The organism is Planktotalea sp. (genome assembly GCF_018607995.1).
Lineage (GTDB): Bacteria > Pseudomonadota > Alphaproteobacteria > Rhodobacterales > Rhodobacteraceae > Planktotalea.
The window spans coordinates 1-49,313 of record NZ_JABBAL010000033.1 but is presented as its reverse complement, the minus strand read 5'-3'; the positions used below and the strand labels follow the sequence as shown (position 1 = coordinate 49,313).

Genomic DNA, 49,313 nt, shown 5'->3' with positions numbered 1-49,313 from the left:
AGAGCTGGTACATCGACGCACGATTATCAAAACCAATCGCCGGCAAGGCGTTATTCGCAGCGAATGCCCAAGCCAGCAGAAAGGGAATATTGCGCTGCTTTAGAAGCTCGTAGATTTTTTCTTCGCGCCAATACCCGATCAGAAGGATGCCATCCGCACCACGACTAATGAGGGCGCGGACCTGCTCAGCTTCAATCTCAGGATCATAGGAGCTGCTAGAAATAAGCAAGGTGTACCCAAGACTGTGTAACCGTTCTTGAAAGGCTTGAATGCCTTTCGCAAAAATTGCGTTCTCCATAGTCGGGATTATTGCGCCAATCGTCATCGTCCGCTTGGCAACCATAAACCGCGCTCCGAAGTTGGGTGTATAACCCAAATCCGAAACCGCTGCCTTTACCCGCTGGAGCGTATCTTTAGAAACCAGTGCGGGCGTGTTCAGTGACCTTGAGACCGTGGCGGGTGACACGCCAGCGGTTCTTGCAACATCGTCCAATGTGGGAACTATTTGGTGAGACGTCATCAAAAGCGGCTTTCTATTGGTTCGGTAGATATCATAGATTGAAACCTCAGCAAAAACAGTCAAATTCTAAGCTCGAGACATTTTTAATGAAAGCGCTTGCATCGACTCACTGAAAGCGCTTTCATGCCGGTTCAATCAGCACTCGTGAGGATCGCCATGTTTCTGTACGCATCACTGCTCGTTTTTCTTGTCTACTTTTCGAATGTAGCTGCGGGCGCGTTTTGGGATCAGGTCTACTTTGGTGATGTGGGAGAAATGCTGGTCCTGCTCGCGGCTTCGGTTTTATTCGTCGTCGCAATTTTACAAAAAGAAGCTGCTCGAAAGAACCAAAACGACAGCTGAACATTCTACTGGGAGAGACAATAATGAACGACGATACCAAAATGGTTAAATCTGCCGAGCGCAGAAATTTTCTGAAACTGTCCGCAGCGGGCGGCTTTACAGCGGCTTTGGTTGCTGGTGCAGCTGGCACGCTTTGGTCCACAGAGGCAGCCGCGCAAACCGCGAATGAAGAGCGTGATCGCGAAAAAGCAGCAGAGCACACGATGACAATCGCAACTGCGTACGTCCTTGGTGCATCGCGCAGCTATCCGATAATGCAGCTCGATCTGAAAGAGAACATTCAGAACGCAACAAACGGCAAAGTCTACGTCAAGCTCGCACCCGGCGGCCAGCTTGGTGCAGGTGGCGCACTTGTTCAGGCGGTCCAGGGTGGCACGATCCAAGCCGCGCAGCACTCCCTGTCCAATTTCGCACCTTTTGCGTCCACAGTTGATCTGATCAACATGCCATACCTGTGTGGTTCCAACCAACGTTTCACAAACTTGGTGAACTCTGATTTCTGGAAAGGCAATGTCGAGCCAAAAGTAGAAGAGAACGGCTTTAAAGCATTATTCTACGTCAATATCGACCCACGCGTTGTTGCAGTTCGTAAAGGCGGTGCAGGCGCAGTTCTGTCCCCATCCGATCTCGACGGGGTTAAGTTCCGCGTACCGGGTTCCAAGATGCTTCAGCAGTATTACCGTATGGTTGGCGCAAACCCGACGCCAGTGGCTTGGGGTGAAACACCTTCCGCGATCAAGCAGGGTGTGGCAGACGCGCTCGACCCATCTGTCGGCGCACTTTATGTATTTGGTTTCAAGGATATCCTGTCCCACGTGACCTTCACGCAAGCAGTGCCAGATTCACAGGTTTACTCATGTAACCTTGAGTGGTTCAACTCCATGCCTGCCGACATTCAGGAAGGCATCATGTGGGGCTCAGAGATGACGGCGCACCAAAACCTCTCCAAGGTGCCATCCGCACGTGCATACGCGATGGCAGAGCTGGCGAAGTCCGGCGTTGAATTCCACAGCCTCAGCGATGATCAGCTGAATGAGTGGAAAGCAGCGGGTGGCTATCAGTTGGCAGAGTGGGACAGCTTCAAGAAAGACCTTGCAGGTTCCATGGACAACTTTGCGAAGATGGAAGAGGCGGCTGGCACGCAAGGCAAATACTACGTCCACGACGCCTAAGTGTTTGGTGGGCGCGTGCCCCTACATGCGCTTGCCTTTTAATCCTAGCGGGCCTTGAGCGACTTAAGACAGCAAAAGGCCCGCATCTTTTAGGCGGACTCCCAGATGAATTTCCTAAGAAACGTTGATCAAAACGCTGAGCGCTGGTTGCTGCTCGTGTTTTACGTGATGCTCGTGATTACCATGGCCATCGAAGTTCTAAGGCGCGAGATTTTCGCATATTCCTCAATTTGGGGCGAAGAAATCGTGCGCTTTTCATTTATTTACCTTGCTTGGGTTGGTGCTGCCGCCGCTGTCAAAGAGCGCGCGCACATCCGCATCGATGTGGTTATGCACTACCTTTCACCCCCCCTGAAAGCGCTGCTTTATATCTTTGGCGATCTGGTGATGTTCGTCGTCGCCATCATTGCGCTTTATTGGTCATGGGAGACGCTGCACGTCTCTTACAAATTCGGCTCAGTCACTGACGGTCTGCGCGTCTCCAAGGTCTGGTTCCTCTTCTCGGTCCCGCTTGGCTTTGGCCTTATGATCTGGCGGCTGCTTCAGTCTTTCGCCCGCGACTTCAAATCCCTTCGCGACGGCACCCCCGTCTACGAAGGCGACACACTATTCGAATAAAGGGCGCGCACGATGCTTTGGAATACAATGAGCCAAACGGTCGAACTTGGCTGGGATTTCTATATCCCAGTGATGATGTTCGTCGCCTTAATCGCCGTCGCCGTTCCTGTCTGGGCCGCGATCGGCAGCTCTGCGATCTTGATGCTGGTAATGTCGGGTGATCTGCCACTGAGCCTTGTTGGGGAGCGGTTGTTCACTGGCATTGATGCTTTCGCTTTGACCGCCGTTCCGTTGTTTATTCTCACGGGTGACGTGTTGGTGCGCACGGGTCTCAGCCGTAAATTCCTTGACGTAGCCGAAGCATTAACCTGCTTTACCAAAGGTGGGTTCGGCTCTGCGACCGTCCTTGTCTGTGGCATGTTCGCCGCTATTTCCGGCTCCGACGCGGCAGGTGCGGCGGCGGTTGGGCGTATGACGATCGCACGTTTGGTTGAAAGCGGATACCCCCGTCCTTACGCCTGTGCGCTAGTCGCCGCGGGTGCCTGTACAGGCATTCTGATTCCGCCTTCTATCGCCTACATCATCATCGGCCTTGTGCTAGGTATATCGGCGTCCACGCTTTTCTTGGCAGCCCTCATTCCCGGTCTTGCGATCCTCCTTGCGATTTTGATCACCAACCTCATAATGAACCGTATTCACGACTACGAGGGCGGCGGAATGATGTCGTTTAGCGAATGGATGGTCGGTGTTGGCAAAGCGTTAAAATCCGGTTGGTACGCGTTCATCGTGCCGGGCATCATCTTTTACGGCATCTTCTCCGGTCGCTTGACCCCAACCGAAGCAGGCGCAACAGCAGTCGTCGTCACAATCCTCATGGGTTTCATCCTGCGCACGCTAAGCTTCGCGGACTTTCCTGCGATGCTGGTGAGTTCCGCCAAAGTAAACGGCGTGATCCTCCCGATCATAGCCTTCTCTGTCCCTCTTGCCGAAGCCCTGGCGATCATGGGTGTCCCTCAGGGGTTTGTGACCTCGATTACAGGCCTCACAAACGAGCCGTGGATCCTGATCCTGTTAATGATCGGCATCTTAATTGCCGCAGGCTGCGTCATGGAGACAACACCTAACATCGTAATCCTTGCACCGATCCTCAAGCCATTAGCGGACAACATCGGCATGAATGAAATCCAGTTCTGCATCATGATGATCACGGCGTTGGGTGTTGGATTTATTACCCCGCCATTAGGACTTAACTTGTTCGTTGTCGCAGGCATTACCGGAGAGTCGATCCTCAAAATTGCGGTTCGTGCTGTTCCGTTCGTTTTGTGCATGTTTATTGTGGTCCTCTTCATTGCCTACGTGCCTGCAATTTCCACAACGCTTTTGCCTGACATCTATAAATAAACTCTAACCCACCTGTCGCCCCACGAAATTAAAAGACGGATCAATCAAGATGATCAAATGAAAACCAAGCAACACTCGCTCACTTTACTTATCTGCATTGACTGATCATAGCGGCAGACTGGCATATGTCATTGGTGCCGAAACATGGACGGGACAAAGACCGACCCAATCGCTGTTAACGTCTGGTGCAAAAGTTGTGACTGTAACGCGTATGGAGAAAGACGAAGATGAGTTGGCAAAACTCCATCTAGGTAACCTTGAGGTTTTCAGGGTATTGAACGTCATTGAGAAATGACCCGGTATTGTTCCCTAGATTTGACCCGCTCTTAGTTGCGTATCGGTAGCTATGCTTTGGTCAATGTGGTTGCCTCCTTTGTGGTTTTTGCTGAGGCCTCTGAGCTGGCCTTGAGTAGGTAGCTGTCGTTGCTGGTTTCAAGGATGTGGCAGCTATGTGTGTGACGGTCGAGTAATGCAGTTGTCATCATTGCGTCCATTGCCTGACGACACATGCTCGCATGTGTGAGAGGGTCCGAAGACCTGCGCCCACACTCACTGAAGCTGTGGTCGGTCGTGATCACCGCCCGCCAGTGCATTGCCAAGCAATGTCCCAAGAAGATCATGATCTCCGCCTTCTTTGCGCAACATGTGATCCTATAGTCGACGGAAGGGGTCAGGCATCTCTGTAAACGGCGTACCATTGCGCAGGGCCCCCGGTTTGCGTTGGATGGCCGCCATATAATGGCGCCAATCATAGATAGCTTTGCGAGGCTTGCGGAGGGACCGATCGATGATCCGTTCATGTTCGCAGACAGTTTGACCTTCAGCGACAATGACCAACCGCTCTTGGTAAACACGAAGACTGATAGGGCGGTTCGCAAAACTGGCAGGCACGCTGTACCGGTTGCGTTCGAAGGTGATCAAGCAACCTCTACAGTCGAGAAAATTTCAAATCCAAAAGGGCAGTTTTAGAAGTCGCCCTTGAGATCGCTCGCGCGGCGCGGTGAACCGCGCGTTCAAGGTGCTGTTTTCAAAGTGCGATAAAAATCTTCAAAGATTGCGTCGCGGGCCACATCATACGCCTCCAACATCGCATGGCGCGAAGCATCTTTTTGCCAATACAGCGCCTCGTCCAAATGTGGCGAAGTCGTTAGGTGAGTCGGCACATAAGAAGCGTCCAGCATCCATGCGACGTTGATGATATCCCAGATCACCCAAGTCTTTGTGTCCGGCTGAGAAATCGCGTATTTCTTATGCAGCGGATTGTTTGTGTAGAGGTGCCAGAGGTAGTCACCAATCGCCCCACGCCCCTTCACGAACTGCTCCATTTCGGGCAGCGAAATCGTCAGCTGCGCGCCCACGTGATACCCTGGCAAATAGACATGCGGCACGCCACATTCATAGATCAAACGTGACGACAGCCGATCCTGTACAAGGTTCAGCGAAGGTTCATTACAAAACGGCGAGTAGCTCGGGAAACCAGAGGTCCAGACCACCACCATATTATCGATAATGTCCGGAGCCATCAGCAAGGCGGAGCCAATATTCGGCAGCGCGCCCATGGCCAGTACGTAGACGGGGCCATCTTCACGGTTGCGGCATTGATTAATGATGAATTGCGCGGCCTCGGATTCTACCGGCTTGTCATAGCTCGGCAAATGCGCGGGCGAGCCGCGAAATACCTTGCCCACGTGGGGAACATCACAGGCATCAAATACCCGCAGGATTTCCTCGTACGAGCGTTCCTCACCCACATCAGGCGTCACAAACTCGATGTCATCCGCCGTGCGTCCATCTGCCATCAACCGCTTGGCCCAACCCGCAAAGGGGCCGACAAACTTGCTGTCATGATCACTGCCCCCACCCTTTTGCAGTGCCGCTACCGCGTCATAAAGCCCATCGCGGTGATGCAAGAAGGAAAACGGCGCGGCAGTCACACCCTCCAGCTTCATCCGGTCTTGCGAGAGCAAGGCCCAAGCAACCGCATATTGATCATCAATCTCGTTGGCCGTGTCGGTGTCGATGATAACACGTGGCATTGGACCGGGCCGCCCTAATCGCCGAGCCATCAGTTCCGGATCCAATGGGGTGAACCGTGCTACGGCTTCTTTCAACGTGGTCATGTCAACACCTCTTTAATTACCAAAGCCTTTACCAAAGGCCTCTTCTTTGATGAACCGTTCCGTGATCAGTAGCAGGATGATACCTGGCACTGTCACCACCAGCGTGATCCCCGCAGCTGATGCATCGAGAGTTCCACCCGAGATTTTCGAGAACAGCAGCGTCGGCAAGGTCACGATTTTTCCCTGTCCCATAAAAAAGGTCAGCAAGAAAATGTTGGTCGAGACCAGAAACGTAAACAGCGCCCCCGCCACCACGCCGGGCAACAACATGGGCAGCGTGACCAAGCGCAATATCTGCCACCGGCTTGCGCCAAGGATCATGGCTTGCTCTTCAAAATCGCGGCCCAAGCCCTGATAGACCGCTGTAAGCATGCGGATCATGTACGGGATGGTAGGGATCAAATGCACAATAATGATGCCCGTATAACTGCCCGCGAGCCCAATATGGATAAATATCATCAACAGCGCGATGCCGATGGCGGCCTCAGGCACGATCAGCGGCATGGAGAGGAAAAACTCAAACGCCGGTTTGCCCTTAAATCTTTCGCGCGCCAGCACGCGCGCTGCAGGCAAGCAAATGATCAGGCAGATCACCGTGACGACACAGCCGATGTAGATCGTATTCAGTGTCGCCTCCCACACTTGGCTATAGGGCGAGATCACATAGTCCCAGGCCAGCGGCAGGATAGATTTTTCTCGCTGCTCAAGCCACCATGTACCAGGCAGCAGGTCTGGCCATGCCCAGCGAAAGGCGAAACTTTGGATAATTAGAGGAATGAACGGGCCTAGGATGAAGCCTGCGACTAACAGCAGATATAGCTTTTGATACGGGCCCAGACGTTCATTCAGAGCTACGGAGGAGGTTTTACGCGCCATCAGTTCCGCCCAATCCGTCGCTCGTAGCGGCGATAGAACGCGAGGTAGCTATAGAGGATCACGCCTGCCACCAAGGCGATAGACACAACCGTTGCCATGCCCTGCAATTGTAATGTGTAGTCGGCGTCGTTGAAATAGCGCCATGCCACCACTGGCAGCGTATCAGGAAAGCCGCCGCCCAGAATAAACGGTGCCTCGAATGCGCCAATGTTAAAGGCAAAGATGATCAGCGTGGAAGAAATGATCCCCGGTAAAATTTGCGGCAACGTCACTTGAAAGAAAATCTGCCGCTTGTTAGCCCCAAGGATCGCCGCGGCCTCTTCGGTTTCGCGGCCCACCCCGAGCAGAACGGCATAGATCGTCAGCGCTACAAACGGCGTCTGCTTCCAGACATAGACCGCGATAATGCCCCAACCCATATGGGTTTTCAGGATCTGCGGGAATTGGCTGGGATCATCGATAAACCCCGTAAAGGCCATGAGCCGGGATAACATGCCTCCATTGCCAAGCATGATCACCGCAAGAGCGATGCCGACAGTATAAGGGATCATTAGCGGCAGCTTGTAGAGGTATTTATAGAGAGTCTTTGACGGAAAGGTCCGCACCAGCGCCAGCGCCAGCAAGATACCAAAGACCAGTGATAGCAATGTCGCCACAATCGCATAATAGAGCGTCAGTCCGAGCGATTTCCAAAAAAACACATCCCCCCAAAGGGCCGCAAAATAAGAGAAGTCGGGAAAAGTGTTCACTCCGAACCAAGGCGCAAAGCCCAAGCTCTGAGCTACGCCCAGTACCAACGCGCCACCAAAGAGTACAACCAAGACCGTCATCACAGGCATGAGCTGGATCCACATCCAGATACGTTCGCGCCGATGACGGGCAAGTTCTTTGGTTTCGGGCACGTCTTATCCTTTTTGAAATGAGGCCCCGACACTTCGCCGGAGCCTCGTTGCGTTTTACTTCAGGTTGGCAACCGCATTTGCCACGATCGCTTCGATGCTCTCAGAGCTATCGCGCTCAATGTATTCAAGCCAAGTCGCCTCGATCACATCCACCAGCGTCGCGTTTGTATCTGGCGCTGTGTTTGCATCCAGATCCGCCTGCGTCACGCCCACGAGACCAGGGGAGGCCGCATCGAGCTTTGCGGAATCCTCAGCGCTCAACCGCCATGGATCGATGCCAGGAGGCATACCAGCTATCTCTAGCTTGGTGGCTTGGCTGTCTACGGACGCCATGTAGTTCGCCATGACCATCGCCGCGGCTGGATTTGGCGCATTGCCCGGGATCACAAGATAATTCTTGTTTTTGATCATGTTGCCTTCAGGAAAGACGAACTGCTCAGCACCCTCAGGATAGGTGCCATCGCGCAGACCGGTCGCGACGCCGTATAGCCCAAATTGGCAAGAAAAGTCGATCTCGCCGTTCAAAAACAACCCATCCAACGCTTTTGGGTCTTCAGGATAGCGCGCCGTGCCCCCTGCGCCCAGTAGGTGTGGCTCGAGCGCTTTAAGGTATTCAAAGCCCGGCGTGATTAGCCGCGCCAGTTCTGCAGCGCCCATCTCACCAATTGAGGCTTGGAACGGCACCGCTCCATTGCCATCAGGGTTATGAGCATACATTGCTGCTTGCACAAAAGTGTTGCCGATGAAATGCGGCGGCTTTACGTAGGTAAATTTGCCCGGATTGGCTTCCAGATAGCTCATCATCCCGTCAAATGTGCTCGGAGCATCCCCAGACACACGGGCTGTATTCACTGCGCAGACGTACTGCTGGCCGGACCAAGGCATCTCTGACGCGTTGGTCTCTACGCCAAAGTCACGCAAATTGAGCAAGGCGCGCGGGTCCTCCGGGTTCCATTCGATGTTAACAGAATTTGGTAGTTTGTCCGCAAAGGCTCCCAGCAGGGCATCCTGCCGCTTGAGCGTTGCGAAGTTTTCGCCGTTGACCCAGATTGCATCAACACTGCCCTCGCCGAGACCTTTTCCAGCGCCTTTTTCAGCCAGCACTAGATCAACTGCATCTTTGGTGCCGGTGATCCGCACAGGGTTCAGTTTAACCCCTTCAGCGGCCAAGGCTGGCACTGCAACGCTGTCCATCCAAATGTTGATCTTGTCGCTACCGCCCCAATAATAAAGGTTGATCTCACCTTCTTCTTTGGCGCGTGTTTGAACGTCCTCCCAACTGACGTCTCCTGCAACAAATCCATCACGGAATGCGGTCGCGTCTTGCGCAAGCGCAGTCCCTGCCATCAGGCTGCCGATCACCGACAGGCTTAGTAGTGTCTTTCTCATCGTATCTTCCTCCTCTGATTTGGTCGTTCTTGATTACGGGTTGTCTTGAATAATCCAGATGCGTTCAGGCGGGATGGTCAGCCAAACGGGCTGGTCAATTTCCACCATGCGGCGCGACTGTTCGATGACTTGAATCGTTTCTCCACCGCACTCGACTGAATAGGTGATGTTCGCGCCAAAGAATTCACGGGCGGTGATTTTGCCTTGAAGAATATTCGGCTCATCCGTGATCTCATCCAAGTGTAGATCAATCGCCTCGCCTCGCAACATTAGCTGGGCTTGGCCATCAGGCACAGTATCTTGCAGCGTTAACGCACCAAAGACCGCGGTCGCCGTCTTGCCAGAAATCGAGGCCTCAAAGACGTTTGTGGCCCCCATGAAATCGGCAATTTCGATGCTATTGGGACGTTTATACAAGGCATCCGGCGCGTCATATTGCGCGAGGTTACCATCAAAAATTACGGCCACCCGATCCGCCAGCTCCATTGCTTCAATCTGGTCGTGTGTCACAAATATTGTTGTAATCCCTAGGCGTTGCTGCAACTCGCGAATAAATCGCCGCATCTCTCCACGCAGCTTGGTATCGAGGTTCGCCAACGGTTCGTCCATCATAAGAACCGACGGGTTTGTGATCAGCGTGCGCGCGATCGCCACCCGCTGCATTTGACCGCCCGAAAGCTGCGCAGGAAAGCGATGACGAAAGTCCTGCAACTGCACCACGTCAAGGATCTCTGTCAGACGTTTATCAATGTCCGCCTTGTCTATACCGCGCACTTTTAATCCGAACATGACGTTCTTCTCAACAGTCATATGCGGAAATAACGCGTAGCGTTGAAACACCATACCTACATTGCGCTTTTGGACGGCGACTTCGGAAACATCCTCGCCATCAAAGCAAATTTGGCCGGCAGAAGGCACTTCCAGCCCTGCAATCATCCGCAAGGTCGTCGTTTTGCCGCAGCCCGAGGGGCCCAACAGCGCAACCAACTCACCCGATTTGATATCCAGATCGATATTCGAAATGGCCGTGAAATTGCCAAAGTCCTTTCGAACACCTTTGAGCTGCACAGCGGTCATCGGGCAGCTCCCGTGGGCAAGCCATTATGGGCAGGGATCACGACCATTGCCTCCATCCCGCACCATTGGGCGAATTCTTCAAAGACAGCACGGTGTTGGCCCGGCACCAAGATGAAATGATGTTCCAAGCCGTGCTCCATCACTGACGTCACCACATCTCGCGCTGAACACGCCCCGTCCGCACTAGAAAACCCACCGATCCATCCCCGGCAACCCGTGAAGCCTATCGCAGGTCCCTCAGCCACGTACCCTTCAACCGCAAAACGAGCGGTTCCATGGCGCGAAACCCGGATGACCGTGCAATCGCCGTGGGCAAATTCATAATCCGCAATTGCGCCATAGATCGAGCCAGCGTCAGTTCCGCGACCAATCATTGGATGATTGATCCAAGCGACGTCGTCCTTTGCCATGTAAAGCGGTCCGCCGCCGCCATGCCACATCAAGATCTGGTCGCGCTCAAAATCAGGCGAAGTCATGTCCAAGAGACACCCCACCTTGCCCGTTAACGATTTCGCTACCAATTGCGTAACTGCTCCAAGAATGTCCCCCTCAGAGGCAACAGGCAGCCCATCATTTTCTTCCAGCCAGCTGAAAGCGGCGCCGGGATGCATCCCAGGGTTTTCTTGCAGCGCAGGCCAATCCGACACCGCGAGCGCATCATACCCACCATCTGCCGCAATCGCGCGCATCGCGAGAGACGCGCGCGCGCTCAGTGCCATTTGTTTATCTGATACGCCGCGCACCTCTGCAGCCTTGGCCATCGCCGCCAGTTCGGTTGCCACATCAGCCTCCGACTGCGCCGCCATGAGGTCCGTCATATGATGCATGTCGATATGATCGCACCAAACGCCCAACTGTCGCATCAGCGTATCGGTGGATACCTCCATGTTGTAAAAGGTCATCGCCAAGCCACCGATGACACCAATCTTGGCCCCGTCCAGCGCCTTTTTGGCCGACAGTGCACGGATGGTCTGACCCATCCTTTGTGTCAGGTCCGCGTCGCCCGGTGCACCCAAATACCACTGAAGCGGATCGGCTGACAGATCACGCACGCCCCGCGCAATGGACATTGTCATGTTAAGCGAGACAAAATTGTTAAGCTGAATATCATCAACGAGCGTTGGTTCTGGCGTGGCCCAGACCCCCATCGGTAAGTACGTGCGCGCCACCTCGCGCGCCACATCCCCCATCGAAAACCCACCATGCAGCAACATTAGAAAATCAGCGCCTTGCGCCTGAACTTCGTGCACGGCCTCACGTACGTCTGCGGCGTTCATCGGGATAGCCTCCGCCACCACAACGCGCGCACCGTGCGCCTCTGCCAGCTCTTTCAGCCAACTCTCGCAAGCTTCAAACACACCGTGCTTTTGAGGGAAATAGCTTGGAAGCGAGGCTTTGATCAGGCCAATAGTCAGCGGCATATGTGGTTCCTGTTTCATATTATGCGATCTGCCGTGGGGCTGGCCCGGCTAGGTCAAAGCTGATTGGGCCTTCGCGAAAAACCTGATCAAAAAAGACCGCATTGCCATCGCTGTCAAAGGCTGTGCAGGCCTGAGACAGAATAGGAGCGTTTTCAAGCACATCCAACACGCCCGAGACACGCGCAGTCGCAAGCAAGCTATCAAGCGTTTCGCACGCAGTGGTCCATTCCAGGCTAAAGTCCTGCCGAAGAATGCGTAGGATGGACTGGTTTTGTCCCGTCTCAGGGAAATGATGCGCACCGATCTGTGGCACAAGGCGCAGCGGGATCCATGTCTGGGTCAGCATTCGAGGCTCGCCATCTACAGTGCGCAGGCGTTCCACCATCGCAAGCGGGTCGCCGAAGAGAGCTGCGATCTCTGCAGGAATGTCCATGGCAGGCGTTTCAACCCGTAGCAATTTCGCCCCCGGCACACGGCCCTCAATCAAGACCTTATCGGTAAAGCTAACCAGACAGGTCGATGCGGGTGGCGACAGGGTTGCAACACTATATCCGCTGCCTTGGCGCGACGTTAGAAAACCCGCACGAACCAGCATTTCCAGTGCTTTGCGCACTGTTACGCGGCTGACATCAAAGGCCTGAGACAGATCGCCCTCAGTAGGCAAGCGCATTCCAATCGCATATTGACCACTATGCAAACGCTGCAATATCTTGTCATGCACCACCTGATATTTGGGCGCCATGCTCATGATATGGCATCTTTCAATTGCGCCAAACGGTCCCGACCGGTTGCCTTCATCCAACGCTCCATGGCCACTGGGCCTTCGGCACAGAAGATTCCAATGGCGTCACTCCAGATCGCGCGACCGCACATGAACCCTTTGGCACTCACTCCTGCATCACGCGACATTTTCAACGCGTCGCGGAACTGCTCGAACGTTACACCGGCGCTGAGATACAATAGCGGGATATCTCCGGCCGCTTCAGCGGCATTTGCAAATGCGGTCTTTGCCTGTTCTTGGGACATCGTGGTGCCGATATGTGCAAGGCTGACCGGGATTTCGACTTTTAGAAAATCGATATTGAATATGGGATCGGCAAAACGCGCAGTAGCTGCGCGCACCAATTCGGGCTTGGCCAAGGCATACTCTGCCGACGTGCCATCAAGAAGCGCACGGTCATAGACAATTGGCTCAAAAAGAAACGTCACCCCATGCGCGCGGCACTCCGCGCCCACCTGCGCTACTAAATCCGCCTTGCGTCGGTTCAACTCAGTCGGATCATTAGGACCGTAATAAAGAAAGAATTTCGAGATCGGCACACCTAGGTCAGAATAGTCTGCGACCTTCAGGTTTTCGGGTAGTTTGGTGATCCGGTCTTCATCCGCGATGTGATAAACATCCGCTTCATACGCCAGCATTTTGGTGCAGCTTGCAGCGTATGACGGCAACAGCTCGCGCCCCAATGCCGCGTCCACCAGCACTGTAGAGGCGTATGGGCTAAGCGTTTCCACCACGATGCGTTTGAAGGTGAAAAGATCATCGCCTTGCGCCTGTGCGCCGCGCCCATCCCGCAATACCGCTTCAAGCCCGCTGCCTTGATCAACCGCAACCCCGAATACTGGACCTTCTGAAAAAATCATGAACCCTCCAATTGTATTGCCGGAAAGTACGGCGTGTCCGACGGTGCGCACCAAAGGGACAACAGGTCCGGCGTTGGTTCAAGAAATGAGATCGAAAAACCACCCATTTCTTGCGTTGTCACGTAGCTGCCAATCATCGGCGCTATTGCTGTGACGCCTTGTGCCGCCAATGCCTTGCGCGTTTCCTCCCAGATCGTGAGCAACTCCATCAAAGTAGTGCCACCCATGCCGTTGATAATAACGCAGGCCCGTGACCCTGTCGCCATGGGGCGATCTGCCAAGAGTTTTTCAACCATCTGCGCCACGAGAGCATGCACCGGCCCCACTTTAGCACGGCCCACACCCGGTTCACCGTGCACGCCCATGCCGAGGAAAATCTCATCCTCCGGCAAGCTGAACATTTTCTGTCCCGTTAACGGTGACACCGGCGGTGTCACAGCAGCGGCCAGCGTGACCAAACGCTCGCGCACAGTCTCTCCGAGAGTTACGAGATCTTCCAATGAGCGACCTTCTTCTGCTCCAGCTCCGAGAATTTTGTACAGAAACATAGTCCCTGGCGCGCCGCGCCGGTCTTGTTTGCGCTCGGGCGGGGCGGCTGAGATGTCATCATACATCGGCAAGGGTACAGTTTTCAGCCCAAGATCAGCGGCCATCATCGCAGCCGCCCGCCCGTTGATCATGTCACCAGAGTGCTGGGATATCAGAAGGATCGATCCTGCCTTGCCGGTCATTTCGCTAAGCCCATCGAGGATCAGATCAGCCGACGGGGCCGCGAAAACATCGCCCACAATGTTAGCGTCCAACAGCCCCTGCCCCACAAACCCCATTGCAATCGGTTCGTGACCAGAACCATTCCCGATTAGAAGCGTGACTTTTTCGTCCGCATCTTTGACATGGGTGGCACGTTTGATCACGCGGGGATCACTGCTGCCACGTTGCACTTGCCCGAACGCACTGACAAAACCATCAAGCATGTCTTCGACCATCGTTTCAGCACTATTAAAGAGCTTTTTCACGGGGTCACCTCGCGCAACACTTCAAGAAAATGCACCACAGACACGGCACCAGGATCAAGATGATCCCGCCCACCATTTTCGACATATTGCGCACGGCCTCGACGCGCAGAGAGATCTTTCGTGGCGTCGCGCCCCGTTTTCGCAGCATGGATCGCAGCATCCAGATCGCCCGAACCCAGCACTGCAGTCGCAGGACTTAGGGCATCCACCATGCTTTTGTCACCCAGCGCGACTTCGCCCAAATCACAAATCCGCTCGCACGCGCGCGTGAGCCCTTTATTCAGCGAAGCACCCGTTTCAAGATGCGCCTCAATCTCCAGTAATATTAGACCAAACAAAGTGCCCGATGCGCCGCCCGAGGCCCGCATAAACGCTTTTGCTTGCTGGCCACTTGCCGCAGCCTCCGCCTTGCTCAACCCGCGCAACATTGTCGCCCCGTGATCGCCGTCGCCAATGGCTGCATCCAATGCGTTTAACTGCACGGCTTCACCCGCGAAACGGGTCTTGAGTGCCGCAAAGAAAGGCCTAGCCGACATTGGCGAACACCTCTTTGAGATAGGCCAGTGTTTTGACTGCTGCATCTGTAGGATCCAGCTCGATGTCCCGCCAGATGTTCAAATCTCGACTAGAGGCATGGCCCGCCATAACGAACATCTCAGCAACGACCCATTTATCATAGCCAATCTCTGCCAACGCCCGCGCGTCGGCTGCAAAATCATACCGCCCAGACCCAGGCCGCCCACGATCATTATCGGACACATGGTAATGAACGAGCTTATCGCCCGCTGCGCGCAAGGCCGCCGGCGGGTCTTTTTCTTCGATGTTCATATGAAAACTATCGAGGAGCACGCCGATATGATCAGACCCGCACGCGCGTGCGATGGCACATGTTTCAGCGGCGGTTGACGTTAAATCGCTTTCAAAGCGATTCAATGCCTCGATACCTAAGCTCACTCCTTCAGCATCTAGGATGCTATCCAACAGTGCCAAAGTCTCGGCAGAACGGGCCGCACGCGCACGTTTGTTCACGGGGTCAAACACCCCCCACGGGGCCGCGACCACACCGGCCAGACCTTTTGATCCCAGTCGCGCCGTCACTTGAATAGCTTCGCTCAAGACTGCCACAGCATTGTCGCGCACTGCCGGATCATCCGAGGTCGGATCCGCGTCGGGCCCAAGTCCGGTTGAGCAGGTCAGCTCTAGCCCGCACCCAACGGCTTGCGCGCGAATTTCTTCTGCGCGATCCAAACCGATCCCCAAAAGAGACACTTCTACACCGTCAAATCCAATGTCAGCCGCTGTTTTGAAAATGGGTGCAGGATCGTCGGTCCAGGCCTTCATCCAAAGCCCTGCGTGAATTCCGAACTTCATTGCAGCGCCTCCCGAAAGGTGATGTTAGTTCATATTAGTAGTAACAAATTAAACCTGTCAACTATCCTCTTGCGGTCTGTCAGTTTTGGAAAATCCCAGCACGAGCCAAAAGCTTAACGCAGCGAGAACAATGCAAATCAGTAGAGAGGCCTTTAACGTACCAGTACTATCCATGAGCCAGCCAGCACTCCATGGTCCGATCAACCCTGCGACGCCCCAGCCAACAAACACCCATCCAAATGACGCGGAAAATGTGGACGCTTCAACCTGTGATTTCACCAAGAGCGGCATTGACGCGGCAAGCTGTCCGTACCCAAAGGCCACAAAGAATAGCAATCCTACAACCAAGATTGGCGTCGCGGCGAAAATCAAACTTCCAAGCGTGATCAACGTCGCCACCATAGCTCCTGCAATCGCGCGCGCTGGTCCAAACCAGCCAGCGCTCAAAGCAGACGACAGCCGCCCAAGCGTATTTCCAATGGCCGACAAAAAGATCGCAAGGCTGGTCAATCCCAAACCATCTGCCCCACGCGGCAAGATCTGCGAGGCAAAACCAATAACAATCAAACCAGAGGACGAGCCTGCAGCGAAGATAACCCCAAGAACGACAATCGTTTTGTCGGGCAAGATCATCCGTTTCGCGGGTGTTTGTTCGACTGTTTCGGACGTGAAAGACGATCCCGCAAAAAATGCGAGCAGCGCGACAAAGACAAAACAAACCAAAACGGGCGCATGCGACCACAAAGACCAACCTGATGTATTCAACCAGAACTGGACCGGACCAAACACTGCACCACCCAGCCCAAAGGACGCGACGCTGATCGGTATCAGCAAAGTCGCCGAAGCCGTAAAACTGGCTGTTGCAAGGGCGTGATTGTAAAGCGCACCGCAGATGAGGCCGAAGCATACTCCGTAAGATGCAACAAAGGTCCCAAACCCTGCGCTTGCCCCTGCGCCGCTCAGAGCTAGAACCGCCAGCACTGCGAGCAACGCCAACCGGTAGCGCGACGACATGCGCTTCAGAAAATATGGCCCCAGCAACACCCCGACTGTAAAACTGACTAAAGCCAGCGAAAACACCATGGACGCCAATGCATTACTCACTGCGAATTGCGCGCGCACTGCAGGCATGTAGCCGGACCACCCATATAGGCTTCCTGCGCCAAAACACCCTAAGATAGTCAGCCCTGAATGTACCCTGCCCGCAGCAAGAGACATGATGAAGCGCCTCCAATATGATATAACAGACTTGTAGGAACAAATTAACTGAGTCAATCTCTCCCCAAAGAGGGAGGGACACTGTGGTCCTTGTTATCGGAGCAGCGCAAACGCCGTTCAACAGGCGCAAAGACGGCACATCGTTTCGCGATTGGGCGGGCGATGCATTTGATGCGGCCCTCGCCATGTCCGGAATCGGGCGTTGCGATATTGATGCCTTGATCGTGGCGTCAGAAAGTGACTTCTTCACCCTCCAGCTCAATCCCGCATCTGTTCTAGTGCAAGACCTTGGCCTTACCGGCGTGCAGACGCTGCGCGTTGAGGGCGGCGGCGCAACCGGGCAAGTGGCGGTCCATGCAGGGGTCGAACGGATCCTATCAGGCCGTGCGCGTCATGTGGCGGTTTTGGGCGTCGATCCCTCTGCCAGTGCCTTGGCCGGCGACAGCATTCGCGAACTCTACGGGTATTCTTTTGATTTCTGGACGGATGGTTTGTCGGGTGTCACCTCAACCAGTCTTTACGCGCTGTCTTGGCAGGCTTTTGCTGCGCAGCACGGTGGAACAAGCGCCGATCTCGATGCCGTAACGATGAAAAACCGTGGCAATGCCATGTTGAATCCGAATGCACATTTGCCACGACATCATGAGGTCGGCGAATTTACGGCTTCTCCGATGATCGCCTCGCCCTATTGTCGGCTTCATTGCTCTCCGCTCAGCGACGGAGCAGCGGCATTGATCCTCTCCAGTGCTCAAGCGGCCCCAGATGCGCGCCGCAAAACTGCGCCTGAAATAAACGGGATTGGCTCTGCATCTGATTTGCCTGGACTGGGCCATCGTAAAAATCCCGGACACTTTGAGGCCAAATCCCTCGCCGCAAAACGTGCGATGGCGATGGCGGAGATATCCGCGTCAGACATCGCAGTGGCTGAAGTATATGACGCCTATGCAGGTGCCGAAGTGCAGGCCATTGCCGCCCTTGGTCTGTCCGATAATCCCCTTAATGCGTTGCGCAGCGGCGACTTCGCACAAAGCGGACGTTGTCCGGTCAATCTGTCAGGTGGATTGATTGGACAAGGCGCGCCTGTTGGTGCCACTGGCGTCGCTCAAACTGCGAGCTGTGCTTTGATGCTTGAGGGCCGGTATCACAAAGGCTTGCAGCCAGAGCGCCCATTGGGTCACGCGCTGGCGGATACCCACGGCGGTATCGGCACATCCTGCGCAGTCACGACCCTTCGCGCAGGAGCATCAGCATGAAACGGCAAGTAAGCCTAGACTACTCCCTGAGTGCTGGATGGCTCGCGCCGTGGCTAGAGGGCTTGCGCGTGGGCAAGGCAGTGGCCTCTCTCTGCTCGGCTTGTAACGAGGCACAGTTTCCGCCCCTGCGATTCTGCCCAACCTGCCGACAACACTCTGACGGATGGCGCAAACTGGACGGGCACGCTGATGTGCTGTTTCGCACCAAAGGCACAGATGGGGACATCGCCATGGTGCGCTTTGACGGTGCAAACAGCGCTTGCATCGCATGCATCGAGGCACTTCCAATAGGTGCTACCCGATGCGTCCTTACCACAAGTACAGATGAGCCTCCGATCCCGACCCTCATAGTGGAGCCTGAGACATGAGTGACTATCTGCAATCCCTTTCCCCTGACGTGCTGGCTGATTTGCATCTGAAGCAAGACGCATCAGGAAAATACCAAATCAAATGGCCCGCCGATTACAACATTTACACTGCGACTGTGGGTCGTTTTCTAGGCCCAGACGATCGCGACAAACCTGCGATGATCTTTGAAGTAGAGGATGGCAGCGTCACAACACTAAGCTTTGCGGATGTTGACACAGCCGCCTCCAGCCTTGCAGCAGAACTACGCCGAATGGGCTATGGCAAAGGCGACCCGATCGCGCTTCATACCGGACAGCATCCCGATACAGGGATAGGACATATGGCAATCGCCAAGATCGGTGGCATCGCCGTGACCTTATCACAGCTCTATGGGCCAGATACCTTGATCCACGCCCTCAACGATTGCCAAGCTCGCGTTATCCTGACCAGCAGCGATGCATGGGCGCCGTTGCGCAACGAGCATTTCCCCCACCTGCACCACGTAATGATGCGCGACCCAGGTGCGGATGAGCTTGATCTAGGCGCGGCCATGACAAACCCTCCCTCTGACTTTACGTCAGAGCTCGGCGGCGCTGATGATCCGGCGCTTTTAATGTATACTTCTGGCTCAACTGGCAAACCCAAAGGTATCATGCATGGCCACCGAATCCTTGCGGCCTACACGCCATCTATCAATCTGTTCTTCAACCTCGACCTTGATGATCTCGACGCGGTCTATTGGTCGCCCTCTGACTGGGCATGGGTGGGTGGATTGCTCGACATGCTGTTTCCGGCATGGATGGCCGGGCGCCCCGTCGCGACGTCGCTCGAACGCTTTACGGCAGAGTATGCCTATGGCTTTATGAGCCGCCACAATGTCACTCACACCTTTCTAGCCCCGACAGCGATCAAGCGCCTTGCGCAACACCCCGACCCGCGCCGCCAGTATGATTTGTCACTCAGGATCATCTGCACAGGAGGCGAAGCGCTCGCCGCCAAAACACTTGCGTGGTCCGAGGAGAAGCTGGGCGTCGTGTGTAACGAGTTCTACGGCATGACCGAAGTCAATCACCTGATCGGCAATTGCGCAGCCCTGTTCGCGCGCCGGCCCGGTTCCATGGGGCGCGCCTATCCCGGACATGAGGTTTTGCTAGTCGATGGCGACGGAAAACAGGTCGCTGACGGTGAACCTGGCGAAGTCGTCACACCGCACGCCTCGCCCACACGTTTTCTGGGATATTTCAACAACGCCGAAAAAACCAAAGATATGAAACTCGGCAACTATTGGCGAACCCATGATCTGGCCGTTCGAGACGGTGATGGGTACTTCTGGTACAAGGGCCGCTCTGACGATCTTATCAAATCATCAGGGTTTCGAATCGGCCCTGCGGAAGTTGAGGAGTGTTTGCTTGCGCACCCCGCTGTCGCTGAGGTCGCTGTTATTGCGAAACCGGATGCAGATCGCGGCGCCATCGTCAAAGCGATTATTAGTACCCGATCCGGATATGTGGGTGGCGACGCTCTGGCTCAAGACCTACAAAACCATGTCAAAAAGCGCCTAGCCGGCTACAAAGCCCCACGCGAGTTAGAATTTGTCGATAGTTTTCAGATGACCTCTTCTGGCAAGATAAATCGTCGGATACTACGTGACGCTGAAACCGCCAAAGCAAAGGCATCTTAATCAGAATAAGAAAGCTAGTTAAAAAAATGTAAAAAGTCCTAGCGGATGTCGTAATTGCCAATGCAGAGAAGCTTTGATTGCCGCTTGTCGCAAAACGACTGACGGCCAATCCAACTTTGAGATTTGCCCAAAATAGGGCGGCCTAGATCCTCGAGCCTGACATGACATGACATGACATGACATTTTACTCAGCCGTGCAAAATTCCTCAAATCTAAAATTCCAATACGCAAGCTTAAACAAAGAGCCCAAAAACACGAGATTGGCTTTTCAATGTGATAAGGTTTGCAGCTCCCAGCGCGTCGTGCGGAGAGAGAACACCATTGGGTGTTCTGTTGCTAAAGTGGACATCGATACATCACGCAGCATTGGTGATTTAGAGCTAATTGTGTTGAAAAATTCGTTAATCCCAGCCTCTCGAAGTGGGTTATCGGATGATTTTACTTGGCCGTCTGTATGTCGACTACGATTTTAGCCGATGGCGGGCACCACCGGCTTGAGCTTGGCGAGTTTCCGAAGGTTGTAAGCGATTTCTGCGAAGGTAAATTCATCTTGGACGCCGTATGGGCCGCGTAATAGGAGCCTAACCAAACCTAGGATGCGTTCGAGGTGGACGAAGAGCATCTCGACTTTCTTTCGGCAGTGCGAGGCGGTTTGATTGAAGTCTGATGCGGTACATTGACAGGCAAATTCTCGAACGATCTCGTGTTTTTTCCAGATGGATCGCGCGCATCTCTGATTTGGGACAGCATTTGGCTTTTAATGTGCAATCGATGCAATCGGGTTTAAGAGCCCAGTATTTGCGCGCTCTCCATTCGTTTGGGATCCCAAATTACAAATATTTGCACGAAGGGGGCAAAAATATCGGTAAATTCTTGACTTAAGGATCCCGAAAGATTGTAATGGGATCCAGAAGACCGGACACAAACTGAATTGCGATTCTAAATTCTTGCAGTTCAAGTTGCGATCGGAAGTGAGAGAGGTAGAAAACTGCCCCTTACTTTGCCGTTCAAAGATTGCACGCGCAGAGGGAGCAACAGGCCCCCTGCACAACATGAAGAGCTTAGGGAGGACATTATGCTCAGAACGATTACCAAGGCGGCAGTTGCCGTAACATTCGCACTTAGCGCAAACGCGGGTTTCGCGCAGGTCAACTTGACATCCAACGCCGCAGGCGCTGGAACAGCCGGCGCTCTATCCGCGACATCGCTGGTCGAAAACGCATCCGCTGCAGGCATCGCCAATATCCAGATGAAAGATGGACAGACCGGTACAAAATACGTGATGGCCTTGGCTGAAGGTAAAATCGACCTCGCAAGCGGCCCGTTCATTTTGCCGTTCTTGATGGCGAAGGCGGCTGGTCCCTACTCTAACCTAGAGAAAGACAAGGCCAAGGAACTCGGCAACAGCATCGCGATGCTTTATCCCTACACTTTCTCGATCTTCACCATGTATGCCTATGATGCCAAAGGCGTTTCTGGCTGGGATGATCTAAAAGGCATGAAGGTTCTGAACGGCCCACCCCGTGGTACGGCGGCGTTGAACTCTCGCAGCTTGATTCAACTTTTCACGGGCCTCAAGTCCGAGGACGACTATGACACGGTCACAGTGAACTGGAGCCAGATGCCTTCCGCGATTATCGACGGCACTGTGGACGCAGCAGTCATTCCCGCGATGTTCCCTGGCCCACGTGTGACGCAGGCCTCTGCGGCGGGTGCAATGACGATGTATTCGATGCCAAAGGAGACCTTCGAAGCGCCCGCCACGCAAAAGTTCCTGAACAAGCCGGGTTCCACGCCTTTCGTTGTACCACTTGCGCAGATCAAAACAGCAATGGGTGACGGTTGGACGGTTGTCTCTGAAGACGACATGTTCCGCGGCAAAGCGGTTCCGGGCGGCGATCTCGTGAACAAAAGCATGGACGAAGAGCTCGCGTATCAGCTGACCAAGACCCACATCGACAACTTGGACAAGATCAAAGCGATGGCACCTTTCATGGCAACGTTGAACTTTGGCGATGTGTCTGAGAAGGCCAACGGTCTGTGCGGCGCGAACATCGTGAAGTTCCACCCAGGTGCCGTGCGCGCATGGGAAGAAGCGGGTCACATGCTGCCTGATTGCGCTAAGCCTTAATACTTAGTCCATATCACTTAAGAGGGCGGCTTTGGTACGCCCTCTTTTTTTCTGTCGCCCCCCACCTCTAAAAAACGGCAAAAAATTATGTCAGATCAAATTTCCTCCCCCGCCATACAACCTATTGAAAAGTCTACACTTGTAGAGCGCTTGGTTTATTTTCTTGCGCTACTTCTGGTACTTTTGGGTCTCGTCAACGTGACCCCCTCCATTCCGGGTTGGGACAATTTGTGGAAAGATCTGACGGGGAACGAGCTTTTCAAAATTCGCCGTTTCCCAACCGAATGGCTGTTCCCGATCACCTTCTTTTGGATGATGTTGATCGTCGCGCTGAAACATTCCATGTGGCACAGCTGGAGTAACAAAAGCGCTAATATGCGCCGCTTTGGTTTCTGCATGGATGCAGCGCTTGTGATCGCCGCTGCCGCTATTTCTTTGACCTATTTGATTGAAATCGAAGCCGTTTGCTTGATCGATGTCTTCACAGGGGACCGCGAACGCCTCGTTGCAAAAGCTTTGCAGGCGGAAATCGATTTCGCAGAACTTTACGGCCTCCCTGCCCCGGACTCTGCCGATGATCCCGGATGTGCGACGACGACTGGTAAGTGGCTCATCTTAATCATATTCGCCTCGGTCGTTGTATTCCTTGGCTATAACATCAAAGTGTGGGGCTTACCGCTGGTCTTGGTTTCGATCCTGATCGCCGCTTACACATTCTTGACGATTCTCAACTGGTATTTCTTCGGTGCAGAAGGCCAGAATAAGTATCTCGTGACGATCCTTAGCAGCGAAAAGGCCCGAACCCTCGGGTCCAGCCTTGGCTTTTTTCAGGACGCCTTAATCAATCAATCCTCTGGCCTGCTCGGTCGCTTTATCAACGTGCTCCTGATCCTCGTCTTTCCTTATGTCATCTTGGGCGCACTTTTCGGCAAATGCGCGGGTGGTCAATCGCTGATCAAACTCGCCTTTGCGGCAACCCGTAATCTGCGCGGCGGTCCAGCGCACGCTGCTATCGTATCATCAGCAATGTTTGGCACGATTACAGGCGGCCCTGTTGTGAACGTGCTCTCAACCGGTGTCCTGACGATCCCGATGATGCTCAAGCGTGGCTTTTCCAAGGTCTTCGCAGGGGGCGTCGAAGCTGCCGCCTCATCAGGTGGCGCGATCATGCCACCGATCATGGGTGTCGCGGCCTTCATCATGGCTGCGCTGACCGGTGTGCCATACCGCGAGATCATTATCGCGGCGGCCTTACCCGCGTTCTTCTATTTCTTCTGCCTGTTCCTTTCAGTGATCTTCCAAGCGCGAAAGCAAAATATCGAGGCAGTCGGCGAGTTAACCGAAGACATGAAACTCACTGGCGAAGATCGCTTGCACTTGATGCAGATCTTTGGGCCAGTGTTGCTCGTTTTGATCCTCCTTCTGACACCCAAGGACGCGATCGGCTGTAGCTGGTACTCCATAATGCTTGGCGCTGTTGTGGATCAAAGCAATGGCACATGCGACATCATATCCCTGCCCTGGATCATCGAGCTGTTCCAGAACGCTGCTGGCGATGCGAGTGCGGCAGGTTGGTGGTCTGTAATTTTATTGCTGATCCTCATGTTCCTCGATAAAGAATTCCGCGCCAAGCCAGCGAAAATTCTTGACGGTCTTTCCCAAGCGGGCGTGACCATCTCCACACTCTTCTTGATGTTTATGGCCGTCACCGTGATCGACGTGTGCTTGAACTTCACAGGCCTCGCAAAGTTCGTGGCTGTTGACGTGCTCGGCTTCCTAAATTCTTTCGATGTCTCCGCAACGTCCGCTGGTTTCCAGCTATTCGCATTGTTCCTGACAATGCTGCTGGCAGTCCTTCTTGGCATGGGCATGCCTGCCGTCCCCGCCTATATCAATGTGGCGTTGTTGATGGGGCCAATGCTTGTGGGCTTGGGTCTTGCGACCTTCACCGCGCATATGTTCATCTTCTATTTCGCGGTTGCCTCTGCGATCACGCCACCCGTTGCTTTGGCCGCGTTTGCCGCCGCCAGCATAACCAAGGCAGACCCGATGAAGACCGGATTTTCCGCCGTGCGTTCTGGCATTGTGATGTTCACGATCCCCTTCGTCTTCGCGCTTTACCCTGAGCTTTTGCTGATCGACAAAGCTGTAGTTGATCCTAATAGCGGGCTGTTCTTGGCAGGCTATGACGGAACAACAAATTTCGGCTGGCTTGTATTCTTGATGCTACGCATCTCCGTCGCGCTTTATCTCGTTTCCAGCGCCCTTGCCGCGTTTGATCGCAAAGCGCTGAAACCGATTGAGATCTTTGCACGCCTCGCAATCGCAGCATTGATCTTAGCCCGTCCCATAGAGGTCTACGGGATCGCCTTAGCAATAGGCATCGCGCTTGTCGGATGGCACACATTACGTAACAAAGATGCGGTGCCAGCGTAGACAGGGGAAGTAAAATGACTGAACGCCCGAGCTACATCCTCTTCATCACAGATCAACAGCGTTACGATCATTTGGGCTGTAACGGTCATCCGGTTCTGCGCACGCCGAACATTGATGCGATGGCCGCTGAGGGCGTCAGTCATGATCGCTTCTACGTCGCCTCGCCCGTTTGCATGCCCAATCGCGCCAGCCTGATGACTTGCCGAATGCCATCGAGCCATGGCACACGTTCGCTTGGCATTCCATTGTCCCATGACAATGTGACGTTCGTGGAGCTTTTGTCCGCTGCTGGATATGACACATGTCTCATCGGAAAAAGCCACCTACAGAATGTGTCGGATTGGGACATTCAAATCGAACCGCCTGAGCACAGGGAAGACTTTGCAGCACCGCCCGATGATCTTGCCATCGCCGTTCGCTGTGATCTCGACAATGAGACGTATCAATACGAGCGGCAAGAATTTTGGGACAAGCCAGACCCAAAAGTGCCACTGCCGTTCTATGGTTTTAACGAATACACATCTGTAATGCGCCATGGCTTTAACACGGGTGGCGATCATTTAGAGTGGGTGAAGAAAAACGCCCCAGACGCGCTTGCAAAGCGCGGACGCAACATACAATTAGCACATGACTACACCGTCCCCCAAGCCATTCGTACCAAAGTCCCTGAAGAACACTACTCAACAAGTTTTATCGCTGATCGCGCGGCTGAGTGGCTGGAAGCACGCAAAGACAATCCAAAGCCATTCCTGCTCGTAGTGTCTTTCCCTGATCCGCATCATCCATTCACCCCTCCCGGTAAATATTGGGACATGTATAAGCCCGAAGATATGGTCGTGCCAGCCGCGTATGTGGGTGATGATTGGGATCCACCAGAGTATGTCAAAATCGCCGAACGCGATCGCGCCAATGATCCCTCATTGGGCCAAATGGCCGGGTATTCGCTGGCCGTTTCCAAACAAGAGGCACAGGAAGCCCGCGCGCTGACCTGTGGGATGATCACGATGATCGATGATGCGGTCGGACGCGTGCGCAATGCTGCCTTCGAATCGGGCGTCGCTGATAATACCGTGCAAATCTATACGTCTGATCATGGGGATCACTTGGGGGAACATCGGCTTTTGTTCAAAGGGGCCGAACAATATGACAGCCTGACCCATGTGCCCTTCATCTGGGCGGATCCCAAAGCAGACAGCGGTACCCGCACAGATGATCTGGCGCAAACGCATGATATCGGCACCACTATTCTGGAGCACGCCAAGGTCGAAAGATCGCTTGGCATGCAGGGCGTCGTTTTGCCAGTTGTGGGCGGCGCGGGGCGCAATGCGGCGCATATCCAATATGAAACGCAACGTACACAAGAAGCTTTTGGCCCGCGTCCGCGTGTCCACAGTATTGTGCAAGGCAATTGGCGGCTCTCGATTTATCTCGGCAAATGCCAAAATGAGCTGTTCGATCTCGCCAATGATCCTGGTGAAATGGTGAACCTATGGGACAATGCTGAAAACCAAGACGTAAAAGCGCGTTTGCTCGAAGGTTTAGCAGAGCTGGAAATCGCAGCGGCAGATCGCGTTCCGCTCCCAACCGCGCAGGCTTAGAATGACGCTTTCAACCACATTCACCACCTTAGGCACAGCTGGGGGCCCTGTCCCAAAGCTCCATCGCTCCCAGCCTGCACATGCGATTACGCGAGGTGAGCGTGTAATCCTAATTGATTGCGGTGAAGGTACGATGCAGCAACTGATGCGCGCAGGCATTGATTTTCGCCGCGTGCACAAGATCATCTTGTCGCACCACCATTTTGATCATATCGGCTCCCTATTCACCTGCCTTGGCATCAATATGATGCTGCAACGCACACAGCCGATCACAGTTTATGGCCCTGTGGGCACCCGTCAGATCATCGAGGGCCTTTTGTCGGCCTGTGATGTGCCTAGTGCAATCGGCTTTGGTGTCTCAGGCCAAACGCTTCCACATCCGCGTGAGTTTGTGAAGGTTGAGGAAATCCATGCAGGTGACAGCTTCAAGATCGATGACATTCGCATCTCATGTTGCGAAAACACGCATTACCGCAGTGAGGAAAACTTTGGGACCGAAGGGCCCATATCACTTTCTTTGCGTTTTGACGCACCTGATCGCTCGATCGTTTACACAGGCGACACAGGTCCTTGCAGCTTGGTCGAAGAATTGGCCACGGACGCGCAGCTTTTGGTCGGGGAAATGATGGTTGCCGAGCAAATCATCGCGCAACTTATGGAAAAGAACCCCCATATGACCGCAGAGCGCATCGCAATGATGGGCGAGCATTTGCACGCGCACCATATGAGCCCTGAGCAATTAGGGGAACTTGCCCAGCGCGCTGGTGTTGAGCACGTGGTTGCAGTTCACATCCCACTCGACAGCATTAACTCCGAAACTGCGCCCGATTACACAGCGCGGATCTCGCGGCGGTATTCTGGCAAAGTTGCGATCGCAAACGATCTTGACCAATTTTGATTTAGGAATTGAATATGACTTTGGCTTCAAAAGTAACGCAAGCTGCGCGCAAACTGACAGGACGACCAGCCCCGCGCGTCTTAACCGTAAAAAACGCTTGGTATCTAACGCCCAATATGATCCGCGTCGTTTTCGCAGGCCCAGAATTGGACGGCTTTCCAGCAGATCGTGACGGCGGGAATTGCAAGCTGATGATCCCTGAAATTGATGAAAGCAAAGCGCATTTTATTGAACGCCTGACAAGCGGCCCTGCTCCTGTTCGACGAACTTATACGGTGCGCAAGTTTGACGCGTCGGCAAAAGAGTTGAGCATCGATTTTGTGGCCCACGGTGATGAAGGTCCCGCGTCACGTTGGGCCAGTTCTGCCAAGGCTGGGTATTTTCTGGGCTTCGCTGGTCCGAGCACGCCGAAGCTGACGCAGTTCGACGCGGATTGGTACCTTGTCGCGGCGGATCCATCGGCGATCCCCGTGGCTGCGGTCGCACTAGAGGCGATGCCGAGGGATGCGAAGGGCATCGCGATCTTTGAAATCACAGCGCCACAAGATCAACAGGACATCGATGCACCCGAGGGGATAGAAATGCATTGGCTGGTTCATCCTGACCCGCATCAAGCCTCAACGCGCCCAGAAGCCTTCATCAAATCGATGGAGTGGCCAGAGGGGCGGGTGCAGACCTGTATCGCAGGCGAGTCTGGCGTCATTCGTTCCTTGCGTGATTTTCTGAGCAATGAGAAAAAGGTGCCCCGCGAGGACACCTATATTTCTGGCTATTGGAAGATTGGTCTGATTGAGGAACAGCACCAAAAAGCCAAGCAAGACGGCGCTGCTTGAGCGCCGTCGTTTGCTTTTAGCTTGTTAAACGTCACCCTGCTCAATCTCTTTCGCACATTGGATATAGTAATGTCGCGTCGGACAATTGATCTGACTGACTGCATGTGCCCTGAGCGTTTCCGCTTTCAACGCTTTTGCAGCATCGACCTCATAACCCACGTTCAACAAACGATCTACAAGCTGAAGCCCCCATTGAAAGTCACCGTCTTTGAGCGCCTTTTGCGCAGATGCCAAGACAGCCGCACCTCCCCCTGCCATGTCTATGAAGCGCACGGCCTCGTTCTTTGGTGAGAGCGGCGCAAGCGAGGTAGGATTGCCATCAAACCAACCCATCGTGCCAACAAAATAGGCGCGCACGGAAAAATCAACACGGCCGTAGTATTCCCGTAGGTGCGGTTTCTCGGCCAAGTGGTCTGGCAGCTTCACTTTATGCGCCAATTCGTCAATCGTTAAACCTTCGTCCATTCCATTGCGGGTTTCATCGACAATATGGCGGATCGCATCACGGTAATCTGTCAAATCGCTCTTGATTTTACCCGCACCAAACACCGCTTTTGTGTGACCGGGCCCAAGCACTTCCGGTCCAAACCCCATCAACAAATCCATCGTATCAGCCCAAGAATCGAAATCACGATACGCGGTGCCGCGTGGCGGGTAGAGGTTGGGGAAAGAGCGATAAAAGTTATCGCCACAGATCAACACTTTCTTCTCGGGATACCAAACGACGATGTGATCGGGCGTCTCACCCGGAGCGCGAACCAGCTCTAGATCAATGCCGTGGATGTTGATCTTTGCGCCCTCGTCACCGATCCTTTGTGTCGGTGGTAAAGCACCTGCCCCCATTCCTTTGAGCGGTCGCGCGCCAGGTCCGACACCGATACCCACAATTTCATCTGGGTAAGACAGACCAATGCCAAACTGCCGCTTGGTACGTACTTGCATGGCTTTGACGGGCTGCGGATGATTGGAGGCCACAAAGAGCGAATCCTCAGAAAACCGCGTACTTGCAAGGATCTCAGGACTTCCGCCTTCGGCAAATACGCTCGCACCAGAAACATGATCGCGGTGTGAATGGGTCAGGATAATCGTCTTGATAGGAAGGTCAGTGATCTTGCGAAACTCGGCCAAGATATTCTCTGCGGCCGCTGTCGTCTCCGACGTATCAACGATGATCAAACCATCGTCGCCAATGATCATATACACGTTGGATGCCGCAAAACCGAAGGCTTGATAGACATTATCTGCAAGCTTTACGATTTCTTTTTCGAAATAAGCGGGGTGCGCTACGAGTTCGGGATGCATGACTGAGATCCTTTCTAGCAATGTCGCGAGGATGAGATGAAAAACGCGAGACGTTAAGCTTTAGTTCTCATCCATAAACGCGCTTTGGGATCCTAAAATCAAGGGTTACTGCCGCTTGAATCCATAAAAACAGCAAATTTTTCTTGATATGGGATCCTAAATTGTGCAAATTCGTTAAATTAGGGGAAATACTTCGCATTTATTAGGCGCTCATTTGATTTTTGGGATCCCAATCTGTGCCGCCCCCTCTTGCAATTAAGTAAACTGGGAGAACGTAATGAAACTTCATCAAATGAGCTTAGGCATTACACTATCTGCCACTTTGGGGCTTTTAGCCCAAACCGCCGTCAGTGACGAATTAAGCGCCGCAACGTTCCTGCCACCACAGCACCATACCAACACGGGCATGTTTACGTGGTTCGCCGAAGAGATTGACAAGCGCTCTGGCGGTTCTTTGACAATGAAGCTCTACCCTGCCGGTCAGCTCGGCGCAGGTCCTGTTCAGCAATATAAGCGCGCGGTTGAGGGCGTTGGCGACATCACTTTTGGCGTCTCCGCTTACACACCCGCACTTTTCCCCAAGACGATGTTGGCTATCTTACCCGGCAGCTCTGAGAACGCAGATCAATCGACGCGCGCGATTTGGAACATATTTGAGGACCACCTCGCGAGTGAATATGAGGATGTGAAAGTATTGGCTGTCGGCACAGTGACAGGCAACTTGCTGGCCGCGACGCGCGATGTCTCCACGATGGACGGCCTCAAAGGCGCGAAGATTGTGCCCTTTGCTGCAATGACGAGTCCTATCGTCAAAGCGCTTGGCGCAGTACCTGTGCAAATGCCTGTGACAGAGATGTACACGGGTCTGTCCACAGGGACGATCGATGCGACCACCGCTTCTTATAACAACATTACGCCGCCTTGGAACTTCTGGGATGTCTCCACTTATATCGTCGAGAACGTGCCGACGACCTTCGCCGTGACTTACGCGGTTATGAACAAAGAGCGATACACGGGCCTGTCGGATGAGCATCGCGCAATCATTGACGAGCTTGCCGGTTTGCCGATGTCGCTCGAGCTGGCGAAATCATTTGATGGTGCAGACGAACGTTCTAAAAAGATGATCGCTGAAGCAACCGAAAAGAACTACCAATGGGTTGTCGTGTCTGATGAAGAGCGTGCAAAAATGGATGCAGCGGTTGCCGCAGGACTGGATGAGATCTTTGCAGACTATGAGGTTCGTGGCATCAGAGATGCACGTACGATCTACGACGCACTGAACCAATAAATTACAAATTCGCGTGCCGTCGAAGACGTTTCCGGGGCACGCTATTCTACTAAATCGGAAGGCGTTTTACCATGGCTGTCATCATTCCAACCAACAAATCCGTCGAGGGCTTTGAGGGATTGCACCTCTATCACGGTGGCATCTCCAATTGCTCCATGCGTGTGCGCATGACATTGATCGAAAAAGGTCTTGACTGGGAAAGTCATCACCTTGATCTCAAGAAGAAAGAAAACATCACCGACGACTATTTCGGCATCAATCCCAATGGTCTGGTCCCAACGTTGATCGACAATGGTGTGGTTCATATCGAATCCAACGACATCATCGATTATCTCGATGAAACCTATGCCGAACCGTCTTTGCGCCATGGCGATGAGGCGGAACTGATGGGTTGGCTCCACCTTGCCGCTGCGATCCATGTGCCGGCCTGCAAGCCTTATGTCTACGCGACCAAGATGGCACCGAAGATAAAAAAAACAGCCGAAGAGCAGGCGAAATATAATGCTCTACAACAAAACGAAGAACTCAAAAACTTTCACGCAAAACACGAAGGCGACAAAAGTTTTAGCACCAGTGATCTCGACAAGGCGACGGCCATTCTGGATGCGTGTTTCTTCAAGCTCGAAAAAACGCTTGAGGGGCGCAAGTGGATCATGGGCGATGAATACAGCCTCGCAGATATTTCCTGGATCCCCCTGCATTTCGTAATTCTTGGCTGCGGATACTCGTTTGAACCCTATCCCAATGTGACCCGCTGGGCGGAGGACTTTGCGCAAAAGGAAAGCTTCAAAGAGGGCGTTCTAAAGTGGTGCCCTGATTTTGCAGAAGTTTGAGTAATGATGAGCCAAACGCGCGAAAAACCTGCTCTGATCACTCTATTGGATCGCGTGTTGACTTGGATCGCTTTCCTTTGCGGTGGCGGGACCTTGATCTTTATGACCGGGTTTTCCGTGTGGAACGTGCTCATCATGCGTAAAGCGTTGAACGCACCGATCACTGGTGCGGAAGACCTTTTGATCCTGTGCCTTGTGGTCATCGTCGCGCTGTCGATCCCCTTTGGCGCACGCACAGGCGCGCACATCGAGATCGAAGTCTTGGAAGCACGCATGTCAGTTGCCTTCGCCAAGTGGTCGATGATCGTGGTGAAACTCATGGGGTTTGGTCTGCTTATCTTTATGTCTTGGCGACTTTGGCATGCAGGGGGCACGGCAAGCAAGTTTGGCGAGACCACGCAGCAGCTTTTGATCTCATACGAGCCCTTTTACTACTTGCTAGCGGCGTCCGTTGCGATCTACGCACTCGTTCTCCTGCTCGATATTTGGCAAATCTTGCGCTCGGGCAAGGTCGCTCCGCTGAGCTTAGCAAATGAGCCGTCATGATCAGCCTCACGCTTTTGGGCATCTTGGGCCTGCTTTCGCTGTTCGTTCTGCTGGCCCTGCGCATGCCTGTGGGCTTGTCGATGCTTGGCGTCGGCTTCATCGGCACGATCATCGCGAACGCAAACAAGTTCATGGCCGTGGGCATGGCCGAGGATCAGACTTGGGCGCGCGGTCTCAAAATCGCCTATTCCAATCTCGCAGGAGAAACGTTCGAGGCAGCATCGAATTACAACCTCTTGGTCATTCCGATGTTCGTGCTCATGGGCAATCTCGCGGGCGTATCTGGCATGTCGAACGATCTGTTCTCCGCCGCCTATCGCTGGATGGGGCATTTGCGCGGCGGGCTGGCTTCGGCCACGATTGTCGCCTGCGCTGGTTTCGCGGCACTCTCAGGATCTTCGCTGGCATCGGCGGTGACGATGGGGCGCGTCGCGCTGCCCGAAATGAAGAAGTACAAATACGCGGACAACCTTGCCACAGGATCCGTCGCAGCGGGCGGCACGCTTGGCTTCTTGATCCCACCATCCGGTGGCATGATTATCTATGCGGTCCTAACCGAGCAATCCATTGGACGGCTGTTCATGGCAGGGGTTTTTCCGGGCCTCATCCTGACGCTCTTATTCATTGGCGCGATTTATTTCGCGGTCATTCGCAATCCAGAAGCAGGCCCTCGGGGCGCACGTTTTGGCCGCTCCGAACGGCTCTCCTCACTGGTGCGTGCATTGCCGATCCTCGCTGTTGTGCTCGCCACAATCGGCGGCATGTACACAGGCTTTTTCACCCCTGTCGAAGCCTCTTCCGTCGGCGCATTCCTCACGTTCATCGTCGCTCTCTCGCGCCGCTCGCTAGACTGGCAAGCCTCCAAAGAGGTGATCTTGGAGACGATGAACGCTACCGCCACGATCTTTATGATTATCATTGGCGCATTTGTGTTTATCCCCTTCATGTCGCTCACAGAACTACCCGCGCAATTGGTAGTTATTCTGACATCCCTGCCCATTGGCGAGATTGGTATTCTGCTGATTGTAGTGCTGATCTACATGTTCCTTGGCATGTTCCTAGAAGCCATGGCGATGCTCGTACTAACCATCCCCGTGGTCATCCCCATCGCGGTTGCACTTGAATGGGATCTGATCTGGTTCGGCATTATTGTGGTGATCGTGCTCGAAATGGGTATGATTAGCCCACCCGTTGGGATCAATGTATTCATCGTCAAATCCATCGCCCAAGACGTCCCAATGAGCACGATCTTCCGCGGCATCTGGCCGTTCTGGTTCGCGATGGCAGCGATGATCGGACTGTTGATCGTGTTCCCGCAAATCGCATTGTTCTTGCCGCAAGCCGTGGTCGGCAGGTAGCTACGAAGTTACTGTTGCAAAACGATCAACCCGGAAAGATGAGGAACCAAGCATGATTGCACTCAGTTTTCTTTGGGATCATCACTATTCATTTTGGGCGCTCATAAGCGTTCCTGCAATCCCGATGTAGTAGGACACTCCTCTGACGATCCTAAAACGATCAACCAATTGCAACACCCCAGCGGTGAATTCTCCGCCCTCATTATGATGATCACGCTTTTTGTGATGTGGCGCACGGGCTGGCGCAGACCACGTTGATCGATGAAACGCCGCCGCTACCTTTGCGTTGCGGCCTTTGGCTATGCATTGCTATACACGTCGTTCTACTTGCTCAATTTGAGCGCGTTTGCACTCAAAAGCAATGAGATATCAAAGCCCTACATTTGGACCGGCTGGCTGGCGTTCTTCATCTTCGTGCCGCTCGTTTTGCTTGTGACTTACCTTATATGGTCGAACCTAAGCAGAAAAGCGAGCCGCGCAGCTGTTTAAGCGAGACATCAGGCTGAGAATCAAACGCGTTTGATCTTTAGTTTGGTCTTGAGGTCCGTCTTGCAGAACGCATGCAGGAAGCAGGTCTTTTCTGAAATATCGAGCATCTCTTGCGCGTTCTCGTCGCTCTCAGAAGTTTCCAGATAGACATGCGTTTCAATCGGATCCGCGCTGCCCGCTTTTCCCGTGCCTCCGCTCGCACCACCTAGGCTAAAATGCGTATCTTGTACGATGCGGTAGTCAGGGAGATCGAGCTTCAGCATAGAAACAAAACGCCCGAATTGGGTCATAAAGCAAAACCCAATGCCCGCGGAAATCAGTGTATTTGCGTCAGGCGCGCGGCCATCTTCGGAACTGAGAAGCATGAAGGACGTCCCGTAGGGTGAATACTGCATTTGCTGGATTTGCTTGATCCCGTCTTCGCGTAGTTCCGCGACAGCACCGATGTTAAGGCGGCGGTTTTGCTCATCACTTAACGAAGAGGCGTTGGTAGCTGTTCCGCCGTTCACGTCTTTCTTGGGCGTTGGACCAACCTTGCTCATCAAGCCATCAGCTGCCTCTGTCGGCGTGGCCTTGGCAAAGTGATCGCCCGGATCAGGCAAGAGAGCACCATCGAGTTCCAGCGCTTCGCCAGTGTTCAATTCAGCGCCATTCTTGGACAGCTTAAAGAGGCTCTCAATCTGCCCGCGCATCAACCCATTCAGCGGGGACGCATAGGTCGCGTTCACCAGAAACTCATTCAACGCAGCGTCGTCGAGGTCGCAATCAATTTCAACCTGAAGCTCGATATTTTCCGCGCCACCAACCATGGTGCGCTTCATCATCGAACCATTCATCGTGTAATAATTGTCCTGAATAAGCTTGAGCTTACGGATCTCCACACCCTGTTGCTCGGCCAATGCCATGATCTCGTTCATGTAGCTCGCGGCCATGCCGCACGACAGAAACGCGAGCGGACAACAGGCCGCGTCGTGACCGTTCAGATATGGCCCTTCATCACTCACAAAACGCCATGTATCGCCCGTCTTGGCAGAGCGCACCAATGCTTCTTTCTGGAACCCGCTGAACGAGCGCACCCAGGTGCGATCCGCATCGCCAATGCGGTTTTCGGGCGCTTTGATCCCTATCTCATCCGCGTTTGCGACCTTGAAAAACGGTGCCTGAGCACTTGTGCCAATGATGTCTTCGCCAAGATAAGCCATGTCTCAAATTCTTCCTTTTAGATCGTGTAAATTTTGTTGGCTTAATGCGCTTTTGGGCCGGCTGCATAGTCCGGCGCGGTCGCAGGCGGTTTTACATCGCTCTCGTCCCAATAGCCGATCAAAACGCCAAACTTATCCTCAAGGCCGACCATTTGCTCCGCGCGTGCCTCCGATATCGTTTCGCGCTGACGGTACTGAAGCGACCAATCGGCCAAAGCGTAATGCATCTGCTGACGCGCATCTGCATGCGCATCTGAACTACCCAGATCGATGAACTCGTCAGGATCGCTTTCCAAATCAAACAGCATTGGCGCATAACCCGGTGCGTGGATGTATTTCCAGCGCTCGTTCTTAATCATGTAGATGCGACACTCGAGCGGTTCGCGTCCCGTTTTGGGACTGAACGTTTGTTGGAAATAGTCGTATTCGCTGACCACGTACTCGCGCCAAGGCACTTCATTGCCTTGCAGCAAGGGCATCAAGGACTGCCCATCAAGGATGTGCTTTAGCACCTCACCACCCGCATACTCGATGAAGGTCGGCAGCAGATCAATCGACTCAACTGGCGCATTCTGAACCGTACCGCGCGTCGCGTCACAAGCTGGATCTGGATCCGCGATAATCAGCGGCACTTTCACGGCGGGATCATGGAAGAAATCCTTATCCCCCATCCAATGATCGCCAAAATACTCGCCATGATCCGAAGTGAACACTATCATCGTGTCCTGCATCAGATCCTTCTGCTCCATGAATTCAAAAAGCACACCAAGCTGGTCATCAATCTGCTTGATCAACCCCATATAGGCGGGGATCACCGTCTCGCGCGCCTCTTCTTTCGAGAAGGTGCGCCCGCAAATCCGCTCTTGGAAATGTTGCGCTAGGGGATTGGTGTTCTCGCGCTCTTTATCAGAGCTGTGCACGTCCTGAACGTCCGCAGCCGAGTACATATCATTGTAAGGCGCAGGCGCAATGTAGGGCCAATGCGGCTTGATATAACTCAGGTGGAGGAGCCACGGTTGTTCGCCGTCATCCTCTTCCAGAAACTGCATCGCGCGACGGGTCATGTAGGGCGTTTCAGACTCTTCATCGCTCACCCGCGCAGGGAGCTGAGCCACATCGTTAAAGAAACCCGAACGAATTTCATCACCGCGCTCAACCGAGTTCGCAGCCCAGTGCCACGGGTTCTCGTGATCGTCGTAGCCACGATCCTTAAGGTAATTATTATAGGCCACATTCGGCTTCAGAACCACGTCGGGATGAATGCCGTCATCGCGCTCATAGGGCTCAAAACCAATCTGCGAATGATGCACACCAAGTGGGCTGGCAGGATCAATGCCGAGGCGCTTCATCCCTTCCTGATCGGGGATCATGTGGGTCTTGCCCACTAAAACAGGACGCATTCCCAAAGGCTTGAGATGATCGCCAATGTTTCGCTCTCCCACGCGCAAAGGCACGAAATTCGCGGTCGCTCCGTGCGAGGATGGATAGCGCCCTGTATAAGTGCTCATTCGGCTGGGGCCACAAATTGGGGATTGCACATAAGCGTTGGAAAAGCGCACGCCGCGCTCTGCCAAGCTGTCGATATTGGGCGTGTGCAAGGACTTGTGACCCGCACACGACAGATAGTCATAGCGCAACTGATCGCACATGATGAAGAGGATGTTTTTGCGCTGTGACATAAGTTTTACAGGTTAATCTTGCCGCCATCGACGTTGATCGTCTGGCCTGTGATGAAGTCGCTGTCAGAGGAGCACAAGAACACCAGCGTTCCAAGCAGATCCTCGGGCACCATTTCGCGCTTGATCGAACGGGAATCGACGGTGGGTGCGCGTGCGCGGTCCCATTTGTCATTGTCGCGGATCGAGCTGCTTTCCGTCAGGCCGACGGCAATCGCATTGATTTGAATGTTCTTGTCACCCAGCTCGCGCGCATGGCCACGGGTCAAACCGATCACAGCCGCTTTGGACGCGGTGTAATGCGACAAGCCGGGAGGGCCATAATAGAATGTGCCAGATGCGATATTGACGATCTTGCCACCACCCGCGCGCACCAATGCTGGCAGCGCTGCTTTGGTCGATTGATGGATAGAGCGCGCGTTGATCGTCATGACCTTATCAAATTCGTCATTGTCGATCTGGAAGAACGGCTTTAGCTCTAAGTTTGCAAACAGGCCCGCATTGTTGATGACGATGTTAAGCGCGCCAAATTCGCTTTCGGCCTTTGCTACCATCGCGTTCAGATCATCATCCAATGTCACATCCACGACCATGCCAACGGCTTTGCCACCACCGGCTGCATTAATTTCAGCGACCACCTCAGCGGGGTCAAGAATATCCGTGACGATGACATTGGCACCCTCAGAGGCCAGTTTCTTCGCATATTCTGCGCCGATGCCACGCGCACCACCCGTGATGGCTGCGGTTTTTCCGATCAGTCGACCCATAATCTCTCTCCCTACATTCTATGCTTAAATTGCGATCTCAAGGATCTCTGCGACCTCTGGCCAGCTCATTTTGCCGTTCTCACGCAGATCATTGGTCAGATCTTCTGGAACCCAATCAATGAAGCACGGCTTGAAGTGTTCTCGCGCCTCGATCGCATTGAACCAGCGCTCCACATTGGGCAGGCGTCCGCCCTCCCACATGCCGCGCATCGACATCATCGCGAGACGGTTGACGTAGGGCGTGAGCGCGATATCCGCGATGGTGAACGTATTGCCCACAAGCCAGTCATTACCCTCGAGCGCTTTCTCCATCTTGAAGAGATAGCTGTCATAGAGTTTGACCTTCTCAAGCGCGCCGGGTGCCTCAAAACCGTGCCGAATGATCGCGTCTTTGAAGCTTTTCCAATCGGAGGTTACGGAGAACTCTGGCGTGGAGGCAAGGAACTTTTCAGTGCCTTCTTTGCCAAGTTTGCGCAGAACCGTGTGACGGTGCGAGCAAAGGAAGGTCATGGCACCACACGCCGGATGCAGGTCTTCGTCCACAGCCTTGGTCCAATAACGCACCTGAGCGCGTAGGTAAGGATCCGTGGGATGCACAGATGTTTCCGGCGCGATCTGATCGAGATATTCGACGATCACAGTGCTGTCAGGGATTACCAGATCATCGTGCACAAGCGTTGGCACAACCGACTTCGGGTTTATCTTTTGATACTCTGGCTCGAACTGCTCGCCCGCGAGTATGTCGATATAGACACCATCCCAATCCAGACCTTTCTCAGCCATAGCAAAGCGCACTTTAGCGGCGCAAACGGACGATCCGTGGTGATAAAGTGTAAACGTCATAGCTGCACCGTGACCCATTTGAGTTCTGTCATCGCTTCCATATCCGCATCCGTGCCTTCACGACCTACGCCGCTTTCACCGTTGCCGCCAAATGGCACGTGCGCTTCATCGTGGATGGTTGGACCGTTAATGTGGCACATGCCGGCGCAGATGTTGCGCGCGAAGTGGAAGGCTTTGTCGATGTCTTTCGTGAAGATCGCAGAGGAAAGGCCGTATTCAGTGTCATTGGCTTTTTCCAAGCCTTCTTCATAGCTATCGATTGGATAAATCGATGTCACAGGGCCAAAGGTTTCCGAGCGACATAAGATCATTTCTTCCGACACATCCGTGAGCAATGTAGGCTGGCAACGATTGCCTTCCCATTCGCCACCTGCTGCGAGCGTTGCACCTTTGGCCACGGCATCTGCGATGTGATCTTTGACGCGCTGGCGTTGGCGATCTGAAATAATCGGCGCAATCACCGTGTTGGGATCACGCAAATCCCCCATGCCCACTTTTCCGCAAATCATGGTAAAGCGTTTGACGAACTCTTCGTAGATCGGCCGTTCGACGTAAAAGCGACTCGACCCAATGCAAGCTTGGCCAGCGAACATGAAGATTGAGCGCGCAGCGAGCGGCATCACCTTATCAAGATCCGCATCGGCCAAGACGACTGTTGGGCTTTTGCCACCTAGCTCCAGCGTGCTCGGTGTTTTGTTCTTGGCGCAAATTTCGTTGATGTGTTGGCCAACTACAGTGGAGCCCGTGAAGGTCACAAAACTAACATCATTATGACTGGTCAGATCATCACCAATCTCTGCGCCCATACCTGTTACCACATTATAAGCCCCTGCTGGCACACCCGCTTCCGCGACAATCTCCGCAAAAATCAAGCTCAGGTGCGGTGCCATTTCGGAAGGAAGATGAACAACCGTGTTTCCCACCGCCAATGCATTCGCCACAAGCCGGGTCGTTTTAATCAAAGGCACGTTAAAAGGAGTAATGACTGCAACCACACCGAGCGGTTCACGGATCGACATAGAGAATGTGCCAGGGCGGTCGGACGGGATTGTCTCTCCGCGCACATTGCGGCACATGCCGGCTGCTGCGCGGATCATCGTCAGACCCTTGGTGAACTCGAACATCGCTTTGGACACTGGTGAGCCGATCTCGTCGATCAAGCAATCTACCAAATCTTTCTGACGGGTCTCCATGATCTCAGCGATGCGCAAAAGCCAACGCTCGCGCTCTGTCGGAGTTGTTTCTTTAAACCCTGGAAACGCTTTTTTCGCTGCCGCTACAGCGCTGAAAACATCATGCGAAGTACCTTTGGCTGCATTTGCATACAGACTGTCGTCAAGTGGGTTCAACACCTCGAATGTTCCGGCGTCACTTGCACTAGGCCATTGACCATCAATGAAATGCTTTAGAGTTTTCATGCCAGTCTGACCGTCCATACGTGAGGCTCCCGCTTCTTTCAGTTCTACTAGTGGCTCGCGTGATCTATTTACGCTTATTTAGGATCCCAAATGCCGCGCCCAGCGTATTTTCCAGACGATTCCGCGAGCTTTCACACCAAATATCGCCAATAAAGGATCCCAAATCAAGCCAAAATTTCCCAAACAAACCCGTCAAACCGAACTCGCTTGACTTTGGGATCCCAAATATCGTGAATATGCGCTATGGAATCTATAGATACAGAACTCGCAGCCCAAATTCGCAACGACATCATTCTTGGCACGTATGGGGAGAAAGAGCGTCTTTCCGAAGCGCGGCTCTGCGATACGCACAATGTTTCTCGGACCCCGGTTCGCCTTGCATTGCGTATGCTAGAACATGAGGGGCTTATTCGTCGTTCTGAAGGTCGCGGATATTTCGTAAACGCCCCCAAAGTTGCTGACATTTTGCAAGCAGTTCTTGTACGCGGGCACCTAGAAAGCCTCGCAGCGCGGCTCATGTCTCAATCTCCGGGACGACACAATGTAATGCCCAACTTGGAAGCCGCCATAGAAGAAATTGATCACCTCATTAACGCCGGTAAAATGGATGACACCTCGTTGCGTGCCATGCAAAGTCAGAACGCAGTCTTTCACAAAACAATCCTCGATGGGTGCGGCAATGACTTCGTCGGCTTCACATGTAGCAGGATCAGCCACCTACCCATGCTTGAGGTCGGCGCGATGATGTTTGATCGACAAGTCCTTTCCACAGCTGACGGGATCGAACGCTCCTTGTTCCGCCTCAAAATTGGTAATTCTCAGCACAAAGTGATTTTTGAAGCGATCCAAAGCGGCGACGCCGTGCGCGCGGAAGGGGTGATGAGAGAGCATTCAAACACGATGGTCGAATACATCAAAGTCTTTGAAAAACGTGACGAAGAACTGACGATCAAGGATTTAATTGGCTATTCCGGCCTTGGCGTGTCCGGACAAGACTTAGACCCCACTATAAATAAGTGAGACACGACAATGCCTGCACATCCCGATCTCGTCGCGCAGAATGCGCAATTCACCAAGCAGATCCACAAGCTCTCTGATACGGTTTACACCGCTGTCGGATACGCCGCCTCCAACGTGCATTTCCTAATTGGCGATAGTGGAATTGTCCTGATCGACACGACCGAAACCACGCAAGCCGCTGAAAATATCCTTGCGGATTTTCGTGCAATTTCGACACTCCCAATTACAACGATCATCTACACGCATTCCCACCGCGATCATATTTCGGGCGCATCCGTTTTTGCCGAAGGGCGTAGTGTCGAAGTACTTGCGGCTGACAACTTCACTTCCGATCTGGTCGGCGTGGACAATAGCCGCCCAGCCCCAAACAAGGCACTCATGGCCCGCACCAAGCGGCATTTTGGGATCAGCCTGCGCCCCGATGAGCGTATCAACGTCGGTGTTGGCCCCGGCGATCGCCCAATGAAGGGCATGGGCGAAGGCTTTATAGAACCAACACTTCGTGTGTCCGACACGACCCAAATTACTCGTGAAGGATTTGATCTTGAGTTAGCAAAAGCACCCGGTGAGACGCCTGATCACATCGTCGTGTGGCTCGCGGCTCAAAAAACTCTGTTCAGCGGTGACAACTTCTATCACGCTTTCCCAAATCTCTATGCCATTCGCGGCACCGCGTATCGCGACTTTGACGCTTGGGCAGATACGATGGATCAACTCATGGCCTACGCGCCAGACGTGCTCTGCCCTGGACATACACAACCCGTTATTGGCGCTGATGCAATCCGTACAGCGCTGACATATTACCGCGATGCAATCCGCTATGTGGTTTCAGAAACGGTGAAAGGCATGAACGCAGGGCTTGATCCTGTGACGATTGCCGCGGACCTGAAGCTCCCCGCGGACTTGGCAAGCAAACCTTACCTGCAAGAATTCTATGGTCATGTCGGTTACGCTTCCCGCGCTTATTTTGCAGGAACACTAGGGTGGTTTGATGGCAACCCAACCAGTCTAGGCGAGCTGCCCCCTGCCCTTGAAGCAAAGAAGATCATTGCTTTGGCAGGAGGCGCAGCCGCAGTCCTGAAAGCCGCACAAGACGCACTGGCGAATGGAGATGCACAATGGGCTTTGGAACTCGCTGATCGGCTTGTTGCAGCACATGACTTAAGCGCAGATGGTGCTCGGGTAAAAATAGATGCTTTGCGCCTGATCGCCGACGACACCGTCAATGCACCCACGCGAAACTATTATTTGCTTTGCGCGCGCGAACTCGAAGAACAATCAGAATGAAAGAACTGAATTGAAATGAGAGAGGCCCCTAATTGGCTTCTCCGATAATCACGTCAGTTTGCCAGAAACCCTTCGCGCGGTTCACCCTTTGCGACTGATGACTTCCTTTCGGTTGTAAATAAGACGGCCAAAATCCTTGACCGTCCTGATATGAAACTTCCGGGCTTTGTCGACCATCCCTCGGATGCGCATATCTTCCTTCATCCGCTCACGTCGCGGGATAATCTTATCCCGTGTCACGAGAGCCTCCTATTTGTCGTTTGAGAAGCCAAATCGTCAGACAAGTTCGTCAAGTCTCAAAATGATCAGCATTCACGATATCCGGCTAATATAAGCACAATTGCTGTGCGAACGACTTCGCCCAAGGGCTCGGAACCGCTACCGCGCTGCGCGTGATCTGCAACTACGAATTTCTTTGAGCGACTTCGACCGCCCTAACCAGACATTCACTCAACCCGACCACGCTGCGGTGCAGTTTCCCTAAAGCGGGCATTGGATCGGATAAGCAAAAAGGAGATTTTTTGAATTCATCTGTGCCGTACTCGGCATAAATTCGGTGTTTTATTTGCAAGTGTCCGGTAATAGGTCCAGACTACATTCCATCCTAGTGATTGGACCGTTCTCCCCCTCTATTTTGCGTCCGGAGAGGGTTTGCTTCGCAAATTACTTTTACAAATTTTCAACGCCAATTTACATGTACTTGCCTAAAAATCAGGTCCAATCAATGTCGTCAGGCCATCACGCTTTCGGAAAATGTCTTTGTAGCTTTCATGAGATTTATAAATACCGTAGTCGTCGATGTCGGCATCCAGTTTTTCGCAGTCCTGAAGATGATCAATCACATATTTGTACCGTGTTGTACGTTCATGTTTCAGTGCGAAATCGATCATAGAGCGCAGCAACAGCGCAGCCGCAAGAGGGTATTTGTCGCGTAAGGCATCCGCAGCGTGATTGATAAATTCATAGTCGTCGCCATCAATCTCATCGGCCCGTTTGATCACCAACTGCGACGCGCTTAACAAGTCAGGCCACTCCAAAAAAAAGTGCAATGCGGACAAGGCGGCTGGATAAGATAGGGTATAAATTCTTGCGCGGTCCTCGGCCTCAACATCTTCGAAGTCGGGCAAAACTTTGAGATAATCGCGCAGATGTGGTGCGCTTAAATCGCGTTCAAAACAGGCCCAGCGATGGGATTGCACGTCATCAGATTTGTCGAGGGCGGTCAACGTTGCGATCATCGCATCATCCCACGCAGCTTGTCCGTGGGTGCCACTTGCGTCCTTCAATGTGACTAGGGCTTTGTCTGGCGCGTTCTCTGCCAGCATCAGCGTTGCGACTTCTGCGGCAATGTCTTTGCAGCGTAGGTCGTCAGGTGTGAACTGCGCGATATATGCGGATGTGTCGCCTGTGACTTCGGCGATGTCTTGCAGGCATCTTTTAACGAACCCAGCGTTTAGATCGGCGCAAAAATCACGTTCGCCGCGCAAGTCGCGCAAAAACTGGATCGCTTCATGATCCGCGTCCTTTCGCGCCACAGGGGTGGCTGCGAAGTCGTGAATATGCGCTTTGAGCCGATCAAAGCCAGCATCCCCAAGTGTTGTGGCCAAAAGGCCGATAATATCAGCCCAAACCCCATATTCATCGTCACACAAGGCGCTCCAAACGCGGTCAGCCAGTGTTTTGACATCCGGCTCTGCACGTGGCGCGATGTCTTCAAAATATTGGATCGCAGCGTCAAACACTTCGCTGATATCGCCGCGTCGATCATCCGCGCGCACGTAGATGAATGGCGCAAGGTTCATGAATTGCCACAACAATTCAAATGCCTCGCCCGGATCGTCAGGCGCAATTTTGTCGACGATCATGGTCACTTGCATGTTCATGTCTGTGACAAGTGATTTGCGCCTGCGCCAACTGATGTAGGTTTTGGATTTACGCAACGCAGCCAACCGCTTGCGGACCTCATGTGCCAGCTCTGATGCGCCAAGATTATGGCTCAATTCAAGCCGCAAGCGCCGCTTGATATCTGCGCTGCCGGTGCTGACCTCAAGCAACAGATCAGCAAGGCAATCGGGCCCGAGGGCGACAAGGTTGACTTTGTTTAATGTCTTTTTAGACATACTGGACACCTGAAAACTCAGAAAGCAAATGCAAATACATCAAACGTACGCACGCAGTACGGCAAGGTCGTTTTCGCCCAAGCACAACCACACCCTAAGCGTGCCGGTTACGTGATCAGCCGGCAACTTGCGTAAATAGACGTCGACCCCGCGAATATCAGAATATTGCGCGCACAGCTGGACAATCTGCGTCGTCAACCATTCCTGCGTTTCGCGGTAACCGGTTTTTGCCAAGGCTATGATGTCTGCAATAAACGGATCGCAATCAAACACATGCTCCATGCTATCTTGCAGGATCTGCACTTGCATTGGCGCAATTTCAAGCGTCATGTCAAACAGGTGATGATCCGGTACGGGGTCATCCGGTCCATACGTCCCGATATCTGTTGCAAGGACCATGTCCTTCAGTTCAATCAAACTGGTTATCGTCATGTTTATTTCCCGGCGTTCGTTGTCTTTGATGCAAACAGATAGCGGCAGATGGACACTAGGCCAGCGCATTTGTTTTCTAATGCGCATTGCAGCCCCTAGGAACGGCGCTTGGATGCGTTATTTACCTGCTGTAAGCCCGCGACAGATCCGAAGGGAAGGTGCCATGTCCAACACATCCTGCCCGCCCGAACGGCTTTATCTTGATTTTGACAGCTTCTTCGCATCGGCCGAGCAGCACTTTAATCCTGCACTTCGTGGCAAACCAATTGGCGTTGTGGCCCTCGACTCATTATACACAGGCTGCATCGCAATCAGCCGCGAGGCCAAGGCGCTTGGCATGAAAACCAACGTCCCCGCTCGCGAGGCGCGCTTGATCATTCCTGATATGACATTTGTTGTTGCGCGCCCAGACGTCTATGTTCGGCTGCACAAACACATCCTTGCGGTGATCGAATCCGTGGTGCCGATCCAACATGTCAGATCAATTGACGAGGTGGTCTGCGCGCTCTTGCCCAGCGAAGGGCGGCAGAGTTTGGCATTGGCCGCTAGGATTAAGACAGCGCTGCGAGACGCGTTCAGCCCTGTTCTGACATGCTCAATCGGGCTAGGGCCAACCGAACTGTTGGCAAAAGTCGCGGCAGAACAGCACAAACCTGATGGCATTCTTTTGCTTGATGCGGTGATGCTCCCTGATGCGCTAGCTAACCTGAAACTCAGCAACTTGCCCGGTATAGGGGCGGGCATGATCTCCAGACTAGAGGCCGCAGGTGTAGCGGATTTCAATACGCTTTGGAATTTGGCCCCAAAACAAGCCCGCGCTTTGTGGGGGAACGTCGAGGGTGAGCGTTTTGTCCAAGAACTGCACGGCACCCATGTGGTGCGAGAACAGACACGTAAACGGATGTTCGGGCACAGCCGTGTGCTACCACGTGATTGGCACAGCCCGGACAGGGTCGAAGATTGCGCACGGCAATTGTTGGCGGGTGCCGCCCGCAGGTTGCGGCGCACGGATTTGCGAGCCTCCAAGCTAACTCTGGCAATGCGCAGCCAACGTCTGCGCTCAACGCACTCAGAAAGCGCTGGAGCGCAACGGTGGACTTGGGAAGGCCAATTTCAACCGTCGCGTGATTACCGCAGCTTTGGGCTGGCGCTATCGCAAGGGTTGACGCAGGCGCGTGCACAAATGCCATTCGTCCCGCATGCGTTGTCTATCATGTTGCATGGGCTGGATGCTGAAGCGGAACTAACCGGTGATTTGTTTGCTAAATCATCTGGCGACGCAGATGATCGGGACCGTTGGGAAAACATCAGCGCTGTCATGGATGAGCTACGCGCGCGTTTTGGGGGCAAGGCGTTATCAATTGGGGCACATGAGGATGTACCGGGGGGCTATGTGGGCGGTAAAATCGCCTTTGGCAGGATACCAGAGGCGGAGGATTTCGAAGGCCCTAGCGGTGCGGATGGCGATACGCATTTCGCGTCATTCTAGCAAACCAGCGCTTTTATTCCTCATCGTCGAGATGCCGAAGCAATTCCTGCGTCAGACGCTTTTTGTATCGTCATTGCCGTCTGCGTCCTTTGGCGGTCGTTGCGCGCCAACCAGCACGTTTGTCCGACACAAGTTTATCAATATCATCCGCCACTTCGACGTTTGCCGCATCCTTCAATAATATGCGCAGTACCATCTTAGCCCTCTATCTTGGTGGGGCGTGCTTTACCGCGCCAGACCAGCGATTGCGCATTCAGCGCCACAAGATCTGCGTCACCCGCGATGATCTGATCGCAAAGCCTTACCGCTTGTTCCACCTGTTGAAATGTCAGGTTTTTATATGCCGGACGATTCAGATGATCATACCAAACGCCACCGCACACCGCGTCCAATACGATCCGCTGAAAGCAATGATCATTGCGCACTGGCCAATGTCCATGCGTTGTTCGCGCAAGTTTCGGCATTACGTTTTTTGTGAGTGCCATATACTGCGACACCAGATCGGCGGTGTGTGGTGTTTGAGGCGGTATCGTCAAATCCAATTCCATATCACAAAGTTAGCGCGCCGATGATCTTGGCAATAGAAGAAACGTCGCAGCTTGTAGCACTCGACGTATGTCGTGCGCCGCCTATCTCTCAACCTATGAAAATGTCTGACACACGCCCTTTGCAACGACTGCTTAGCCTCGCTTCCGGGGTTTTCCGCGCGCCAACCGGGGTTGCCCGCATTGGCGTTGCGTTTCTCTATGGCCTGATCTGCCATCTGACCTTTGCCGCCGCCGTACTTGCCATGATCATTGCCATGTTTTTTGGTATGTCCGAAAGCCTTGGTCGCGTGCCTGCGCCTTGGGCAATTATCGCAAACATCTTTTTGATCCTGCAATTCCCGCTGACCCATTCGATGTTGCTGTCAAAACGCGGGGGAGGGGTCTTGGCCAAGCTGGCACCGCGTACATTCGGGCCGACGTTGGCAACGACGACCTATGCGATCATCGCATCGGTCCAATTGTTGGCGCTCTTTGCGTTTTGGACCCCTAGCGGAATCATTTGGTGGCAGGCCGAAGGAACTGCGTTTGCCATAATCTGCGGCCTTTATGCGGCGTCTTGGCTGTTGTTGATCTGGGCCAGTTACGATGCCGGGGTAGAAGTACAATCCGGCGCGTTGGGATGGATGTCGCTGGCGCAGAATATCAAACCTGTGTTTCCAGATATGCCAATAAAGGGGCTGTTCAGTGTCATCCGCCAACCTATCTACGTGTCTTTCGCGCTGACAACGTGGACTGTACCGGTCTGGACGCCTGATCAGTTGGGTCTGGCGATTGCACTGACCGCCTACTGCCTTTGGGCGCCGCGACTAAAAGAGCGCCGGTTTGCCAAACGGTACGGCGCAGAATTTGGCGCGTACAAACGCAGCGTTCCTTACGCAATCCCGCGCCTGCCGCGATCAAAAACCTGAATTCTTGATATGAAAACCAAAGCCATCATCGCGGACCTAAGCCAACAGTCAGAAGTTCCTGATTTTACGCCGACACGGGCAGCGGGCCTTGCGCGATTGGCACAATTCGCAGACCGCACCGGCGATCTATATGACCGGTGCCGCAACTACGATCTTGGGCCGAGCCAGCGAACCAATGTGTCCGCGTTATCCCCGTGGATCCGGCACCGGTTGATCACCGAGACCGAGGTGTTAACCGCCACCTTAAAGGTACATTCCTTCAAAAAGGCAGAGAGGTTTACGCATGAGGTTTTTTGGCGCGCCTACTTCAAAGGCTGGCTTGAACACCATCCAACCGTTTGGCCCGCCTATCAGGCAGGCCTGTTGCGGCAAATAAAAAGCGCGGACAAAGATCGCCGTTTGGCCGCAAATTATGCAGCAGCTATCGCCGGGGAAACCGGTATTGATGGCTTTGATGACTGGGCAAAGGAGCTGGTGGGCACAGGATATCTGCACAATCACGCGCGGATGTGGTTTGCTTCCATTTGGATATTCACGCTTCGCCTCCCTTGGGAATTGGGAGCGGATTTTTTCCTGCGGCACCTGATGGATGGTGATCCTGCGTCCAACACACTTGCATGGCGTTGGGTGGCAGGAATACAAACCAAGGGGCGCCCTTATGTGGCGCGGGTTTCCAATATATCCAAGTTCACAGAACAGCGCTTCGCCCCTCTACATCAACTGAACACAAAGGTTGAGCCGTTGTCTGAGACGACCGATCATCGACGCCAACTTTTGCCCAACGCCTCAACATCCGCAGAGATTACAGGCGACTACCTGCTGTTGGTGACCGAGGATGATATGCAAGTGCAAGCGACGTTACCGCACCCACCTGCAGCAAAAATCGGCGCGCTATCAACAATCAGCAGGTCGCCGTTACCCATTGGAAATATAGCGCAGACTTTTGCGAGCGGGGCCATACGCGATGCTTGTGCAGGTGTGCAGGTCATCGAAAATGACACTTGGACAGAGGACATCATTACGACCTGTCAAAAACACAACTTAAAGACCGTCGTGACCGGCTATGCGCCGGTAGGGCCTGTTGCCATGATACTTGCCGATGCAGAACCTGCACTTCAGACGGAAGGGATAAATCTAATTCAAATCCGCCGCGTCTTCGATACGGTCGCGTGGCCACATGCAACGAAAGGCTTTTTTGCCATGAAAAAGGGTATACCGGTTGTGTTGGATACGCTTGGTCTGGCCTAAGTTCGAAATACTCAGGCGGCGACCATGGAGGATGTTTAAACAATTATAGCCTATCGGCGTTTGTGGAGAATTTGCTAGCGGACGGACCCTTAGCGGACCTTGGCCATGCCTTCCCAATACCGGGATGGGGCCCTTTAAAACAGCCTTTCGCTTCGACTACAAAATCAAAGTACAAGCGAACTCACACGGTGCGGATTTTTCAAACCTTCGGCGCGTTCAGATCAATGGCCGGTGCCGTCGATTTTCCCTGAATCCACTGCTGACTAATTCGCATCTAGAACTACGCAAAGAGCGCGTCTACGGCTTGTCGCGCAACTGAGTTTGATTGTGGCAATAT

At 53.5% G+C, this 49,313-nt stretch carries 44 protein-coding genes and 2 pseudogenes; 21 read left to right on the top strand and 25 right to left on the bottom strand.

Annotated features, from left to right (window positions below):
* Positions 1-520: LacI family DNA-binding transcriptional regulator (locus QZ280_RS14250; protein WP_293445385.1), on the bottom strand; the 520-nt coding region annotated here is incomplete at its 3' end.
* Positions 521-676: 156 nt separating this feature from the next.
* On the opposite strand from QZ280_RS14250, the gene QZ280_RS14245 reads away from it, so the two are divergent.
* The 4 genes from QZ280_RS14245 to QZ280_RS14230 all read left to right on the top strand — a co-directional run bounded on the left by QZ280_RS14245 (position 677) and on the right by QZ280_RS14230 (position 3,993).
* Entirely contained in the window at positions 677-862 is a 186-nt protein-coding gene (locus QZ280_RS14245; protein WP_293445381.1) for a hypothetical protein, read from the top strand.
* Positions 863-885: 23 nt separating this feature from the next.
* Positions 886-2,034 (top strand): TRAP transporter substrate-binding protein, encoded by a 1,149-nt coding sequence (locus tag QZ280_RS14240; RefSeq protein WP_293445379.1) that lies wholly within the window; start codon positions 886-888, stop codon positions 2,032-2,034.
* Positions 2,035-2,139: 105 nt separating this feature from the next.
* Complete coding sequence (locus QZ280_RS14235) at positions 2,140-2,652, top strand: TRAP transporter small permease (RefSeq protein WP_293445377.1); 513 nt, start codon at positions 2,140-2,142, stop codon at positions 2,650-2,652.
* A gap of 12 nt (positions 2,653-2,664) precedes the next feature.
* Positions 2,665-3,993, top strand: coding sequence for a TRAP transporter large permease (locus tag QZ280_RS14230; RefSeq protein WP_293445375.1), 1,329 nt, complete (start codon positions 2,665-2,667; stop codon positions 3,991-3,993).
* Positions 3,994-4,337: 344 nt separating this feature from the next.
* Here the strand turns inward: QZ280_RS14230 and QZ280_RS14225 are convergent.
* From QZ280_RS14225 to QZ280_RS14160, 14 genes and pseudogenes are all read right to left on the bottom strand, one after another.
* A pseudogene (locus tag QZ280_RS14225) lies at positions 4,338-4,475 on the bottom strand (ATP-binding protein); the annotation flags it as partial.
* 172 nt (positions 4,476-4,647) lie between these two features.
* Positions 4,648-4,917, bottom strand: a pseudogene (locus QZ280_RS14220) (IS21 family transposase); the annotation flags it as partial.
* 89 nt (positions 4,918-5,006) lie between these two features.
* Positions 5,007-6,113 (bottom strand): nucleoside hydrolase, encoded by a 1,107-nt coding sequence (locus tag QZ280_RS14215; protein ID WP_293445373.1) that lies wholly within the window; start codon positions 6,111-6,113, stop codon positions 5,007-5,009.
* Between the two features lie 12 nt (positions 6,114-6,125).
* Entirely contained in the window at positions 6,126-6,989 is an 864-nt protein-coding gene (locus QZ280_RS14210) for an ABC transporter permease (protein ID WP_293445371.1), read from the bottom strand.
* On the bottom strand, positions 6,989-7,891 hold the full coding sequence (locus QZ280_RS14205; protein ID WP_293445369.1) for a sugar ABC transporter permease: 903 nt from the start codon (positions 7,889-7,891) through the stop codon (positions 6,989-6,991). Before QZ280_RS14205 ends, QZ280_RS14210 begins: the two co-directional genes overlap by 1 nt.
* A gap of 54 nt (positions 7,892-7,945) precedes the next feature.
* Positions 7,946-9,280, bottom strand: a complete 1,335-nt coding sequence (locus QZ280_RS14200; protein ID WP_293445367.1) for an ABC transporter substrate-binding protein — start codon at positions 9,278-9,280, stop codon at positions 7,946-7,948.
* A 33-nt stretch (positions 9,281-9,313) separates the two neighbouring features.
* The gene (locus QZ280_RS14195) at positions 9,314-10,357 is read right to left on the bottom strand and encodes an ABC transporter ATP-binding protein (RefSeq protein ID WP_293445366.1); all 1,044 of its coding nucleotides are present in this window, start codon (positions 10,355-10,357) and stop codon (positions 9,314-9,316) included.
* Positions 10,354-11,778 (bottom strand): hypothetical protein, encoded by a 1,425-nt coding sequence (locus tag QZ280_RS14190; protein WP_293445364.1) that lies wholly within the window; start codon positions 11,776-11,778, stop codon positions 10,354-10,356. The genes QZ280_RS14195 and QZ280_RS14190 overlap by 4 nt, the downstream gene beginning before the upstream one ends.
* A 19-nt stretch (positions 11,779-11,797) precedes the next feature.
* Entirely contained in the window at positions 11,798-12,526 is a 729-nt protein-coding gene (locus QZ280_RS14185) for a GntR family transcriptional regulator (RefSeq protein WP_293445362.1), read from the bottom strand.
* The gene (locus QZ280_RS14180; RefSeq protein ID WP_293445360.1) at positions 12,523-13,419 is read right to left on the bottom strand and encodes a tagatose 1,6-diphosphate aldolase; all 897 of its coding nucleotides are present in this window, start codon (positions 13,417-13,419) and stop codon (positions 12,523-12,525) included. The genes QZ280_RS14185 and QZ280_RS14180 overlap by 4 nt, the downstream gene beginning before the upstream one ends.
* The gene (locus tag QZ280_RS14175) at positions 13,416-14,435 is read right to left on the bottom strand and encodes a dihydroxyacetone kinase subunit DhaK (RefSeq protein ID WP_293445358.1); all 1,020 of its coding nucleotides are present in this window, start codon (positions 14,433-14,435) and stop codon (positions 13,416-13,418) included. Before QZ280_RS14175 ends, QZ280_RS14180 begins: the two co-directional genes overlap by 4 nt.
* Positions 14,432-14,971 carry a DAK2 domain-containing protein gene (locus tag QZ280_RS14170; protein ID WP_293445356.1) on the bottom strand — a complete coding sequence of 180 codons (540 nt, stop codon included), beginning with the start codon at positions 14,969-14,971 and terminating at the stop codon, positions 14,432-14,434. The genes QZ280_RS14175 and QZ280_RS14170 overlap by 4 nt, the downstream gene beginning before the upstream one ends.
* Positions 14,961-15,806, bottom strand: coding sequence for a sugar phosphate isomerase/epimerase family protein (locus tag QZ280_RS14165; protein WP_293445354.1), 846 nt, complete (start codon positions 15,804-15,806; stop codon positions 14,961-14,963). The genes QZ280_RS14170 and QZ280_RS14165 overlap by 11 nt, the downstream gene beginning before the upstream one ends.
* Before the next feature lie 57 nt (positions 15,807-15,863).
* The gene (locus QZ280_RS14160) at positions 15,864-17,024 is read right to left on the bottom strand and encodes a hypothetical protein (RefSeq protein WP_293445353.1); all 1,161 of its coding nucleotides are present in this window, start codon (positions 17,022-17,024) and stop codon (positions 15,864-15,866) included.
* Between the two features lie 83 nt (positions 17,025-17,107).
* Between QZ280_RS14160 and QZ280_RS14155 the strand changes: the two genes are divergently transcribed.
* From QZ280_RS14155 to QZ280_RS14120, 8 genes are all read left to right on the top strand, one after another.
* Positions 17,108-18,277, top strand: coding sequence for a thiolase family protein (locus QZ280_RS14155; protein WP_293445351.1), 1,170 nt, complete (start codon positions 17,108-17,110; stop codon positions 18,275-18,277).
* Positions 18,274-18,645 (top strand): zinc ribbon domain-containing protein, encoded by a 372-nt coding sequence (locus QZ280_RS14150; RefSeq protein WP_293445349.1) that lies wholly within the window; start codon positions 18,274-18,276, stop codon positions 18,643-18,645. The genes QZ280_RS14155 and QZ280_RS14150 overlap by 4 nt, the downstream gene beginning before the upstream one ends.
* A complete protein-coding gene (locus tag QZ280_RS14145) occupies positions 18,642-20,306 on the top strand; it encodes an AMP-binding protein (RefSeq protein WP_293445347.1) in 1,665 nt (554 codons plus the stop codon). Before QZ280_RS14150 ends, QZ280_RS14145 begins: the two co-directional genes overlap by 4 nt.
* Positions 20,307-21,381: 1,075 nt before the next feature.
* Positions 21,382-22,437: a TAXI family TRAP transporter solute-binding subunit gene (locus QZ280_RS14140; protein ID WP_293445345.1), complete on the top strand. Its 1,056-nt coding sequence runs from the start codon at positions 21,382-21,384 to the stop codon at positions 22,435-22,437.
* Between the two features lie 87 nt (positions 22,438-22,524).
* Complete coding sequence (locus QZ280_RS14135) at positions 22,525-24,873, top strand: TRAP transporter fused permease subunit (RefSeq protein ID WP_293445343.1); 2,349 nt, start codon at positions 22,525-22,527, stop codon at positions 24,871-24,873.
* 14 nt (positions 24,874-24,887) lie between these two features.
* A complete protein-coding gene (locus QZ280_RS14130; RefSeq protein WP_293445341.1) occupies positions 24,888-26,471 on the top strand; it encodes a sulfatase-like hydrolase/transferase in 1,584 nt (527 codons plus the stop codon).
* A gap of 1 nt (position 26,472) precedes the next feature.
* A complete protein-coding gene (locus tag QZ280_RS14125; protein WP_293445339.1) occupies positions 26,473-27,369 on the top strand; it encodes an MBL fold metallo-hydrolase in 897 nt (298 codons plus the stop codon).
* Positions 27,370-27,383: 14 nt separating this feature from the next.
* Entirely contained in the window at positions 27,384-28,202 is an 819-nt protein-coding gene (locus QZ280_RS14120; protein ID WP_293445337.1) for a siderophore-interacting protein, read from the top strand.
* A gap of 24 nt (positions 28,203-28,226) precedes the next feature.
* Here QZ280_RS14120 and QZ280_RS14115 read toward each other — a convergent pair whose 3' ends face one another.
* Entirely contained in the window at positions 28,227-29,504 is a 1,278-nt protein-coding gene (locus QZ280_RS14115) for an alkyl/aryl-sulfatase (RefSeq protein ID WP_293445335.1), read from the bottom strand.
* A 277-nt stretch (positions 29,505-29,781) separates the two neighbouring features.
* Between QZ280_RS14115 and QZ280_RS14110 the strand changes: the two genes are divergently transcribed.
* The 4 genes from QZ280_RS14110 (at position 29,782) to QZ280_RS14095 (ending at position 33,529) form a co-directional block, all read left to right on the top strand.
* The gene (locus QZ280_RS14110) at positions 29,782-30,792 is read left to right on the top strand and encodes a TRAP transporter substrate-binding protein (RefSeq protein ID WP_293445333.1); all 1,011 of its coding nucleotides are present in this window, start codon (positions 29,782-29,784) and stop codon (positions 30,790-30,792) included.
* A 71-nt stretch (positions 30,793-30,863) separates the two neighbouring features.
* Positions 30,864-31,625 carry a glutathione S-transferase family protein gene (locus QZ280_RS14105; protein ID WP_293445331.1) on the top strand — a complete coding sequence of 254 codons (762 nt, stop codon included), beginning with the start codon at positions 30,864-30,866 and terminating at the stop codon, positions 31,623-31,625.
* A 3-nt stretch (positions 31,626-31,628) separates the two neighbouring features.
* Positions 31,629-32,171 carry a TRAP transporter small permease gene (locus QZ280_RS14100; RefSeq protein ID WP_293445329.1) on the top strand — a complete coding sequence of 181 codons (543 nt, stop codon included), beginning with the start codon at positions 31,629-31,631 and terminating at the stop codon, positions 32,169-32,171.
* Positions 32,168-33,529, top strand: a complete 1,362-nt coding sequence (locus QZ280_RS14095; protein ID WP_293445327.1) for a TRAP transporter large permease — start codon at positions 32,168-32,170, stop codon at positions 33,527-33,529. The genes QZ280_RS14100 and QZ280_RS14095 overlap by 4 nt, the downstream gene beginning before the upstream one ends.
* Before the next feature lie 509 nt (positions 33,530-34,038).
* On the opposite strand, the gene QZ280_RS14090 is transcribed toward QZ280_RS14095, so the two are convergent.
* Genes QZ280_RS14090 through QZ280_RS14070 form a run of 5 tightly spaced genes read right to left on the bottom strand, consistent with a single transcriptional unit; the run spans position 34,039 to position 39,942 of the window.
* Complete coding sequence (locus QZ280_RS14090) at positions 34,039-35,220, bottom strand: OsmC family protein (protein WP_293445325.1); 1,182 nt, start codon at positions 35,218-35,220, stop codon at positions 34,039-34,041.
* A gap of 41 nt (positions 35,221-35,261) precedes the next feature.
* Complete coding sequence (locus tag QZ280_RS14085; RefSeq protein ID WP_293445323.1) at positions 35,262-36,899, bottom strand: sulfatase-like hydrolase/transferase; 1,638 nt, start codon at positions 36,897-36,899, stop codon at positions 35,262-35,264.
* A 5-nt stretch (positions 36,900-36,904) separates the two neighbouring features.
* Positions 36,905-37,663, bottom strand: coding sequence for an SDR family oxidoreductase (locus QZ280_RS14080; RefSeq protein ID WP_293445321.1), 759 nt, complete (start codon positions 37,661-37,663; stop codon positions 36,905-36,907).
* A 24-nt stretch (positions 37,664-37,687) separates the two neighbouring features.
* Positions 37,688-38,506, bottom strand: coding sequence for a glutathione S-transferase family protein (locus tag QZ280_RS14075; RefSeq protein WP_293445319.1), 819 nt, complete (start codon positions 38,504-38,506; stop codon positions 37,688-37,690).
* Positions 38,503-39,942: an aldehyde dehydrogenase family protein gene (locus QZ280_RS14070; protein ID WP_293445317.1), complete on the bottom strand. Its 1,440-nt coding sequence runs from the start codon at positions 39,940-39,942 to the stop codon at positions 38,503-38,505. The genes QZ280_RS14075 and QZ280_RS14070 overlap by 4 nt, the downstream gene beginning before the upstream one ends.
* A 225-nt stretch (positions 39,943-40,167) precedes the next feature.
* On the opposite strand from QZ280_RS14070, the gene QZ280_RS14065 reads away from it, so the two are divergent.
* Together QZ280_RS14065 and QZ280_RS14060 are read left to right on the top strand one after the other, a co-directional pair.
* Positions 40,168-40,944, top strand: a complete 777-nt coding sequence (locus QZ280_RS14065) for a GntR family transcriptional regulator (RefSeq protein ID WP_293445315.1) — start codon at positions 40,168-40,170, stop codon at positions 40,942-40,944.
* A gap of 9 nt (positions 40,945-40,953) precedes the next feature.
* Complete coding sequence (locus tag QZ280_RS14060) at positions 40,954-42,231, top strand: alkyl/aryl-sulfatase (RefSeq protein WP_293445313.1); 1,278 nt, start codon at positions 40,954-40,956, stop codon at positions 42,229-42,231.
* Positions 42,232-42,935: 704 nt separating this feature from the next.
* On the opposite strand, the gene QZ280_RS14055 is transcribed toward QZ280_RS14060, so the two are convergent.
* Together QZ280_RS14055 and QZ280_RS14050 are read right to left on the bottom strand one after the other, a co-directional pair.
* Complete coding sequence (locus QZ280_RS14055) at positions 42,936-44,351, bottom strand: DUF6880 family protein (RefSeq protein WP_293445311.1); 1,416 nt, start codon at positions 44,349-44,351, stop codon at positions 42,936-42,938.
* A 39-nt stretch (positions 44,352-44,390) separates the two neighbouring features.
* Complete coding sequence (locus QZ280_RS14050) at positions 44,391-44,783, bottom strand: dihydroneopterin aldolase (protein ID WP_293445309.1); 393 nt, start codon at positions 44,781-44,783, stop codon at positions 44,391-44,393.
* Positions 44,784-44,946: 163 nt separating this feature from the next.
* Between QZ280_RS14050 and QZ280_RS14045 the strand changes: the two genes are divergently transcribed.
* Positions 44,947-46,272 carry a type VI secretion protein ImpB gene (locus tag QZ280_RS14045; protein WP_293445307.1) on the top strand — a complete coding sequence of 442 codons (1,326 nt, stop codon included), beginning with the start codon at positions 44,947-44,949 and terminating at the stop codon, positions 46,270-46,272.
* A gap of 70 nt (positions 46,273-46,342) precedes the next feature.
* On the opposite strand, the gene QZ280_RS14040 is transcribed toward QZ280_RS14045, so the two are convergent.
* Positions 46,343-46,468 carry a hypothetical protein gene (locus QZ280_RS14040; protein ID WP_293445305.1) on the bottom strand — a complete coding sequence of 42 codons (126 nt, stop codon included), beginning with the start codon at positions 46,466-46,468 and terminating at the stop codon, positions 46,343-46,345.
* Position 46,469: 1 nt separating this feature from the next.
* Positions 46,470-46,757 carry a hypothetical protein gene (locus QZ280_RS14035; RefSeq protein WP_293445303.1) on the bottom strand — a complete coding sequence of 96 codons (288 nt, stop codon included), beginning with the start codon at positions 46,755-46,757 and terminating at the stop codon, positions 46,470-46,472.
* A gap of 158 nt (positions 46,758-46,915) precedes the next feature.
* Between QZ280_RS14035 and QZ280_RS14030 the strand changes: the two genes are divergently transcribed.
* Both QZ280_RS14030 and QZ280_RS14025 read left to right on the top strand, forming a co-directional pair.
* Complete coding sequence (locus QZ280_RS14030; protein WP_293445383.1) at positions 46,916-47,728, top strand: isoprenylcysteine carboxylmethyltransferase family protein; 813 nt, start codon at positions 46,916-46,918, stop codon at positions 47,726-47,728.
* A gap of 96 nt (positions 47,729-47,824) precedes the next feature.
* Positions 47,825-48,976, top strand: a complete 1,152-nt coding sequence (locus QZ280_RS14025) for an FAD-binding domain-containing protein (RefSeq protein ID WP_293445301.1) — start codon at positions 47,825-47,827, stop codon at positions 48,974-48,976.
* Positions 48,977-49,313 lie beyond the last annotated feature (337 nt).

Coding starts and splice junctions, on each gene's coding strand:
- QZ280_RS14245 (WP_293445381.1), top strand. CDS start 677: ATGTTTCTGTACGCATCACTGCTCGTTTTTCTTGTCTACTTTTCGAAT.
- QZ280_RS14240 (WP_293445379.1), top strand. CDS start 886: ATGAACGACGATACCAAAATGGTTAAATCTGCCGAGCGCAGAAATTTT.
- QZ280_RS14235 (WP_293445377.1), top strand. CDS start 2,140: ATGAATTTCCTAAGAAACGTTGATCAAAACGCTGAGCGCTGGTTGCTG.
- QZ280_RS14230 (WP_293445375.1), top strand. CDS start 2,665: ATGCTTTGGAATACAATGAGCCAAACGGTCGAACTTGGCTGGGATTTC.
- QZ280_RS14215 (WP_293445373.1), bottom strand. CDS start 6,113: ATGACCACGTTGAAAGAAGCCGTAGCACGGTTCACCCCATTGGATCCG.
- QZ280_RS14210 (WP_293445371.1), bottom strand. CDS start 6,989: ATGGCGCGTAAAACCTCCTCCGTAGCTCTGAATGAACGTCTGGGCCCG.
- QZ280_RS14200 (WP_293445367.1), bottom strand. CDS start 9,280: ATGAGAAAGACACTACTAAGCCTGTCGGTGATCGGCAGCCTGATGGCA.
- QZ280_RS14195 (WP_293445366.1), bottom strand. CDS start 10,357: ATGACCGCTGTGCAGCTCAAAGGTGTTCGAAAGGACTTTGGCAATTTC.
- QZ280_RS14190 (WP_293445364.1), bottom strand. CDS start 11,778: ATGCCGCTGACTATTGGCCTGATCAAAGCCTCGCTTCCAAGCTATTTC.
- QZ280_RS14185 (WP_293445362.1), bottom strand. CDS start 12,526: ATGAGCATGGCGCCCAAATATCAGGTGGTGCATGACAAGATATTGCAG.
- QZ280_RS14180 (WP_293445360.1), bottom strand. CDS start 13,419: ATGATTTTTTCAGAAGGTCCAGTATTCGGGGTTGCGGTTGATCAAGGC.
- QZ280_RS14170 (WP_293445356.1), bottom strand. CDS start 14,971: ATGTCGGCTAGGCCTTTCTTTGCGGCACTCAAGACCCGTTTCGCGGGT.
- QZ280_RS14165 (WP_293445354.1), bottom strand. CDS start 15,806: ATGAAGTTCGGAATTCACGCAGGGCTTTGGATGAAGGCCTGGACCGAC.
- QZ280_RS14160 (WP_293445353.1), bottom strand. CDS start 17,024: ATGTCTCTTGCTGCGGGCAGGGTACATTCAGGGCTGACTATCTTAGGG.
- QZ280_RS14150 (WP_293445349.1), top strand. CDS start 18,274: ATGAAACGGCAAGTAAGCCTAGACTACTCCCTGAGTGCTGGATGGCTC.
- QZ280_RS14145 (WP_293445347.1), top strand. CDS start 18,642: ATGAGTGACTATCTGCAATCCCTTTCCCCTGACGTGCTGGCTGATTTG.
- QZ280_RS14140 (WP_293445345.1), top strand. CDS start 21,382: ATGCTCAGAACGATTACCAAGGCGGCAGTTGCCGTAACATTCGCACTT.
- QZ280_RS14135 (WP_293445343.1), top strand. CDS start 22,525: ATGTCAGATCAAATTTCCTCCCCCGCCATACAACCTATTGAAAAGTCT.
- QZ280_RS14130 (WP_293445341.1), top strand. CDS start 24,888: ATGACTGAACGCCCGAGCTACATCCTCTTCATCACAGATCAACAGCGT.
- QZ280_RS14125 (WP_293445339.1), top strand. CDS start 26,473: ATGACGCTTTCAACCACATTCACCACCTTAGGCACAGCTGGGGGCCCT.
- QZ280_RS14120 (WP_293445337.1), top strand. CDS start 27,384: ATGACTTTGGCTTCAAAAGTAACGCAAGCTGCGCGCAAACTGACAGGA.
- QZ280_RS14115 (WP_293445335.1), bottom strand. CDS start 29,504: ATGCATCCCGAACTCGTAGCGCACCCCGCTTATTTCGAAAAAGAAATC.
- QZ280_RS14110 (WP_293445333.1), top strand. CDS start 29,782: ATGAAACTTCATCAAATGAGCTTAGGCATTACACTATCTGCCACTTTG.
- QZ280_RS14105 (WP_293445331.1), top strand. CDS start 30,864: ATGGCTGTCATCATTCCAACCAACAAATCCGTCGAGGGCTTTGAGGGA.
- QZ280_RS14100 (WP_293445329.1), top strand. CDS start 31,629: ATGATGAGCCAAACGCGCGAAAAACCTGCTCTGATCACTCTATTGGAT.
- QZ280_RS14095 (WP_293445327.1), top strand. CDS start 32,168: ATGATCAGCCTCACGCTTTTGGGCATCTTGGGCCTGCTTTCGCTGTTC.
- QZ280_RS14090 (WP_293445325.1), bottom strand. CDS start 35,220: ATGGCTTATCTTGGCGAAGACATCATTGGCACAAGTGCTCAGGCACCG.
- QZ280_RS14085 (WP_293445323.1), bottom strand. CDS start 36,899: ATGTCACAGCGCAAAAACATCCTCTTCATCATGTGCGATCAGTTGCGC.
- QZ280_RS14080 (WP_293445321.1), bottom strand. CDS start 37,663: ATGGGTCGACTGATCGGAAAAACCGCAGCCATCACGGGTGGTGCGCGT.
- QZ280_RS14075 (WP_293445319.1), bottom strand. CDS start 38,506: ATGACGTTTACACTTTATCACCACGGATCGTCCGTTTGCGCCGCTAAA.
- QZ280_RS14070 (WP_293445317.1), bottom strand. CDS start 39,942: ATGGACGGTCAGACTGGCATGAAAACTCTAAAGCATTTCATTGATGGT.
- QZ280_RS14065 (WP_293445315.1), top strand. CDS start 40,168: ATGGAATCTATAGATACAGAACTCGCAGCCCAAATTCGCAACGACATC.
- QZ280_RS14060 (WP_293445313.1), top strand. CDS start 40,954: ATGCCTGCACATCCCGATCTCGTCGCGCAGAATGCGCAATTCACCAAG.
- QZ280_RS14055 (WP_293445311.1), bottom strand. CDS start 44,351: ATGTCTAAAAAGACATTAAACAAAGTCAACCTTGTCGCCCTCGGGCCC.
- QZ280_RS14050 (WP_293445309.1), bottom strand. CDS start 44,783: ATGACGATAACCAGTTTGATTGAACTGAAGGACATGGTCCTTGCAACA.
- QZ280_RS14045 (WP_293445307.1), top strand. CDS start 44,947: ATGTCCAACACATCCTGCCCGCCCGAACGGCTTTATCTTGATTTTGAC.
- QZ280_RS14040 (WP_293445305.1), bottom strand. CDS start 46,468: ATGGTACTGCGCATATTATTGAAGGATGCGGCAAACGTCGAAGTGGCG.
- QZ280_RS14035 (WP_293445303.1), bottom strand. CDS start 46,757: ATGGCACTCACAAAAAACGTAATGCCGAAACTTGCGCGAACAACGCAT.
- QZ280_RS14030 (WP_293445383.1), top strand. CDS start 46,916: ATGAAAATGTCTGACACACGCCCTTTGCAACGACTGCTTAGCCTCGCT.